Here is a 55,702-nt window from a genome sequence, read left to right as displayed (position 1 = left end):
CGTGACCCGGCTCATGCCTGCACCTTCGGGGTCGCGCGGACACCGCTGTGGAGGTAGCGCTCCCCCGTCGGCAGCGTGTAGAACGTCGCCGAAATCCACGACCGGGCGCCCGGCTCGCGGAAGACGAACCGCGGGCCGCCGACCGGGATCAGGTCGTGTTCCGTCGTCGGCTCCGGGACCAGGGCCGCGATCGGGCCGGTGATCGTCTGGCGCATCCGCAGGCCCGTCTCCCCTTCGAACACGTCGATCCGCATCGACGCGCGCTCGTACACCCCGAGGAACTCCGCGACGTCGACCGAAGGCGGCGTCGCCGGAGGCGAAACCGGCTCCGGCATGGCCACCCCGGCCAGCGAAGCGAAGATCTCGCGGTACAGCTCCTCGTACAGGTCCCGCGTGTTGCCGCCGTTGGTGAGCAGCGTGACCGCCAGGCCGTGCGAGGGCAGCAACCGCAGGAACGCCGACTGCCCGATCGTGTTGCCGTCGTGGCCGATCACCCGGTGGCCGTCCCAGTCGAAGCGGATCCAGCCGAGGCCCCACGAGTCGCCCAGCGTGTGCTTGTCCGGCATGTCCGCCTGCCATTCGGTCATCGCCGCCGCCGTGGGTGCCGACAGCACGTCGAGGCCGCCCGCCAGGTGCATCCGCGCGAACGCCAGGACGTCCGCCGCGGACGCGGTGATCAGGCCGGCCGGGCCCGCCGAGCGCGGCAGGCCCCACGCCGGGGCCGGCTGCGGCTCGCCGTCGCCCGCCGCGACGTGGCCCATCGCCGCCCGGTGCAGCAGCGCCTCCTCCGGCAGCGTGCCCGTGTGGGTGAGGCCCAAGGGGGTGAACAGCCGCTCGCGCAGCGCCGCGTCCCAGGTCTGCCCGGTCAGCTTCTCGATCACCCGGCCGGCCAGCACGAACCCGGAGTTGCAGTACGACAGCGTCGCCCCGAGCGGGTGGTTCTGCGCGACCTCCGGCAGCAGGCCGACGAACTTCTCGATGCAGTCGTCGCCGCGGCCGGTGTCGGTGAAGACGTCGCCGTCGATGCCGCTGGTGTGGGTGAGCAGGTGCCGCAGCGTCACCTGCTTGGTGACGTCGGGGTCGGCCAGCCGCAGCTCGGGCAGCACGTCGGCGACCGGCGCGTCCAGGTCCAGCAGGCCCTCGTCGACCAGCTGCATCGCCACGGTGGCCGTCCAGACCTTGGTGATCGAGCCGATCTGGAACACCGAGTCGTCGGTGACCTCGACCCCGGTCGCGGTGTTCAGCACGCCGTGGCTCGCCACCACCTGCTCGTCGCCGCGCAGGATGCCCAGCGCCGCACCGGGGACGCGGTGCTTGCGCGCGAGCTCGGCCAGGCGCCGCCGCCAGTGCGCGGCGTCCAGCGGCACCCGCGCCGGCTGGCCCGGCTCCCCCGCGTACTGCACAACCCAGTCGACGACGCGGCGGTTGAAGTCCGCGCGGTGGGACGGCTTCCCGTCGAGGATGAACAGGTGGGACGCGCCCGGGTAGAGCACCATCCGGGCCGGCACGCCCTGCTCGCGCAGCGCGGTGAACCACTGCTCGGCCTGCCCGGCCGGGCACCGGTCGTCGGCGGCGCCGTGCACCACGAGCGTCGGCGTGCGCACCTTTTCCACCTGCGCCAGCGGGGAAAGCGCCGCGTAGTGCGCCCGGTCCGCCGACGGGATCGCGCCGAGCTCGGCGACGCCGAGGTAGTGGCCGCTGTCGGACGTGCCGGCCATGCTGACGACGTCGCTGACGACCCCGCCCGCGACGGCCGCGGCGAACCGGTCGTCCCGGCTGGTCAGGTAGCAGGTCATGAAGCCGCCGTAGCTGTAGCCCGCCACGGCGAGCCGGCGCGCGTCGGCCACCCCTTCGGCGACGAGGTCGTCCAGGGGCTCGAGGAAGTCCTTGGCGTCGGCGAGGCCCCAGGCGCCGACCGCCGCGGTGTAGAACGCTTCGCCGTAGCCGTCGCTGCCGCGCGGGTTGAGCAGCAGCACCGCCCAGCCGCGGGCGACGAGCTCCTGGTGGTAGAGGTGCACGGCGTCGGCGGTGCCGCTCCAGGCGTTGTGCGGGCCGCCGTGGATGTCCAGCAGCAGCGGCCGCGGGCCGGTGCGGGCGGGGTCGCGCAGCAGCCAGCCGGCCACGGTCGTGCCGTCGGAGATCGTGAACTCCCGCTCCTCGTGGGTGAACGGCTCGACGTCGGCGGGCCCGTGCGCGGTGCGGACCTCGACCTCGCCGCCGGGCAGGCTGACCGTCGCGATCTCCCCGTAGGACGTCGGGGTGGCGAGCACGATCGCCGCGGTGTCCCCGGCGACGGACATCGCCGCCACCGTGGTGCCGGCGCCACCCACGACGAGCCGCGGCTCGTCACCGTCCACCGCGTACAGGTGGGTGTAGCCGCGGTCGCGGGCGCAGAACAGCACGGTGCTGCCGGACAGCTGCGGGAGCGCGCCGGGGTAGCCGGGAGCACCCGGCATGACGTTGCGGTCCAGCGGCGCACCCAGATCGGCGGCTTCCCCGCCGTCAAGCGGAATCCGCAGCAGCGCGAGGTGCCCGGGCGCGGTGTCACGACGGCCGACGGCCAGGAGCGCGGCGCCGTCGGCCGTCCAGGCGACCGCACCGCACATGCCCTCGCCGGAACCGACCAGCCGCGGTTCACTCGCCCGGTCGCCGGGCTCGACGACATAGGCGCCGGAGCGGAACGTGAGGTCGGCGTCGGCCTCCGGGCCGGCGGGGAAGGCCAGCAGCCGGCCGTCCGGCGCCCACGCGGGGTCCCCCGCGTGCCAATCCCCCGCGGTCACCCGCCGGACCTCGCCGGTGGCGACGTCGAGGACGTGGACGTGCTTGCGCAGCGTCCGCAGCAGCCCGGCGCCGTCGGCCTTGAAGTCCACCCGGTCGGCGACCACCGGGGCGCCCGCGCGGCGGGCCCGGGCGGCGTCGTCCTCCCCCTCGTCGGCGGCGAGGTCGACCGGGGCGGCGAAGGCGATCTCGGCGCCGTCCGGGCGCCACACCGGGGTGCCCGCGCCGAGTGGCAGGGTGGTGACCTGCTCGGGCTCGCCGCCGTCGGCGGGCAGCAGCCACAGCTGCGCCGGGCCGTCCTGGGCGCGCAGGAAGGCCAGGCGCGTGCCGTCCGGTGACCACGCCGGCGCCAGGTCGGCCGGGCCGCGGGTGAGCCGGCGCGGCTCGACGTCCTCGGTGCCGACGAGCCAGAGCGACCGAGCGTCCTCGTCCTTGGCGCGGTCGGCGGTGCGCAGCACGTACGCGATCCGGCTGCCGTCGGGCGAAAGGGCCGGCTGTTCGGGGAACTCGAAGGCGTACAGGTCGTCGATGCCGGGACGTCGGGTCATGCGGATCTCCTCGTGGGATGGACGGCGGCGAAGTGGCACGCCGCGGAGTGGGGCCGGCCCGCCGCGTCGCCCGCCGGGTCGGCGGTGACGCAGACGGTGCGGTCCGGGTGCACGAGCGGCCCGATCGGGCAGCGCGGGTGGTAGCGGCAGCCGGACGGCGGGTGGTGCGGGTCGGCGGGTTCGGTGTCGGCGAGCGCGTCGTCGCTCACGTCGTCGAGCAGGTTCCGGCGCGCGGACGGCGCGGCGGCCAGCAGGTCCCGTGTGTAGGGGTGCTTCGGATCGGCGAGGACCTGCGCGGCGGGCCCGGCCTCGACGATCCGGCCGAGGTACATCACCGCGACGACGTCGCTGACATACCGCACGACGGCGAGGTTGTGCGAGATGAACAGCATCGACAGCGAAAGCCGCCGCTGCACCTCCCGGACCAGGTTCAGCACGGCGCCCTGCACCGAGACGTCGAGCGCCGAGGTGATCTCGTCGGCGATGAGCACCTCCGGCTGCCCCGCCAGCGCCCGGGCGAGCGCGACGCGCTGCCGCTGCCCGCCGGAGAGCCGGCCGGGTAGCGCCGCGGCGCGGTCCGGGTCCAGGTTCACCAGTTCGAGCAGCCGGGCGACCTCGGCCCGGCGCGCGGCGCGGGACGTCCTCGGCGGCATCGCCTCGGCGATCGACTCCCCGATCGCCATCCGCGGGTCCAGCGACGAGTACGGGTCCTGGAACACCATCTGCAGCGGCCGCCGCCGGGGCAGCCGCCGCACGTCGACGCCGCCGAGCAGCACCCGTCCGGCGCTGACCGGGGCCAGCCCGGCCGCCGCCCGCGCGAGGGTCGACTTGCCGGAGCCGGACTCGCCGACCAGGCCGACGACCTGTCCGGAAGGGACGGTCAGGCTGACGCCGTCGACCGCGGTCAGCTTCCCGTAGCGGACGCTGACGCCCTCGAACTCCAGTGCGCTCACGCGGCACCCTCCTCGTGCGACTGTCCGGAAAGGACACTGACCTGGGGGTGCCAGCAGGCGACCTGGTGGCCGGGGCGATCCGTGGCTTCGAGCACCGGGTCCTCGGTGCGGCAGCGGTCCGACGCGAGCGGGCAGCGGGCGGCGAACGCGCAGCCTTCGGGGACCTGACCGGGTTCCGGCGGGCGCCCGGGGATCACCTCGAGGGGCTGGTCGCGGTCGGTGTCGAGGTCGACCGTGGTGGCCAGCAGCGCCCGCGTGTACGGGTGCTGGGCCGGGCTCCCGGTCGGCAGGTCTTCGACGATCCGGCCGGCGTACATCACCAGCATCCGTTCGCACGTCTGGGAAACGACCGCGATGTCGTGGCTGATCAGCAGGATCGCCGCGCCCTCGGCTTCGCGCGTGCGGGCCAGCAGGCGCAGCACCTGCCGCTGCACGGTGACGTCGAGCGCGGTCGTCGGCTCGTCGGCCACGATCAGCTTCGGCCGGCCCATCAGGCCCATGCCGATCATCGCCCGCTGCCGCATGCCGCCGGAGAACTCGTGCGGGTACTGCCGGGCGCGCCGCCCGGCGGCCGGGACGCGCACGGCGGCCAGCCGGTCCACCGCACGGGCGAACGCCTGCCGCCGGGACAGGCCGTGGTGCTGTTCGGACACCTCGGCGAGCTGGCCGCCGACGCGGCGGGCCGGGTTGAACGACGTCATCGGGTCCTGGAACACCATGGCCAGCGCGGTGCCGAGCTCGCGGTCCGACGCGTCCGCCAGCGGCTTCCCGGCGAATTCCAGCCGGTCGGCGGTGACCACGCCCGGTGATTCGACCAGGCGCGAGACGGCCAGCGCGGTCAGGCTCTTGCCGGAGCCGGATTCGCCGACCACGCCGATCGCTTCGCCGGCGCGGACGCTGAAGCCGACTCCGCGCACCGGAACCGTCCAGCCGTCCGGGCCGGGGAACGCCACCCGGAGGTTTTCCACGACGAGCACGGCATCCGCGGGCTGCTCCGCGGGCGCCGGCGGCGCGGCCGGGAGCGGCGGCGCGGCACGACGGGTCACCCGCGTCCGGACCCCGACCACCGCGGCGACCGTCTCGCCGACCAGGTTGAACGCCAGCCCGGCGAGCACCACCGCCCCGGCGGGGCCCAGCGCGGCCGCCGGGTTGACGTAGATGCCGTCCAGGCCTTCGCGCAGCAGGCGTCCCCAGTCGTAGTCCGGCGCCTGCACGCCGATGCCGAGGAACGACAGCCCGGCGAAGGCCAGCAGCGCCGAACCGGCCCCGATGGTGGCGTTCACGACGAGCGGCTCGCCGATGTTCGGCAGCACGTGCCGGGCCAGCAGCCGGATCCGGCCGACGCCGGCGATCCGGGCCGCGGCCACGAAGTCGCGCCCGCTCACCGACGCCGTCAGCGTCTGCACCAGCCGCGCGAACGCCGGCGCCGTCGCGAACCCGATGGCCAGCACCGCGCCGTGCGTGCCGACGCCGAAGATCACCGCCAGGAACAGGGCGAGCAGCAGCCCGGGGAACGCGACGGCGATGTCGACGACGGCCGTGAGCAGCCGGCCCAGCCGGCGGGGCAGCACGGACGGCAGGGTCCCGAGGACGACACCGGTGCCGGCGCCGATCGCGGTGGCGAGCACCGCCAGCCCGACCGAGAGCCGGGTCGCGACCAGGGTGCGCAGCAGCAGGTCGCGGCCGAGGGAATCGGTGCCGAACGGGTGCGCCCCGGACGGGCCCTGGCCGATCGCGTCGGTGTCGATCGCGGCGGCGCCGTCGCCCCACAGCAGCGGAGCCAGCACCGACAGGGCGACGACCAGGGCCAGCAGCCCGGCCGAGCACGCACCCACCGGCGTGCGCACGGCCGCCGTCCACCGGGAACCGCGTCGGACCATGTCACGCCTCCCGAATGGCCGAGCGCGGGTCGAGCAGCCCGAGCACGACGTCGACCAGCAGGTTCACCAGCAGCACGCCGACGCCGTAGACCAGCACGATCCCCTGCACCAGCGGGTAGTCCTTCTGCAGGATCGAACCGACGATGGTCGAACCGAGGCCGGGCCAGGCGAACACGTTCTCCACCAGCACCGTGCCCGCGACCATCCCGGTCAGCATCAGCCCGCCCAGGGTCAGCGTCGCGGTCAGCGCGTTCGGCAGCGCGTGCCGGACGTAGACCAGCCGGGCGGGCAGCCGCTTCGCCCGCGCGGTGCGGACGAAGTCGGCGCCCAGCACGGAAAGCAGCTCCACCCGGACGATCCGGGCGAGCACCGCCGACGGCCCGGCGGCCAGGGCCGCGACCGGCAGGACGTACGCGCTCGCGTCGTCACCGCCGGCGACCGGGAACCAGCCGAGGCCCACCGCGAGCAGCGCCACCAGCGCGACCGCCACCAGGAACTCCGGGACGGCCGCGAGGAAAGCACTCACCGACGTGAACGCCAGCTCGCTGCCGCGGCGGCGGCCGCCGCGGGTCAGCACCGCGAAGGTCACGCCGACCGGGATCGCGACGGCGACGACGACCGCGAACGCCAGGACCGCCAGCTGCAGGGTCGCCGGCAACCGGTCGCCGATCACCTGCGTGACCGGCTGGCCGCTCGCCATCGACGTCCCGAAGTCCCCGGTGACCAGGCCGCGCAGGTAGTGCCCGTACTGCACCCACAGCGGGTCGTCGAGGCCGAGTTCCAGCCGCTTGGCCCGGACCAGGTCCGCCGGCGCGGTCATGCCGAGCGCGGCGCGCACGGGGTCGCCCGGCACCAGATGGATCATCAGGAAGGCCGCGGTCACCAGCGCCCACAGCGAGACGGCGAACCGGGTCAGCCGCCGGGCGGCGAACGCCGGCCACGGTCCGCCGCGCAGCCGCGCGGGCGCCGCCGCCGTGGTCATTTTGCGTACATCCGGATCGACGACGGCGTGACGCTGCCCTGGCTGACCTCGAACCGCGAACCGCTCGCGTAGTACGGCACGACGGAGTCGATGTACGGCACGACGTCCACGCGCTTGACCAACGCCGTTTCGGCGGCCTGCCAGGCCGGGCAGCTGGCCTCGCCGCTCATCGTGGCCGCCTGCTTCACTCCCTGCTCGTATTCCGGATTGGCGATGTGGCCGAAGTTGGTCCCGTCCGGCGCCGCCGGGCCGGACACGAACGGCACCAGCTGGCTGGGCAGCGTGAGCCCGAGCGGCCCGAGCGAGACCTCCCACTCGCCGGTGCCGAACAGCACCTGCGACAGCCCGGGGCTGTCGACGGCCTTGAGCGTGACGTCGGCGCCGAGCGACTTCCACGTCTGCTGGACCAGCTCGGCGGTGGGGGCCATCGTCGGGCCGAGCTGGGTGCCGTAGAGGACGGTGAGCGCCAGGCGCTTCCCGCCCTTGGCGCGCACGCCGTCCGCGCCCGCCTTCCAGCCCGCCGAGTCCAGTGCGGACGCGGCGGCGGCCGCGTCGTGGTTCGGCAGGTGGCCGGTGACGGTGTCGCCCGAGCACGCCTTCGGCTCGGCGGTGACCAGGCTCTGCGACGGCTTGCCGGTGCCGTTGGTCAGCACCTTGCCGAGCTGGGCGAGGTCGAGCGCCTGGGTGAGCGCGCGCCGGACGGCCTCGTCCTGGCCGGGGCGCCCGGGGGCCTGGTTGTAGAAGATCTCCCCGAGCGGGGCGAGGAAGTCGGCGTGGAAGAGCTTGCGCGCTTCGAGCCGCTGGCGGTCCGGCCCGTTGATCTGGCTCGCGTTCACTTCGCCGGACAGCAGCAGGTTCGTCACCGTCGCGGTGTTCGGGATGACCCGCGCGACGACCTTGTCCGGCAGGCCCGGCTGCTGCGCCTTCCAGTCCCCCGGTCCCCAGGTGTAGTCCTTGCGGCGGGTGAACGTGTAGTGGTCGTTCGGCACGACCTCGGTGACGGCGAACATGCCGGTGCCGCTGCCGCCGGTGGCCAGGAGCTTGCGGTCGGCCATTCCCTTGCCGCAGACGATCGGCAGGGATCCGACGTTGCGGAGCAGGAACGCGTCGGGGGCGCCGCTGGTCACGGTGATCGTCCGGGTGGCTTCGTCGGCGGTGGCCTTGGTGCCGGGCGCGATCGTCAGGCCGGCGTAGGGCGACTTGTTCGCCGGGTCGCCGACGAACCCGATGTTCGCGGCGACGTCGGCGGCGGTCAGCGGGCTGCCGTCGGCGCAGGTGATGCCGGGGCGCAGGGTGAAGGACGCGGTCGTGTTCGTGGCGTTCCACTTTTCGGCGAGCGAAGGCAGCGGCTTGCCGTCGGGGGTGAGGTCGAGCAGCGGGTCGTAGAGGAACCGGTCGACCTGGCCGGTCACCGACAGCACCGACATGTGCGGGTCGAGGTTGCCGGGGTCGGAGGCCAGGCCGAGGGTGAACGTCTTGCCGTCGGCGAGGGTGCCGCCGCTCGTTTCGGCGCCGCCCGGTCCGCCGCAGGCCGTGGCCGCGAGGGCGAGCGCGCCGGCCAGGACCACCGCCGTCCGGGTATCGAACCGGGGCTTCGCCCCGTGCCGGGGGCTCCGCCACCCGGACCCCCGCGAGAAACGGGTGTGCATCATGGTGTTTCCTTCCGGAGGTGGTCCACGGCGAGCCGGCCGGCCTTGCCGATCGCGGCGTCGACGGCGGGTTGCCGTTCGGCCAGGGAGTCCGCGCGGGTGAACACCGCGACGGCGAACCGGCGGCCGTCCGGGAAGGACACGACGCCGGCTTCGTTGCGGACCGCGGGCAGGGTGCCGGTCTTGGCCGCGACGGTGACGTCCGAGGGGAACCCGGACGAGAGGCGGTGCGGCCAGATCTGCCGCGCCATCATCGAGCGGACGCGCCGGCACGCCGCGGGTTCGCCGGCGCGGTCGGTCCACACGGCGTCGAGCAGCTCGGTGATCTCGCGCGGGGTGGACGACGTCGTGCGCTCGGGATCCAGGACTGCGAGCTTCCACGTCTGCTCGGGAGTGGCGCCGGCGAACACGGCGTCGATGTCGGTGCCGTCGGCCGCCCCGAGGTCGGCGAGCACCGAGGCGAACAGGTCCTCGCAGCAGCCGATCAGCCGGGTGCGGTGCAGGCCGAGGTCCGCCAGCAGGCGGTCGACGGCGGCCGCCCCGATCCGGTGGTAGACGGCGTCGGTGGCGGCGTTGTCGCTCATCGTCAGCATGAACAGCGCGAGGTCGCGCCAGCTCATCTCGACGTCGTCGGCGCAGCCGGCGGTGCCGATGCCGCCGATGCGGTAGCGCGGCCCGATCCGCGTCCTCGCCGTCTCGTCGAGCCGTCCCGCCGCCACTTCGCGGGCGTAGGCGACGGCGACCGGGATCTTGAACACCGACGCCAGCACCACCGGGTCGTCCGCGCCGACGGCCACCTCCGGCCCGCCGCCGATCTCCCGCGCGTGCAGGAAGCCGCGCGCGCCGGCTTCGGCGAAGACGCCGGCGATCTCCGCCTCGACGGTGCTCACGCGGTCACCCGCCGGTCGGCGCGGCCGGTGTGCAGGTACAGCGCGCGGCCGGTGCCGTCGTCGCCGACGAAGGCGTGCGGGATGTACATGCCCTGCATCGGCTCGGCGAGGATGAGCGTGTCGCCGTTCATCGCCACCAGCTCGGTCTTCTCCGGCTGGGCCAGCTCCGCGAAGATGCCCTTCGGGACGCGCTCGACCCAGACGCGGCCGTCCTCGTCCTGGCTGACCACGATGTCCGCCACCGACGACGAGTACTCGCCGACGTACCGCGAGGCGTCGATGCGCGGTGCGGCCGGGTCGGGCACCGGCGGCACGCGCAGCTCGATACCGGTCAGCTCGCGCAGGAGGTGCCCGACGACCTCGGTGTAGACGGCGATCGTGTCGCCGCCGTTGGTCAGCAGGGCGACCGCGACCCCGTGCTCCGGCGCCACGCGCAGGAACGCGGACTGGCCGATCGTGCCGCCGTCGTGGCCGACGACCGGCCCGCCGGACGCGTCGAACAGCGACCAGCCGAGTCCCCACGCGTCGCCGAAGAGGCCGAGGTCGGGCAGCTCCACCAGGCGTTCGCGCATCGCACGGGCGCTTTCGGCGTTCAGCACGCGGGTGCCGTCGGGGCCTTCGCCGTCCTTCAGGTGCATCGCGGCGAACGTGACGAGGTCACGCGGGCGCATCGCGAGCATCGAGCCGGCCGGGGCGTTGGACGGCGCCAGCGCCCAGGTGCCCGCGGGTTCCGGGTCGGCGCCGGGCGACGGCGTCAGGTGCCCGAGCGCGGCGCGGAACCGGATCGCCTCGTACGGGCTCGGCGCGGCGTGCGTCAGGCCGAGCGGGGTGAACAGGTGGTCCTGCAGGCACTCGTCGTAGGTCTTGCCGCGCAGCACTTCCACCAGCCGGCCGAGCACGCAGAAGGCGGCGTTGTTGTAGGAGAACATCTCGCCGGGTGCGAACAGCTGGGGCACCTCGCCCAGGGTGGCGACGTACTTCTCGATGCGGTCGTCGCCGCGGCCGGTGTCGGTGAAGATGTCGCCTTCGAAGCCGGCGGTGTGGCACAACAGCTGCCGGACGGTGATCGCCGCGGCCGCGGCTTCGTCGCCGAGCACGAATTCCGGCAGGTACTTCCGGACCGGCTGGTCGAGGTCGAGCAGGCCGTCGTCGAGGAGCTGCATGACCAGGGTGGCCGTCCAGACCTTGGTGATGGACCCGATCTGGAACAGCGAATCGGCGTCGGCCTCGACGCCGGTGGCCTTGTTGAGCACGCCGGCGGCGTGGTCGATGATCTCGCCACCGGCGTACACGGCGACGGCGGCGCCGGGCACCTTGTGCTCGGCGAGCAGGGCGGGGAGCCGGGTTTCGAGCCAGGCGGAGAGTTCGGGGAGTTTCGGCATGGGGAGCCTCTCGTTTCGCTAGGCGAGCCAGGACTTCGCGGTGGTCACCTCGGCCAGCCGCTCCGGCTCCGGGGTGACGCCGAGGCCGGGGCCGGACGGCACCGGCAGCCGCCCGGCTTCGAGGACGAACGGTTCGGTGATGTCGGTGCGGTAGAACCGGTCCGACGCGGAGGTGTCGCCGGGCAGGGTGAACCCGGGCAGCGACGCCAGTGCGACGTTGGCGGCCCGGCCCAGCCCGGTTTCGAGCATCCCGCCGCACCAGACGGGAACGCCGTGCGCGGCGCAGACGTCGTGCACCCGCCGGGCCTCGAGGTAGCCGCCGACCCGGCTCGGCTTGATGTTGACGATCCGGCAGGCGCCGAGCCGGATCGCGTCCGCGGCCGACCGCGCGGAGACGACGGTCTCGTCCAGGCAGATCGGGGTCCGCAGGTGCTTGGCGAGGTCGGCGTGGCCGAGCACGTCCTCCTCTTCCAGTGGCTGCTCGATCAGCAGCAGCCCGAACGGGTCCAGCCGCTGCAGCTGCGGCACGTCCGACAGCGTGTACGCCGTGTTCGCGTCGACCTGCAGCAGGATGTCGTCGCCGAAGCGCTCGCGGACCGCGCGGACCGGCTCGACGTCCCAGCCGGGTTCGATCTTCAACTTGATCCGGAGGTACCCCGCGTCGAGGTAGCCGGCGACCGCGTCGAGCAGCTGCGGGATCGAATCCATGATCCCCACGGACACCCCGCACGGCACCGAGTCCTTTGTGGACCCGAGCGCGGTGCCGAACGAGACGCCGTGCGCGCGCAGCTCGGCGTCGAGCACGGCCATCTCCAGCGCGGCCTTGGCCATCCGGTGGCCCTTGAACTTCGCCAGCAGCGGCGCGACCTTGTTCGCCGTGAGGTCACCGGCGGCCAGCAGGGCGGGCACCAGGAACGCCTGCAGCACGTGTTCGACGCCGTCGATGTACTCGGAGGAGTAGAGCGGGCCGGCCATCGCGCCGCACTCGCCCCAGCCTTCGCCTTCGGACGTCACCGCCCGCAGGATCAGCAGTTCGCGATCGGCCTGCGTGCCGAACGAGGTGCGGAACGGGGCGACCAGGGGCAGCCGCACGCGCAGGACTTCGACACCGGTGAGTTTCACGACTGCTCCCTTGCGACCACGTACCAGCCGGCCCGGTCGAACCCGGTGACCACGGCCCCTTCGGCGAGCAGGCCGCCCAGCACCTCCCGCAGCGCGACCCGCCACGCCCGCCCCCGGTCCGGGTCGGTGCGCCGCAGCGCCTCGATGTCCGGCGGCACGGCGACCAGCACCACCGGCGCGTCCGCGGGGCCGGGTACCGGGCCGCCGTCGAGGCCGGCCGCCAGGGCGACCGCCGCTCCCCCGGCCCGCAGCGCCGCCGCGTCCACCCGGTCCGGCCGTCCGGCGGCGGCCGTCCGCACGGCCGGGCTCGCCAGGTCCCAGGCGACCATGAGGCGGTCGGTGTCCCCGGTGCTGTTGATGCCGTCGGTCATCGGGCCGTAGAAGTCGGGCAGGTACTGCTCGGGGCGGGCGGCGAGCTTGGTCAGGTTGAAGTGGGCGTTGCGGCGCACCAGCGGGTCGAACGTCCACGAGATCGCCGTGACGCCCTGGCGCAGCGCCCACGCGCGCTGGTGCAGCTTGAGCGCGAAGCCGATGCCGCGGCCGTGCCCGGGCGTCGCGACGCCGGCGATGTGGCTGTGCAGACCTCCCTTCGCCGGTTCGCCGAAGAACCCGAAGCAGGCGCCGAGCAGTTCGGGCCCGTCGAACGCGCCGGCCACGTAGTTGCCCGCCGAGACCATGGCCCGCAGCAGTTCGGACGTCACCAGGGGGTCCCGCGGGGCGCGTTGCCAGATCGTCTCGAAGAGCCGCGCCACCGCGCCCAGCTCGGCGACCTCGGCCAGGGTCCGGATCCGGACGCCCGAGGCGAGGGCGGCACCGGCCGCCGCGGCGGCCGCCTCGTCCCGCAGCGGCGGGGCTGTGTTCGTCACGACTTCTGTCACGCCCACCATCCTTTCCGGACGCTCGCGCCGGGTCACCGTTGTCCCGCACGGGATTCCCCGGGTGCGTTCGTCGGCGCGGACGAAGTTCCACGGGACAGCAAGGTTTCGGTGAGGGCGGTGAGCAAGGCGGTGCGCCGGGGCAGCTCCGCGACGACGACGTGTTCGTCGTCGGCGTGGGCTCCGCCGCCCACCGCGCCGAGGCCGTCGAGCGTCGGAATGCCCAGTCCCGCGGTGAAATTGCCGTCCGACGCGCCGCCGACCGCGGCCTGGGTGAGTGTCCCGGCCGCGAGTTCGTTCGCGAGCACGAACAGCTCGGAAGACGCTCCCGCGTCCAGCGGTGCCCGGTTGATGCCGCCGGCGATGCGGATCCGGGCCTCTTCGTGCACCGGTGCGAGGCTTCTGATGGCCCGGTCGACACGCTCTTGTTCGGCCGTGTCCCACACCCGCACGTCGACGGCGACGCTCGCCCTGGCGGGCACGGTGTTCGTCGTGGTCCCGGCCGTCAGCGCGGTCGGCACGACGGTGGTGCCCCGGTCCGCGTCGGCGAGGGCGGCGATCGTGAGGATCTGGTGGGCGATCTCGATTCCCGCGTTGACGCCCTTTTCCGGTTCGAGCCCGGCGTGCGCGGCGCGGCCTTCGACCTCGACGCGGTACAGGGAAACGCCTTTGCGGCGGGTCTTCAGCGCGCCGCCGTCGGCCGAGGCTTCGAGCACGAAGACCGCGTCGCAGCTCTTGGCTTCCGCTTCGATCAAGGGGCGGGACAGCGGCGAGCCGATTTCTTCGTCGCCGGTGACGAGGATCGAGAGGCCGTCGCGGTCGGGCAGCGCGGCGGCGGCGTGCAGGGCCATCACGACCCCGGCCTTCATGTCGAAGCAGCCGGGTCCGCGCAGGATCCCGTCGCGGACTTCGAAGGGGTGCGTGCGCAGGGAACCCAGGGGCCACACGGTGTCGTGGTGGCCGAGCAGCAGGACGCGCGGCTCGCCGTCGCCGAACCGCCACCGCAGGTGCGTGCAGCCGTCGGTGACGATCCGTTCGGGCTCGGCACCGAGCAGGCGGCGGCCGATCCCGGCGACGACCTCGGCGCTGCGCGCGACGGCTTCGTGGTCGGCCGAAGGCGACTCGCACCGGACGAGCGTCTCGATGTCGTCGATCACCGCGGCTCACCTCGCAGCGGCCGGCCGGGCAGCGCTTCCACGTCCAGCTTCCCCTCGGCGATCACCGGGACCCCGGCGACGTACAGGTGCCGGATCCCTTGTGAAGGCCGGGTCGGGTCGGCGTAGGTGGCGGTGTCGGTGATCCGGTCCGGGTCGAGGACGACGACGTCGGCGTCGGCTCCGGCGCCGAGGTGGCCCTTGCCGCGGGCGGCGGGTGCGACGTCGTCGAGCAGCCGCGCGGGAAGGTAGGAGCAGCGCCGGAACGCTTCGAGCCAGCTCCAGGCGCCCGTTTCGCGGACCATCAGCCGCAGGGTCTTGGCGAAGGTGCCCGCGGTGCGCGGATGCGTCGTGCCGCCGGGCGGCAGGGGCCACTCGGTGCTTTCGGTGCGGCCGTCCGGCCAGTGGACGGGCATGGCGTCGCTGGCCACGACGGCGTCCGGGAAGGCGAGCGCCTGGTGCAGCAGGGCGCGTTCGCGGGGGTTCTCCTCGTCGAGGAACTCCAGGAGGCACGGCGCACCCGGGTCGTCCCGGCGCAGCTGACGCAGGCGGCCTTCGTCGCGCACCCGCTCGCCGGTGCCGAGGATGATCACGCTCGACGGGCGGAGTCCCTTCATCCGCAGGCGTTCCGGCTCGATGAAGGCGGCCCCGACCGCGGTGCTGCCCGCGCCGTAGGGGTAGGCCTCCACGGTGACCCGGGAGCCTTCGCGCCGGGCGCGGTCGAGGGTGGCGAGGACGCGGTCGATGTGGTGGCCGGAGGTGCTGTTGACGTGGCAGTGGTGCATCGCGGCGCCCGTCTCCCCCGCCGCGGCGGCGATCTCCGCCGAGCCGTCGACCGGGATCGCCGGGTCGACTTCGACCAGCTCGCGGACGTGGGTGTAGGTGGGCACCCCGGCCGTCGCGGCGAGGCGGGCCACGGCGAGGAACTCGGCGGGCGCGGTCTGCGGCGCGTATCCCATGAGGACGCCGATGCCGAGCGCGCCGGCCGCGAGCTCAGTGTCCAGCAGGGACAGCCAGGCGGCCAGTTCCTGCGGGGACGAAGACCGTTGCCAGGCCGGGTTTCCCAGGACGGCCAGGCCGCTGTCGATGTTCGCGTCGGGCTCGATCCCGGCGAGCACCTGCGCCCGGGCGGCGCCCCAGGAGGCGGAGAAGCCGTAGTGCAGCGGCCGCCCGGCCGCGGCGGCTTCGGCGTAGGCCCGCTCGACGGGCATCAGGCCGGCTTCGAGGTCGAGCGCGGTGGTGACGCCGTCCATCGCCTGCAGCCGCTGCCCGGCGATCGCGTGCACGTGACTGTGCAGGTCGACGAACCCGGGCCCGACGACGAGCCCGCTGACGTCGACCTCGGTGGTGCCGTCTGCTTCGAGTCCGGGGCCGACGGCTTCGATCCCGGCGTCGGACAGGAGCACGTCGGCGACGCCGTCGAACCCGGTCCCCGGATCGATGACCCGGCCGCCCCGCAAGAGTGTCCGCACCCGCCGCCTCCTCGTCACCGCCCGATCGAGGTGACGTTAGGAGGATTCCGGGCGCGGCCGTTCGTCCGCGGCGACGAACTCGGGCGGCAGGATCCATCCGCCCGGACGAACCATCCGGCCCTTCAGGTACGCGAACCGGCCGTCCGGGTACGCGAGCCGACCGTCCGGGCACGCGTGTCGTCCGCCTGGGGTCAGGAAGCCGGGGTCACCGGGGCCAGCAACAGGCCCGTGATCGCGTCGATCAGGCCCGTGCCCGCGTCGTTCCAGCTCGCCCGCGGGGTCGGCGTGCCCTCCGCCAACGCGCGCTCGCGCTCCGCCGTCATGTGGATCATCAGCTGGCGGGCCATGTCGCCGCGCTCGGCCCGGACCTCCGGGGGGAGGCCGTCCAGGCAGCGGTTCAGCCCCTCGACCGCGCGAGCCAGTGCCGGTGAGGAGAGCGACTCCTCCAGGACGATCACCCGTAGCGCCGGGTCGGTCATCACCTGGGCGCTGAACCGCGCGAACCAGGTGGGCGAACCCAGCTCGTGCAGGTAGCTCGTCGACGGGCGGACCAGGCAGGCCACCCAGTCGCGCAGGTCGCCGTCGCCGTCGATGGCGTCGACGAGCTCCTCGCGCAGCCGCTCGATCCGGCCGAAGTGCTTGCGGGCGATCGCCCGCACCAGGTCCACTTTGGTGCCGAAGTGGTAGTTGACCGCGGCGTTGTTGCCCTGCCCGGCCGCCTCGCTGATGTGCCGGTTGGACACCGCGTGCACCCCGTGCTCGGCGAACAACCGTTCCGCCGTGGCCAGGATGCTCTCCCGCGTGGCACTCGCGCGATCCGCCTTGACGTTCATCCACCCACCCGGTCACCCCGACGATCTGCCGGCCCCCACCTTACGGAGCCGGTCACCGGAGCCGGCCCAGCCACGCCCGCGCCGCGGCCGGGTAGCGGCGGCTGAACTCGCTCGACGGCGGCTTCGTCGTGGAACAGGTCGATATCCCCCACGCCGATCCAGGTCTCCGGCAGCCCGGTGACGTCGTCGCGGCGGGCGGCGGCGCGGTCGTCGAGTGCCGCCGGGTACGGATTCTCCGGCGCGAGGCGGCGGCCGGACCGAGGCGTCCGCGGCCGGTACACCCGCAGGCCGGGGCGCACCCCGACGGTGACCTCCGGCAGCGACGGCGGGCGCATCCGCGCGGTCGCCACCGCGGACAGCGATACGGTCACTGCACCGACCAGCCGCCGTCGGAGGGCAGCAGGGCACCGTTGACGTTCACGCCGTCGTCGGCGAGGAGGAAGGTGATCGACGCGGCCAGCTGTTCCGCGGTGGCGATCGGCGGGATGAGCCCGAGGAACTCGCCGATCCGGCCCTGGCCGAACGCCGACGGCTCGGCGTGCATCCCCATGCCGGTCGCGACGCCGCCCGGCGCGACGGCGTTGACGCGGATGCCGTGCGGCCCGTACATGAAGGCGCAGCTGCGGGTGATCCCGACGACGGCGTGCTTCGAAGCGGTGTAGGCGATCCCGGCGGCCGAGCCGCGCAACGCCGCTTCGGAGGCGACGTTCACGATGGCGCCGGAGCCCGCTTCGAGCATCGCCGGGACGACCGCGCGGATGAGCCGGAACGTCCCGTCGACGTTGACCGCGAAGACGCGGCGCCACAGCTCGTCGCTCACCTCGTGGGCCGGCGAGAAGTCGTCGACGACGCCGGCGACGTTCGCCAGCCCGTCGATGCGCGGGCCCGCGGCGGCGAGGATCCGCGTCACGCCGCCGGAGTCGGTGATGTCGGCCGGCACCGCGACCAGTTCCGGCGAGCCGAGGTCCGCGGCGAACTCGTCCAGCCGGCCGGCGGAGACGTCGACCGCGACGACCCGGCCGCCTTCGCGGGCGATGCGCGACGCGGTGGCCCGCCCGATCCCGGAGGCGGCGCCGGTCACCACGACGGTCCGGCCCTCGAACCGGCCGGGCACGATCCGCTCCCGCCACCCGGCCCGGCCGGCGCCGGGGTCCGGGACCACGCCGTGGTTGGCGCGGCGGACGAGGTCGTCGACGACCTCCTGCGCGAGCCGGCCCTGGCTGAGGGCGACCAGCTGCCGCAGGGGCAGCAGGCGGACCGGGGCGAGGACGGTCTCGTCGACGCCGGCCTCGGCGAGCAGCGTGCGGATGAGCGGACCGCCGTCGGGGTGGGCGACCCACTCGCCGATCGGGGTGTCCGCCGTGAGCGGTTCCGTGGTGGTCATGGCGGCAGCATACCCCGTCTTTAAATCAATCGCTTGACGTAATATGGCGAGAACCCGGTGGAGCGTGGCCGTTCAGCCACTGGCCGGGAGACGGGCGGGTTCCTAGCGTCGGACCCGTGATCGAGATCGTGGCGCCGATCGTCATCGGCCTTCTCTACGTCCTGCTCAACTCCCCGATCCCGGAGCCGCACCGGCGGCGGTTCAACGCCGTGATGGTCGGCGGCGCGGGCGCGGCCTACCTCTCCGGCGGCGCGCTGGGGCCGTGGGAACTGGTGTTCTGCGCGGTGCTGACCTACGTCGCCTTCCGCGGGCTCGACTCGTGGACGTTCATCGGCATCGGCTGGCTGCTGCACACCGGCTGGGACATCGTCCACCACCTGAAGGGCCAGCCGATCCTCCCGTTCGCCCACGGCTCGTCGTTCGGCTGCGCGATCTGCGACCCGGTGATCGCGATCTGGTGCTTCTCCGGCGGCCGGCCGGTGTTCGCGCGGCGGCGGGTTGACGCGCCGCCGCCAGGGGTACCCGGGAAGGCATGAGTGCCGAGGTCGAACGCGCCGCGCACGCCTACTGCCCCCGCTGCAACCCCGATCCGCGCCCGGGGGACGTGATCACGGCGTTGTGCGGCGCCCGCCACCCGTACTACGGCCGCCGCGACCGGCCGGTGAACACCTGCCCGGCCTGCGTGACACTCGCTTCGGCCAACGTCTACGCCTGCGGCCACCCCGGCGCCTGAGCGCAGAACCTCCGGTTTCGGGTGTTCCGGAACCACCCCGCGCCCCGACCACCTACGCTGACCGGCATGAAGAGGGTGGGGATCGCCACGGCGACCGCGGCGGTCGCCGCGCTCGCGCTGGCTCTCGTTCTCGGGCTGCTGGGTGGGACACCGACCGGCGCCGGGGACAACGGGGACGGTTACCGGCTGTTCTGCGGGCCCGGGCTCACGCCCGCCACGCCGAACCACAAGGCGAGCTGGCTGGGCGGGGTGGTGCTGGACTTCGGGCGCGGCACGCCGTGCCCGGACCCGCAGCCGTCCAGCGCGGCCGTGCTGTTCGGGTCCGTCGCCAACGGCGACGGAGCCTTCAGCCTGGTCAAGCTCGGCTGGCTGTACGTGCTGCTGGTCTTCCTGGTCACGCTGCTCGCGGCGTGGGCGGTGCAGGCACGCGGGCCGCTGCGGCTGCTGTTCCTCCTCCCGCCGCTGCTGCCGCTGCTCGAACCGGCCTTCGCGCGGCTGTTCATCTCCACCTTCGCCGAGCCGGCCGGGCTGTTCGGCGCCTACACGCTGCTGCTCGGGGTCGCGGTGATCGCCGCGACGCGGGCCGGTGACGGCTTCGCGCGGCTGGCGGCGCTGCTCCTGGTCGCCGCAGGCGGGGTTGTGGGCGGCCTGGCGAAGATCGGCTTCCTGCCGCTGTTCGTGCTGGCCGTGCTCGTCTGCGCGGTCACCGCCGCGCGGCCGGGCAGCGGCCGGTGGTGGACCGGCCGGATCGTGGGGCCGGCCCTGGCCGTCCTGCTCGTGCTGGAGATCATCGCCCCGGTGCGGGCGAACCTCGCGTGGCAGGAACGCAACTACGCCGACGTCAACGCCGTCAACGTGGTCTACACCCTCACCCTGGCCGAGCTGCCCGGCTCCGCGCCCCGGCTCGGCCTGCCCGAGTCCGCGCAGAGCAGCGCCGGGCACGCGTACTACCCGGAGGGTCCCGAGGCGCTCGCCGGCTCGGACGTGCTGCTGGAGGACCCCGGCACGGTCAAGCGCAAGGCGTGGGACCTGCTGCTGGAGCACCCGTTCGTCCTGGTCCACGCGATCGGCATCGGCCTGCAGGCGACCCTCGGCCGGAGCCTGCCGTACCTGCCGGACGAGCCGTGGACCCCGGTGAGCCGGCCCCCGGACGGCTCGGCGCCGGTCAGCGGCGACATGGGCGGCGACGCGACGACGTTCCAGCAGTGGCTCGACGGGATGGGCATCCCGTGGCTGCCCGCTCTGCTCGTCCTGCTCGGCTTGGCCGCCGCGGTGGTCGCGCTGGTGCGCCGCCACCGCTCGACGACCCGCTACGGCGTCGTCGCCGGCGTGGCCGTGACGAGCGCGCTCGGCATCGCCGCGATGGCGGTGGTCGGCGACGGCTACTTCGAGATCGCCAAGCACCTGTGGCTGGCGGCGTACCTGCTCGACGTCACGGCGCTCTCCCTGGGCGTCATGGTGGCGCCGGTCCTGCTGCGGCGCGGCCGGGAGCTGTGGAACCGCCGCCGCCGTGGTGCCGGGACGGCGGTGCCGCCGGCCCGGGAACCCGAGCCGGCGGCACCGGTCAGCTGACCTGCGTCACGAAGCCAGCGAGGACAGCGGCACCGCGAACACCGCGCGGCCGCAGACCTGGTCCTTCGCCGTGCAGTCGGCCGTCGACCACTCCGACTGGGACCACACCAGGCCGGTCGACCAGTCGTAGGTGAGCGCCTCCGGGTGGACCGCCCAGCAGGCGGTCGTGCCGGTGCCGCAGGTGGCCGAGCTGCTCTTCGCCGTCGTCTGGGTCCAGAGCTGGCCGTTGACGGTGGCCGAGCTGTGGGCGACGTACCACTTGCCGTTGTTGGACAGCACGCCCTGCATGTTGCCCACCGAGCTGCGGAACGCCTCCGACGCGGTCCCGGTCAGCAGGTAGTCCGTGCCCGTGGGGTAGCGGTAGAGGCGGCCGTGGAGGCTCTGGTCGGAGAAGTACTCCGTCGTCACGATCGACGCCGGGGACGTGCTGCGGTCCAGCGACATCGACGAGAAGCACGGCACGCCCGTGTCGGAGGACATGCTGCAGGTGCCGCCCGCGTAGGTGTAGTAGCCGATCTGCATCATCGCGTACTTGTAGGTGTAGGCGGCGTACCCGCCCGAGGTCTTGCCGATCGCGTTCGAGGTGGTGTCGGTCATCTGCAGGATGTGCTTGGTGCTGAACACGCGGATGGCCGTCGAGGTGCTGCCTTCGGCCGTCACGTAGATCTTGTCGCCGTACCAGGCCATCCCGCCCATGTGGGCCTGCGCCGCGGAGAAGCTGCTGCCGGTGCTGTTGGGCACGGCGAGGTAGAACATCCGGTACGACGGCGACGCCGGGTCGTTGTAGTTGATCGCCTGGATCCGCGCGTCGTTGTAGCGGCCGAGCGCGTCGGTGCCGTGCCAGCCGGACAGGATGATCCGGTCGTCGCCCCACTTGCCGTCGTCGTCGGCGTCACCGGAGGTCGTGATGCCCTGCGGGCTCCACGTCGTCGTCCCGGCACGGTCGGCGTCCCAGCACATCGACTTGGTGGCCACCGGCGCCTTGGGCAGCGCGGCCTTCTCCGCGCTCGTGCAGCCGGTCATGTCGTAGCTGGGGTCGTTGACGACCGTGTTGAGGCTGACGTTCGGCAGCGCATTGTCCAACGCGGTCAGGGCGGCGGCCGGGGTGGCGTGCCAGACCAGGTTCTGCTTGGCCGTCGTCGTCAGCGGATCGCTGTAGGCGGCGCTCGCCGTGCCGGGCAGTGCCAGTGCGCCGGCCGCCACGGCCAGCGCGAGGAGGAATACCTTCCGAATTCGCATGGGAGCCAGTACGCCAGGCGCGAATCCAAATTCCGTACACCGGCGTTGTACACCTCTTGTACCGGTCATTCCTCCCGCAGGTGGGCCAGGCTCGCGGTGCGCCACAGAGCCGGCAACGTCACCGCGGTCACCAGCAGCACCGCCGCGGCCGCGGTCGCCGTGAGGATCCCGATCGCCACCGGGTCGGCCACCATCGGGCGGTGCACGAGCAGGGTGAGCAGCAGCCAGTCGAGGCCGAGCCCGGCGAGCACCGCGACCACGGCCGCCACCGCGACCGGGATCGCGAGCTGCCACTGCAGGGACCGGGCGAGCACCCCGCGGCCGACACCGTTCGCCATCAGGGCGGCGAGGGTGGACCGGCGTTCCCGCAGCTGTTCCCACGCCGCGATGAGCAGGCTGCCCGCGGCGAACAGCAGCACCAGGACCGAGCCCACCGACAGCACCCGGGTGATCAGCGCGGAGGTGTCGTCCCGTTCGGTGCCCAGCGAGCTGACCCTGCCGTGCCAGCCGATGAGGTTCCGCACCTGCTCGACCACGTCCGGCCCGGCGGCGGGGATGGTCGCGTTCACGCTCAGCGCGAGGCCCGGCGCCGTGCTCAGCGCGCCCGGGGTGACGATCAAGGCCGCTCCTTCCTGCGCCGTCACGTGGTGTCCCGCCACCGGGATCGTCCACTGTGGAGGACGGGTGCGGTCGGCGCCGCCGGACCAGAGCCCGGCTCCGGGCGCGAGGCGGTCCGACGTGTAGACATCGCCGTCGCGGCACCCCGCCACCGCCAGTTCGGCGCACGTCTGCACGGCGAGGGAGAACTTCTCCCCCGCCGCGTTCTGCAGCAGGGCGTGGGTGGTCACGGGCACGCCGGCCAGCCCGGGCAGCGCGTGCAGCGCGGTGGTGAACGCCCGGGCTCCGTCGACCCCCGTGGCGAAGGCGGTCGCCAGCACGCGGACGTTCCCCGGCGGCGGCCGGTCGCCCTCGGCCCGGGCGTAGACCCCTTGCAGTGCAATGGATCCGGCCAGCACGACGGCGATGCCGCTGACCAGCCGCGCCGCCGTGGCGCTGTCCAGCTGGAGCCGGCGCACGGCCAGCAGCCAGGCCGGCGATCCGCCGCCGAGCAGCCCCGCGACGCGCTCGACCAGCCACGGCAGCACCACCGGCACGGCCACGAGGATGAGCACCACCCCCGCGATGACGAAGGGATCGCGGGCGTCTTCGGTTCCCAGCCTGCCGATCACCAGTGCCCCGCCGGCCGCGAGCGGCAGGAGGCGCCACCACAGCTTCCGGCGGACCCGCGTCCCGCGCCGCACGACGCCGAGTGGCTCGATGACGACCTTGCGCAGCGCGAAGACGGCCGCCGCGCACGCCAGTACCGGCAGCGCCAGCAGCACCGGCCCGCCGAGGCGCCAGTCCGGGACGACGTCGGCGGCGAAGATCCCGCCCCGGAACGCCGAGACGGTGATCCGCGGGACGAGCACGCGCACGAGCAGGAACAGCCCCGCCCCGGCGACGAGCCCGGCGAACGCGCCGAGCAGGGCCTCGCCGGCGGCGATCCGGCGGACCTGGGCGCGGTCGGCGCCCACCAGCCGCACGGCGGCCAGCCGCCGGTCGCGGGCGGCCGCGGCGAGCCGGGTGCTCGCCACGACGAAGACGAACACCGGCACCAGGCACGTCGTCGCCCCGAGCACGACCAGCAGGACTTCCAGCGGGTCGAGGCCGCGCCGGGCCGGTTCGCCACCGAACCCGCGCACCGGCTGGGCCATCGGCTGCCCGGCGACGTCGGCGGCGCCGACGTAGAAGTACAGCTCGTTCGGCCCGGTCAGCCCGGTGTCGCCGATCGTGCCGATCACCCGCTGCGAGAACCGCGGGCGCAGCAGCGCCCCCTCCGGGGACTGCAGGAGCGCCGCGAGCGCCGGGGAGAGCACCGCCTCGCCGGGCCCCGGCAGCCGGTCGACGCCCGGGGCCGCGGGCGGGTGCGGCCCGGTCGGCTGCACGAGGTAGCCCTGCAGGCCGCGGCCGCGGAACTCGTCGTCGCGGCCGGCCGCGAACACCGGGTCGACGCCGCCGGCCGCCTCGGCGACGGGCAGGCGGGCCGCCGAGCGGTCGGCGCGGGCGGCCAGCATGTGCGGCAGCGACGACGCGCTGAGCAGGACGACGACGCCGAGCCCGACGCCGGTCGCGGTCAGGGCCAGCCGCGCCCACGCCGTCCGCGCGCCACCGCCACCGAGGGCGAGGCGCACCCCCAGGGCCAGGTCGGCCGCCCAGCGCGCGCTCACGGAGTCACCTCGAGCTGCCGGGTCCGGCCGTCGCGCACGACGACTTCGCGGTCGGAGTAGGCCGCGACGCGGGGTTCGTGCGTCACCAGGACGACCGCCGCGTCGCGGTCTCGGGCGGCCGTCGTCAGCAGCTGCATCACCTGCTCGCCGTTGAGGGAGTCCAGGGCACCGGTCGGCTCGTCGGCGAAGACCACGCGGGGTGCGGTCACCAGCGCCCGGGCCACGGCCACCCGCTGCCCCTGCCCGCCGGACACCTCACCCGGCCGGTTCCGTTCGACGGCGGTGAGGCCGAGTTCGGCCAGCACCTCCCGGGCCCGCTGGGCGGCGACGCGGCCGCGCACGCCGTTCAGCCGCAGCGGCAGCGCCACGTTCTCCAGGCAGGTGAGCTCCGGGACCAGCCGGCCGAACTGGAAGACGAACCCGAATTCGGTGCGGCGCAGCGCCGAGCGCGCCCGATCGGACATCGAGGCCAGGTCCGCGCCCCGGTAGCGGACCGTCCCGGCGTCCGGCGGGACGATCCCGGCCAGGCAGTGCAGCAGAGTCGACTTGCCCGCCCCGGACGGGCCCATCAGCGCCACCACTTCCCCGGCGCGCACCCGCAGGTCCGCGCCCGCGAGCGCCTCGGTGGGCCCGTACGCCTTCCGGACCCCGGTGGCCTCCAGCAGGACGTCGCTCACGCGATCTCCTCCGCCAGCCGGCCGAGCCGGGCCGCGGTCAGTTCCAGCCACCGGAGGTCGGCCTCGAGGTGGAACAGCGCGTGGTCGCAGATCAGCTGGTCGACGAGGTCGCCGCCGGTCTTGCGGCGGGTCAGCTCGCGCATCGCGCCGAGGTGGGCGGCCCGCTGGACGTCGAGGACGTCGGCGGCGGGCCGCCCGGACAGCAGGGCGAGCACGACCTTGGTGTACAGCGTGTTCTGCAGGTAGGCGTCGGGCTTCTCCGGGGTGGCCAGCCAGGCGCCGACGTCGGCGACCCCGGCTTCGGTGATCGCGTAGCGCTTCCGCTCCGGACCGCCGTCCACCTCGACGCCGTCGGCCTCGACGAGCCCCTGCTTCAGGAGCCGGGCCAGCGTCGAATAGACCTGGCCGTAGTGCACCCGGCGGTCGTGCCCGAAGCGGTCGTCGTAGGCGCGTTTCAGGTCGTAGCCGTGCCGGGGGCCGTTCTCCAGCAATCCGAGCAGGGTGAGTCCGATCGACATGCCGGCGACTGTACACCCTGTGTATAGCTGGAGCGTATAGTGATCATCACTCCGGCAAAGCCGCCGCCAGGACGGCCCGCAGCGGCGTCGCCGGCCGGCCCAGCAGCGCCTCCAGATCCGGTCCCGCGGTGGCGAACTCGCCGCGGCGGGCCGCCCGGAACATGCCGAGCAGCAGCTCCGCGCGGTCCGCGGGCACGCCGTGGCCGACCAGGGTGGCCACCCAGTCCTCGTCGTCGGCGACGACGCGCCGGATCGGCCGGCCGGCGAGGTCGCCGAGCAGGACGGCGACGTCCTGGAGGTCGAGGGCGACCGGCGCGGTGAGCGGCGGTGTCGGCCCGTCGAACCGGCCCTCGTCGGCGAGGATGATCGCCGCCGCTTCGGCGAGGTCGGCGTGCGCCGTCCACGAGACCGGCCCGTCGGCCGGCGCGACCAGCTCGCCGGTCCGCAGGGCGTCACCGAGCAGCAAGGGCACCGTGCTCGCGTAGAAACCGTTGCGCAGCGCGGTGAACGGCACCTCCGCCAGCCGCTGTTCGGTGGCGGCGTGGTCGGCCATGGGGGCGAAGAGGGAATCCGCGGCCGCACCCTGGTGGCTGGTGTACAGCACGCGCTTGGCCCCGGCGTGGCGCGCGGCCTCGATCGCCGCGACGTGGTGCGCCACGGCCGCGTCGCCGGTTTCGTCCGTCGAGACGACGAGAACCTGCGCCGCCCCGTCGAACGCCCCTTCCAGGGAGGCCGGGTCGGCGAAGTCGCCGCGGCGCACGCGGACTCCCTGCGCGGCGAGCCCGGCCGCCCGGGCGGGATCGCGGACGCTGACCCCGATTCCGGCCGCCGGAACCCGCTCCAGCAGCCGGTCGACGATGCGGGACCCGAGCTGCCCGGTGGCGCCGGTGATGACGATCATGGCTGACCCCTCTCGTTGGTTACACCGATACTAGCCACGTTAACATCAGTGATACCAATGAGGGGCTATCAATGGAAACGTCAGGTGGCCCGAAGCACCGCCGCACCGTTCACTCGGTCCGCGGCCAGGTCGGCCAGGGCCCGGTCCGCCGCGTCCAGTGCGTAGGGCGCGGTGCTCACGGCCAGGTGGTGCCGCCCGGCGAAGGCCAGGAACTCCCGCGCGTCCGCCCGCGTGTTCGCCGTGACGCTACGCAGCTGCCGCTCCTGGAAGAGGTGCCGCTGGTAGTTCAGCGGCGGCACGTCCGACAGGTGGATCCCGGCGACAGCCAGCGTCCCGCCGCGGTCGAGGGCGGCCAGCGCGGGGAGCACCAGCTCGCCCGCGGGCGCGAACAGGATCGCCGCGTCCAGCGGCTCCGGCGGCGGTGCCGCCGCGTCGCCCGCCGAGGCCGCGCCGAGGGCCAGAGCCAGCTCACGGGCTTGGGCGCTGCGGGTCATGACGTGCACCGTGGCCCCGCGCGCGAGCGCCACCTGCGCCGTCAGGTGCGCGCTCCCGTCGAACCCGTAAATGCCCAGCCGGCCGCCCTCCGGCAGCTCCGCCCGGGCGAGCGCGTGGTAGCCGATCAGCCCGGCGCACAGCAGCGGGGCCAGCTCGTCGTCGGAATAGCCGCCCGGCAGTGGCAGCGCGTACGCCGCCGGGACGACCGCGTACTCCGCGTACCCGCCGTCGGCGTCCCAGCCGGTGTAAACCGAGTCCGGGCACAGGTTTTCCCGCCCACGCAAGCAGAACTTGCACCGGCCGCAGGTCCCCCGCAGCCAGGCGATGCCCACCCGGTCGCCTTCCCCGAACCCCGTGACGTCCGCGCCGAGAGCGGCCACCTCGCCGACGACCTCGTGCCCCGGGGTCACGCCCGGCCGGTGCACCGGCAGATCGCCCTCGGCGACGTGGAGGTCGGTCCGGCAGACCCCGCACACCAGCACCCGCACCAGCAGCTCGCCGGCATCCGGCCGCGGCACCGGCGTGCGCACCAGGTCGACCGGCTTCGACGGCATCGGGCCGGGCCGGGTGACACGCCAGGCGTGCATGGTCGTCGGCGGCTGGGCCACGGGAACCTCCTCGTTCGGCGGATGCGTCCCCAGCATGGCCGTATCGCGGCGGCCGCGCGAGCGGCGGTAAGTTATTACCTCCCAACGGGATTACGCGTTTCGTGCACATTCTTGCCTGTGGTGTAACAACTTTCGGACTTCCCGCGCCATACGGGACGGCGCTCGCGCCAGTCCGGTCCCCGCCGCACGAGGAGTTCGTGATGGGTTCTCGTCGTTTCCTGCTTCCGCGAAGATCAAGACGCCTGCTGGCCGCGGGGGTGGTCGTGCCGCTGGCCGGCGCCCTCGCGGTGGCGGTCGCCGCCGCGGCCCCGGCCGCCGCCGTCCCCGCCGGGTTCACCGACACGGTCGCGATCGGCGGCCTCAGCTCGCCGACCGCCGCGGCGTTCGCCCCCGACGGGCGCGTGTTCGTCGCCGAAAAGAGCGGCCTGGTCAAGGTGTTCGACTCCCTGGCCGACCCGACGGCGACCGTGTTCGCCGACCTCCGCACGCAGACGCAGGACTTCTGGGACCGCGGCCTGCTCGGGCTGGCGGTCGACCCGGCCTTCCCCGCGCGGCCGTACGTCTACGTGTCCTACACGCTCGACGCCGAGCCGGGCGGGACCGCGCCGCGGTGGGGCGACACCTGCCCCACGCCGCCGGGCGCGACCGACCAGGGCTGCGTCGTGACCGGCCGCGTCTCCCAGCTGACGATGGGCCCGGCCGGCACCGCCGTCAGTGAGAAACCGCTGGTCACGGGCTGGTGCCAGCAGTTCCCCAGCCATTCGGTCGGCGCGCTGGCCTTCGGCCCGGACGGCGCCCTGTACGCCGGCGGCGGGGACGGCGCCAGCTTCAACTTCGCCGACTACGGCCAGGTCGGCAACCCCTGTGCCGACCCGCCCGCGCCCGCCGGCACGAACCTCAGCCCGCCGTCGGCCGAAGGTGGTGCCCTGCGGTCGCAGTCGCCGCGGCGCGCGGCCGGCCAGCCGGTGCTGCTCAACGGCGCGCTGCTGCGCATCGACCCCGACACCGGCGACGGGCTGCCCGGCAACCCGTTCGCGAGCAGCGCCGACGCCAACGCCCGCCGCGTCATCGCCTACGGCTCCCGCAACCAGTTCCGGTTCGGCTTCCGGGCGGGGACCAGCGAACTCTGGGCCGGCGACGTCGGCTGGAACACCTGGGAGGAGATCAACCGGGTCGCGAACGCCGGCGACGGCGTCGCGGAGAACTTCGGCTGGCCCTGCTTCGAAGGCAACGCCCGGCAGGCCGGCTACGACGGCGCGAACCTCGACCGGTGCGAGTCGCTGTACTCGGCCGGCGGGCAGACCGCGCCCTTCTACACCTACAACCACAGTGCCAAGGTCGTGGCGACCGACCCGTGTCCCACCGGCGGCTCTTCGATCAGCGGCATCGCCTTCGAATCGGGCAGCACCTACCCCGCCGAGTACGCCGGCGCGCTGTTCTTCGCCGATTCCTCCCGCGGCTGCATCTGGGCGATGCAGACGGTGGGCGGCCAGCCCAGCCCGAGCCGCCTGGTGCCCTTCGTGACCGGCGTCAGCACGCCCGTGCAGGTGCTCACCGGGCCCGGCGGGGACCTGTTCTACGTTGCGCTGGGCAGCGGCGAACTGCGCCGGGTGAGCTACGCCGGCGGCACCAACCGGCCGCCGGTCGCCGTGGCCACGGCGACGCCGTCGAGCGGCCCGGCGCCCCTGACCGTCCAGTTCGACGGCACCGGCTCCACCGACCCGGACGCCGGCGACACGCTGTCGTACGCGTGGGACCTCGACGCCGACGGCGCCTACGACGACTCGGCCGATCCCCGCCCCACCTGGACCTACACCACGGCGGCGACGGTCGACGCCGGGCTGCGGGTGACCGACTCCCACGGCGCCACGGCGGTCACGACCGTCCGGGTCACCGTCGGGACGCCGGCCGGGCTCGACCCGGTGCCGGTCATCGACACCCCGAGCCCCGCGCTGACGTGGTCGGTCGGGCAGACGGTGGCCTTCTCCGGCCACGCGGTCGACGCCCAGGACGGCGACCTGCCGCCGTCGGCGCTGTCCTGGCGGCTCGCCATCCGGCACTGTGCGGCCAACGGGACCTGCCACACCCACAACGTCCAGGACTTCCCGGGCGTCGCCGCCGGATCGTTCGTCGCGCCGGACCACGAGTACCCGTCGTACCTGCAGCTGACGCTGACGGCGACCGACTCGACGGGCCGCACCGGGTCCCGGACGATCGACCTGCAGCCGAAGACGGTGACGCTGAACTTCACGTCGAACCCCAGCCAGGCGATGCTCACCGTCGGCGGGACCCAGCAGCGCACCCCGTTCTCCCGGACGGTGATCGCCGGCTCGGCCAATTCGATCAGCGCGGACAGCCCGCAGAACCTGCCCCCGCTGAACCTGAAGTACGCCTTCACCAGCTGGGCGCACGGCGGGGCGCGGACGCAGAACGTCGTCGCCCCGGCGACGGGTGCCACCTACCAGGCGAACTACCGGCTCTGCTGGCTGCTGCAGCCCTGCTGAGCGGGAGGGGCCCGGCGCCGCGCGGCGCCGGGTCACTCCCCGGGGTTCTTCGTCTTCTCGGCCTTTTTCGACTCTTTCGACGATTCCCTCGCCGCCTTGGACGACTCCTTGGCCGCCTGTTTGGACGACTTGGCGGCCGGGTCGTTTCCGAGGCCGTTCCCGTTGTTCCCGTTCCCGTTCCCGTTGCCGTTGTTGCCGTTGCCCGCCGCGCCCGGCACCCCGGACGCGGTGGACCCCGCCGTCTCCCCCGCCGGCTGCTGCTCACCGGTCGTCGCCACGCCCGGGGCGCCCGGCTCCGGCGTGCCCGGCGCGTCCGGCGCCGGCTGCGTGCCGCCCGGCGGGACACCGGCGCGGGAGCCGGCCTGCGGCCCGCTCCGCCCGGGCTGGCTCGTCGTGCCGTCGCTGCCGGGCCCCGACGGCGACGGCGCGTCGCTGGAGGTGCTCGCGCCGATCGTCACCGTCGTGACCAGCGCCGCACCCGCGACGGCCACCTTCGCCGCCGTGGCCCACGACAGGGCCGACGCACTCGTGCCGGTGGCCCCGGCCGCGGCGCCGGACGACGCCAGCGACCCGGAGGCCGACAACCACTGCGAGACGATCGGGACGCCCAGGATCAGCGGGGCCACCGCGGCGGGCAGCTCGGAGTTGAGCTGGCGGAGCCCGGCGGCCAGCTCCCGGCAGTCCGCACAGCGGTCGAGGTGGGCCGCGACGCGGTGCGCCTTGTGGTCGGAGATCCCGTCCCGCACGAACTTGGCCAGCTGGCCGGAGACGATCCGGCAGTTCCGCCGCCGCGCGGTGGGGACGTGCTGGTCCAGGTAGGCCTGCCGCAGACCCTCCCGGGCGCGGTAGGCCAGCGCGGCGACCCCGTTCGGCGTCATCCCGAGGTCCTCGGCGATCCGCGCGGGCGGGTCGCCGTCGATCTCGGTCCGCCAGAGCACGGTCCGCCACCGCTCCGGCAGGCTCGCGAACGCGTCCGCGGCGACGGTGGCGTGCAGCCGGCTGCCCACCGGCTCGTCGCTGCCCGCCCCCGGCAGGACGTCCGGTACCTCGGCCACCAGCGAGACGGCCGAGTCGCGCCGGCGCCAGCTGATCATCGTGTTCCGGATGGTCGTCAGCAGGTACGGCCGGAAATCCTCGTCCGGACCCTCGCCGGAGCGCAGAATCCGCAGTACGCGGGTGAACCCTTCGGCGATCAGGTCGTCCCGCTCCGCCTGGTCGGCCGCGATCGCGGCCGCCACCCGGCGGGCGGCGACGAGGTGCCGGTCGTAGAGCTCGCCGTACGCCGCGATGTCCCCGCCGCGGACCGCCGCGATCAAGGCCGCATCGCTCGGGGCGTCCGTCCCGGCCGCCGCCGGCGCCACTTCGGTCACCACACCCCTCTCGCCGTGCGCATGCACGTGCAGAACGTCCGGAGATAGTCGCGCAACGAGTGACACCTGCGCAAGGTTGCGGCGCCGAAAGGACTTTCGGAGTTTTTCCGGCGGCGAGCAGCCGGGGCGTGGAGTTGTCACTTCCCTGAGCGTTCGCCGGCGCCTTCCGCCCGGCCGCCGGGTCCTGCGTTGCCCCGGACCGTACCGGCGAGTAGAAGACGAAGGCGGTGGCCACGCGGCCACCACCTACTGTCCGATGTGGACGATGCCGAGCCTGGAGCCGCTCGGCCGCCGTCCACGACCAGAAGGGTTTCCCCATGCGCAGAGCCCTGCTCGTGCTGCTGACCGTGCTCCTGCCATCATTGGTGACGACCGGGGTCGCCCAGGCCGCGCCGGCCGCCGCGCCGACGGTCACGGCGGTGCCCGCGAACGCCGGCCGGGGCTGGCCGGTCAGCGGCGCCCAAGGCGTCCTCGACCTCGCCGCCCGCGGGTACGTCGAAGAGGAATACCTGCTGTCCGGCCAGGCCGACACGTTCGACCAGGTGGGCCTGTGGACCGACGACGGCCGCTGGGCCACCCGGGTGGCCACCACCGGCAATCCGTACACCACCCGCATGGTCGTGGTGCGGCCGCGCGACGCCGCCCGGTTCAACGGCACGGTCGTCGTCGAATGGCTCAACGTCAGCTTCGGCGTCGACATCCCGGTGGACTTCTCGCAGTCCTACGAGCACTTCGTCCGCGAGGGCTACGCCTACGTCGGCGTGACGACCCAGAAAGCCGGGGCCGACAAGCTGAAGAGCCTCGACCCCGCCCGCTACGGTGCCGTGAACCTCGGCGGGGATGCGCTTTCCTACGACGTTTTCTCGCAGGCGGCCCAGGCGGTACGGGCGAATCCGCAGCTGCTGGGCGGCCGGACTCCGACCGTCGTACTCGGCACCGGCCATTCGCAGTCGGCCCTGCGGCTGACCACCTTCGCCAACGCGGTCCAGCCGGTGCGCCGCAGCTACGACGGCTTCATGATCCACGGCCGGGCGGCGCTGGCGGCCCCGATCGGCGACGGCATCGTCGGCCCGCTGTCGGCCCGGATCCGCACCGACCTCGGCGTCCCGGTGTTCGTCCTGCAGTCGGAGACCGACGTCATCGCGTCGGCTTCGGTCCGGCAGGACACCGCACGGGTGCGCACGTGGGAGGTGGCCGGTACCGCGCACGCCGACCAGTACGGGCTGGACCTGTACAACGCGGCCAACGCCCGGGACCGGTCCATCAACGACGGCGCCCCGACGACCTGCGACAAGCCGGTCAACAGCATGACGTTCCGGTACGCGGAGAACGCGGCGTTCCGCTACCTGGACCGCTGGGCGCGCGGCGGCGCGGCCCCGCCGACGGCGCCGCCGATCTCGATGCTGCTCAACCTCGTCATCCTCCGCGACGGCGACCAGAACGCCCTCGGCGGCGTCCGGCTGCCCGACCTCGACGTCCCGGTGGCGTCCTACGCCCCCAACAACAGCGGCGGCAACGTCGCGGGCGCGTGCCTGCTGCTGGGCACGACGACACCGCTGACCCCGGCGCGCATCCGGCAGCTGTACCCGGACCACGCGACGTATGTCGCCGGGTTCACCGCGGCGGCGGACCGGGCGCTGCGGGCGGGCTACCTGCTGCAGCCGGACCGCGACGAGGCCGTGGCCCGCGCCGAGGCCGCGCCGGTGCCCTGACCGCGATCGTCCACAAAGGATTCCAGCGGCCCGTCCCCTCGGCGGGCCGCTGGAACCCGTTCCACCCGCGCCGCAAGCTGACAAAACCGCTCCGGCCCGCGTATGGTGTCGAAAACAGTAACATGTTCTAGTTTGACGCCGTGGAAGGACCGGGATGGACGAGCAGGCGATGCGGTACCCCAACCACCTCGGCCACCTGGTGGTTTCCGCCCTGAAGCGGCACCGGGACAAGCCGGTGATGGTGCTGGGCGAGACCACGATGACCGGGGGCCGGACCGCCGAGCAGGTCAGCCAGTACGCGCAGGCCTTCGAGGCCCTCGGGGCCGGCACCGGCGCCCCGGTCGCGCTGCTGTCGCTGAACCGGCCCGAAGTCCTGCTCATCATCGCCGCGGGTCAGCTGCAGGGCTCGCGGCGCACGGCGCTGCACCCGCTGGGCTCGCTCGACGACCACGCCTACATCCTCGCCGACGCCGGCATCACCACGCTGATCATCGACCCGGTGCCCGCCTTCGTCGACCGCGCGCTCGGCCTGCTCGACAAGGTCCCCGGCCTGACCCAGGTGCTCACCATCGGGCCGGTGCCGGAGCCGCTGGCCCACGTCGGCAAGGACCTGACGGCGACCGCCGCGACGTTCGAGCCCGGGCCGCTGGAGCCCGCCGTCCTGCCGCCGGACCAGGTCGTCTCGATCACCTACACCGGCGGGACGACCGGCAAGCCGAAGGGGGTGATGGGCACCGCGCAGGCGATGACCACGATGACGCAGATCCAGCTGGCCGAATGGGAGTGGCCCGCGGCGCCGAAGTTCCTGATCTGCACGCCGCTTTCGCACGCCGGCGCGGCGTTCTTCGCGCCGACCCTGATCAAGGGCGGCTCCCTGGTCGTGGTGCCGAAGTTCGACCCGGCCGACACCCTGCGGATCATCGAAGAGCAGCGGATCACCGCGACCATGCTCGTGCCCACCATGCTCTACGCGCTGATGGACCACCCCGATTCGCGCACGCGCGACCTGTCGTCGCTGCAGACGGTGTACTACGGTGCCGCGTCGATCAACCCGGTCCGGCTGCGCGAGGCGATCGACCGCTTCGGGCCGATCTTCGCCCAGTACTACGGCCAGTCCGAGGCCCCGATGGCGATCAGCTACCTCGCCAAGGGCGACCACGACGACGCCCGGCTGGCCTCCTGCGGCCGCCCGTCGGCCTTCCTGCGCACCGCGCTGCTCGGCCCGGACGGCACCCCGGTGGCCCCCGGCGAGCCGGGCGAGATCTGCGTGGCCGGCCCGCTGCTCGCGGGCGGCTACTGGAACCTGCCGGAGGTGACGGCCGAGACGTTCCGCGACGGCTGGCTGCACACCGGCGACGTCGCCCGCGAGGACGAGGACGGCTTCTGGTTCATCGTCGACCGGGTCAAGGACATGATCGTCACCGGCGGGTTCAACGTGTTCCCCCGCGAGGTGGAGGACGTCGTGGCCGAGCACCCGGCGGTCGCCCAGGTGGGCGTGATCGGAACGCCGGACGACAAGTGGGGCGAGGCGGTGACGGCGGTGGTGGTCCTGCGGCCGGACGCGGACGGCGACCTCGAGCGGCTCACCGCCGAGATCCGGGCGGCGGTGCGGGAGCGCAAGGGCCCGGTGCACGTGCCCAAGCAGGTGATCGTGGCCGAGTCCCTGCCGATGACGGGACTGGGGAAGCCGGACAAGAAGGCGTTGCGCGCCCAGTACGAACGGCACGGGGCGGCTGTGTAGGGCGTTATACGGCGGGCGCCGGTCGCGTGGCTCGCCGAGACCACGCTCGCGCCACGGCTCGCCGCGAGGAGGTACGCTGCGGAGGCACTACTCAACAAGTTGACTATCCGAGGTGCCCATGAGCAGCTTCCGCAAGGCCGTCGAAGCCCGCGATCCCGAGGCCATGGCCGCGGCACTGGCCGAGAACGTCGTGTTCCGCAGCCCGGTCGCGTTCAAGCCGTACCCGGGCAAGGCGATCACCGCCGCGATCCTGCGCGGCGTGCTGCGCGTGTTCGAGGACTTCCGTTACGTGCGGGAGCTCAGCGGCGGTGACGGCCGGGACCACGCCCTCGTCTTCGAGGCCCGGATCGGCGACGCGCGCGTCGAAGGCTGCGACTTCCTCCACTTCGACGACGACGGCCTGATCGACGAGTTCACCGTGATGGTCCGCCCGCTGTCGGCGGCGCAGGCGCTCTCGGAGGCGATGGCGGCGCAGTTCGACCGGATCCAGCGCGAAGCACTCAACTAGTTGAGTATGGCACTGCGACACGCGCTGATGGCGGCGCTGCTCGAGGGCGAGGCGTCGGGCTACGACCTGGCGAAGGGGTTCGACGCCTCGGTGGCGAACTTCTGGGCGGCGACCCCGCAGCAGCTCTACCGCGAACTCGACCGCATGGCCGCCGACGGCCTGGTGCACGCGCGGGTGGTCCACCAGCAGCACCGCCCGGACAAGCGGCTGTTCTCGCTGTCCGAAGCCGGGCGCCGGGCGCTGCACGCGTTCACGGCGCAGCCGCCCCGGCCGGGGGTGATCCGCGACGAGCTGCTCGTCCAGGTGCAGGCCGTGGACGTGGGCGACGAGCCGGCGGTCCGGCGTGCGCTGGCGGAACGGATGGCCCGTGCGGAAACCAAGATCGCCGGCTACGAGCGGCTCCGCGCGCGGCTGCTGGACGGCCGGTTCGAAGACGACTACCTCGCCGAGGCCGAACGGGTCGGCCCGTACCTGACGCTGATGCGAGGCCTGTCGTTCGAGCGCGAGAACCTGCGGTGGTGCGAGCACTCGCTGAAGGTGCTCGACCGCCGGGCGGCGCGGTAGCGGGCCTGCGGTTGTACGGCTCTTGTACGACCGCGGCCGACGATGGCCGCATGTCATTGCACCGTCTAGCCCAGGCCGCGCTGGCCGCCGGCCTGCTCGCGGGCCTGGCGGCCGCGCCGGCGGCCGCCGCCGCGGCCGCGCCCACCACCCTCCCCGCCGACCAGTACACCCTGAATGCCAGCTACACCCAGTTCGACGCAGTGAACAGTGCCCTGGTGTCGACGCTGGGGACCGCGGCCGTCCACACCGTGATGGACAACGCGAACCACGACCGCACCGCGCTGCCGTCGTCGTTCTCCGTCGCCGGGCTCTCGACCGGGTTCCGGTTCGACAGCGGCGACAACTCCGACTGCGCCAGCTACCCGCAGGGCATCACCACCAGCCGCGACGCCGTCGGGACGGCGAACGGCGGCAACTACGACGGCCACCAGCTCGTCGCGGTCAGCTGGTACACCAAGGACGGCTGCGACGGCGCCCAGCAGCGCAGCCGGATCACCCTGGTCGACTGGGACGCCGACTACCCGAACGCCTACCGCAAGATCCTGCTGGTCGAGCCGACCGGGACCGCGGCGGCGCCGGACTTCAAGGACATCCCGATCCACGCCGGCGGCATGTCCTGGTACGGCGACTACCTCTACGTCGCCGACACCGGGAAGGGCATGCGCGTGTTCGACATGCGCAAGATCCTCAAGACCGACACCGGCGGCACCGCCGACCAGATCGGCCACCAGAGCGGCAGCACGTACTACGCCCACAACTACGCCTACGTCCTGCCGCAGGTCGGCACGATCACCTCGAAGACGACGTCGGGCACGAACCTCGCGTGGTCGTCGATCTCCCTCGACCGCGTCAGCAAGTCGATCGTGATGACCGAGTACACCTGCCCGTCCGGCTGCACGGACTACCCGAACCGGGCCCCGCGGGCGATCCGCTACCCGTTCGCCGCCTCCGGCACCTTCGCCGCGACGACGACGGCGAGCCAGGCGCTGCAGCTGCCCTGGTACAAGCTCAACGGCGTCGCCTCGCACAACGGCCGCTGGTGGTTCAACTCCTCCGGCTCGAAGCAGCTCTACTACTGGAAGCCGTCGGCCGCCGCGCAGACCTTCGCCTGGGTCGGCAGCGGCGAGAGCCTCTCGTACTGGGAGGACGACACCGCCGCCGACCTGCTGTGGTCGCTGCAGGAAGGGGCGGGCAACCGCAACGTCTTCGCGGTCACCCAGGCCACCTACGGCGGCGGCTGAGCGGCCCGGGCACGCACACGGCGGTGACCCCCGGGTGAGATCCGGATCACGTCGGCGTGGCTGGACGCGCTCCGGGGGCCCGCTCCTGCCATCCTGTGCCGTCAGGGGGACGCTGACGAGAGGACACCGCCGTGGGCATCATCGCCTGGATCGTGCTCGGGCTCATCGCCGGGTTGATCGCGAAAGCCCTCATGCCGGGCAAGGACCCGGGCGGCTGCATCATCACGATCCTGCTCGGCGTCGCCGGGGCGTTCGTCGGCGGCTGGGTGGGCAAGACGCTGTTCCACACCCAGCTCGGCACGTTCTTCGACCTGCGGACCTGGGGCCTGGCGATCCTCGGCGCCCTGATCATCCTGGCCGGCTACCGGCTGATCTTCCACCGGCGCGACTGACACCGGCGCGGAGGCGCCTGCCCCCGCGCCGGCGCGCCGGTTCAGTTCAGGGTGACGCCGTAGGCGCTCAGCGCCTCGCCCACCGGCTGGTAGTACGAGCTGCCGCCGCCCTTGCCGGACGTGATGCCCAGGCCGACGCTGCCGGCGAACAGGCAGCCGCCCGAGTCGCCGGGGTTGACCAGCGCGCTGGTCTGGATCAGCTGGGACACCGAGCCCTCGGCGTAGTTCACCGTCACGTTCAGCCGCTGCACCGAGCCCGACGTCAGGTGGGTGGTGCTGCCGCTCTTGCTGATCCGCTGCCCGACGGTCGCGGTGCCGGCGGAGCTGATCCGCTGGGTCGAGCCGTTCCACAGCGTGACCGCGCCGGGCGCGCTGCCGGTGGTGTTGCGGATGAGCCCGTAGTCGTTGCCCGGGAAGCTCGACCCCTGCGACGGGCCGACGTTCCACTGCGACACCGCGCGGGTGCAGTGCCCGGCGTCGACGATGTAGTTCTGCCCGCCGCGGTTGGTGTTGAAGCCGACCGAGCAGCGGACGCCGCCGCCGGTGATCGCCTCGCCGTTGTAGATCGCGGTGTGCATCTCGCCCGCGACCCGCTCCACGCGGACCCGGTCGCCGAGTGCCGCGGCCGCCCGCAGGAGGGCTTCGGTTCCCTTGGCCGCGCCGGCCACGGTCAGCACGACCTGGTTGGTCTTGGGGTCGAGCCCGATCGCGGTGTGCGCCACTGCGGGCAGCGCCTGCAGCGCGTTCTGCGCGCTCGCCAGCGCGGCGGTGGAGTGCTTGACCAGCCGGGCCTGCGCGCCGGCCCGCTCGGCCTGGTCGGCGGCGGCCTGGTCGAGCACGTTGACCACCGGCTTGGCGGCCGCGTCCAGGTAACCGCCGGCGGCACGGGTACCGAGGGAGGCGGTGACTTCGTGCACGGTCTCGGCACTGGCGGCCTGGGTCCGCAGCAGGGCGACGGCGGCGGACTCGCTGATCCCCGCCTCGGCGGCGAGGGAGGCGACCGCTTCGCGCTGCACGGTGGCCGAGTAGCCGTCGATGGTGGCGGCGGTCGCGGTGACGGGCGTGAAGAAGGCGATGGCCGCGATGGCGGCCACGAGGGTGGTGAGGAGGTGGTGTCCCGGGGACGTTCTGCGCATGCCGGTAACTCGCTTTCGCGGGCGAAGCCGGCGCGAGGGGTGGCCGCGCCGGCCACAGTGGGGGTCGAGCCGGCCGCGGGGCCGGCACCGGGGATCCGGTGCGGTCGAGGGTGAGCCGCGGCCCGGACGGCCGGTACCGACTTTCGTCGGACAGGACAAAAGATAGGTACCGGGCAATTCGCCCACCGTGAATTCGCGCAGAGCAACCGGGGCCACCCCGGTCACGCTCCGCTGTTCCGGCGTACGAGTGGTTCCGGGGCCGCCCCGCCCGGCCCCGGCGTACCGTTTCAGCCACGGACATGGCGCGCTCTCCTCCCCCCTCGGGGCGCGCCGTGCCCGCCGGGGAGACGGCATGAACGACCAGCGGCAGGTCCTCGTCCGGGCGGAGTCCCGGCGCATCACCGTGCCCGGTGCCGACGGCGGCACCGAGACGCTCGCCTACCCCGGCGTCACGCTGACCCGCGTCTTCGCCGGCACGCCCGAAGACGAGCGCTGGCTGCCGATGGGCGACCAGCCCAGCGAAATCGACGACGAAGCCCTCGTGACCGCGTTGCGCGAGGCGTTCCTCTGGCGCTGCGGACTCCCGTAACACTCCCACCCACACGTGTAACGCCGGGTTTTCCGGGTAGGCCCTCCGGAGAAGGAGGGGTCGCACGGTGCAACTGAACTGGGGTGCGGCATGCGAACCGGGCTGGGACGTGCTGGACCTGACCGGAGCGGGCCCTTCGGGACTGGCCGCCGGACGCCGCTGGGCCGAGGCCAGGCTGGCGTCGCTGGCCGAGCCGGACCGGGTCGACGCGATGATCGTCATCGGGGAACTGCTCGAAAACGCCTACGTCCACGCCACCGGCCCCCGCCAGCTGCGGCTCCACCTGGCGGAGGACCCCTGCGAGGTGACGGTGGCGGTGACCGACGTCGGCACCGGCGAGCCCCGCCTGCGGGTCCCCGGCCACGCGGGCGGCCGGGGCCTGCTGCTGGTCGACGAGCTCGCCGACACCTGGGGCGTGAGCCACCACGACGACGGCAAGGTCGTCTGGGCCCGCATCGCCTGCGTTTAGACCTGGCGGCCGTTCCAGTGCACGGTGGCCGGCGGCTCGAAGTACTTCCGCAGATGCTGCTCCTCCGGGCGGCCGTGCAGCGGGAAGCGGAAGCTGGAGCCGTCCGGCCAGGTCAGCGTGCGCTTCGGGAAGTTCAGCGCCGGTGCCTGCGGCTGCCGCGCTTCCCAGACGATCTCCGGCGGGGGCGCGTCGGCCGGGTCGGTGAAGGTCGTTCCGGTGTCCACCACCGCCAGGCACGACGGCGAGCACACCAGCCACGGGCCCTTCACCGAGCGAAGCCGGTCGGCCAAGTCGAGCACCATGGCGTTCGCCGGGCCGGACACCCGGATCTCGCGCTGGAACGGCCGGCCCGGTGCGCCGCCGTTCGCCAGGGCGAACACCGAGAACACCGCCGTGCCGATCCCGCGCAGGGTGGTGGCGGCGAACTGCCGGACGAGGTGCTCCCCCTCGACCGTGCCGTCGCGGCGGCGGCCGGGCACCTCGTACCCGACGTCGGTGTCGCCGAGGCGCAGCACGATCACCGGCTCACGCCACCGGTCGCGCATCAGCGCCTCGACGCGCTCCCGGAAGCCCGGCCGCACCTGGGCCTCGTGCGACCACTGCTCGGCGAACCCGTTCAGATGTCCAGGTCCCGGCGCGTGTCCTCCGGGCTCCGGTCCCCGCCGATCTCGCTCTTGTCGAACCACGGTTCGTCCCCCTCCGGCGTGACCGCCTCCTTGCCTTCGGCGAAGGCACCCTTCCCGGCTCCGATGCCCGCCTTCACACCCGCACCGGCGAGGAACGGCTTGACCCCGGCCGAGGTGCCGAACATCGTCGTGAGCGCCCGGTTGCTCGGCTGCCAGCCCTGGGCCGCCGCGCCGAAGCCGAACTTGGTCTCACCCGGCATCACGCCGATCCGCAGCTTGCGGGTGAACACCTCGAGCTTCCCGGAGTACTTCACCAGGAACTCCATGAAGCTGTCGAGCAGCTTGCCGAACTTGCCGAGGTAGCGGGTCACCTTCTGCAGCACGCTGGCCGCCTTGGCGATGGACGCGGTCATCGCGGCCGCGACCGAACCGCCGAAGCTGATCACCGACGCGGCCAGCGCCGGCAGCCACAGGGTGATCAGCCAGGACACCAGCTCGGTGATGATCCCCTTGATCACCTCCTCGATGACCACCATCACCATCGACCACATCTGCAGCACCTCGGCCACCGAACCGGCGGCCGAGCCGATGCCGCGGATGCCGGAGGAGAAGTCGCCGAGCGCTTCCTTCGCCGCGTTGCCGGCGTCGTCCACCCACTCGGCCAGCGCGGTGTCGCCGGTGCGCTCGAAGTCGTCGGCGAGCGCGACGAAGCCCTGGGCGATCGTGACGAAGTTCTCCGAGGCGTGCCCGATGGCCGGGCCGTCACCGGTGACCTGGTGCAGCGCGTCCTGCAGCGGCTGGACGAGCTCGAGCAGCATGTTCAGGCCGTGGCTGACCAGCCAGCCGATCGGGTCCATGGCGAAGGTGACCATGTCGCCGGCGGCCGCGCCGACGAACGCCGCGCCGTCACCCACCAGCGCCGCCCCCGCGGACGCCAGCTCACCCGGGTTGTCGGCCTCCGCGGCCTGCCGGGCGTGCTCGCCGATCTTCTTGCCGGCCTTGTAGGCGGTGCCGGCCACGGGCACGTACCCGGCGGCGCGGTCGAGGTTGGCGCCCATGCTCTCGTCGTAGGCCTCGACGTTCAGTGCGTCGGCGATGCTCTTCTTCGGCTCGGTCATCCGCCCTGCCCGATCGCGTCGATTTCCGCTTCGTACCGGCCGAAGGTGACCTTGCCGGCGTCTTCGGTGCCCTGGTACATCTCCGCGGCTTTGGTGAGCTTCGTGGTGAAGCCGTCCACGCCGTCCTTGAGGTCGGTGAGCAGGGAGCGCAGCTCGGTGAGGCGGTCGGTGTAGCCCTGCTTGGCGAAGAGGCCGATCAGCCCCCAGGCTTCGTTCGTCACGTCGGCGGCGTCGATCTTGGCGCCGAACTTGTCCGCCTCCTGTTCGTAGAACGGCAGCTGTCTGGCGTAGGCGGAGATCGCCCCGATGTTGGTCTGGATTCCTTCTGGCATCGCGGGTTCCTCAGGATCGGCGGAGGATGGGGCCTTGGCCGAAGTCGTCGTCGTCCTCGGCGGCGGGCCGGCGGGCGGGCCGCGACGGCTGCCGCGGCTGTGGCTCCGACGCAGGCTCGGGCGCCGCGGTTCCGAATGCTTCGGCCTGGGCTTCGCGCACCTGCGCCGAGACGTCCACGCCGAACGCGTCGCCGAAGGTCTCGTCGACGATCCCGGCCTGCTGCTGCGCGGCCGCGGCCGCCGCCCGGCGGATGGTGCTCATGATGGTGGCGGCCAGCTGCCCGGCCTCGACGCGCGTGGCCCCGGCGGTGAGCCGCAGGTCGGTGATGGTGCCGCCGGCCCCCGCGGTGACGGTCACGGTGCCGTCGGGCGAGGTCACGGTGGTCTCCAGCCGGGCGATCCGCTCCTGCATGTCGCCGACGCCGGCGAAGCGGGCTTCGGCCTGCCGCACCTTGCTCTGGAAGTTCTGGAACTGGGCGATCAGCTCGTCCATCTGGGCGGACATCGGGTCTCCCTTTGCTGCGGTCCGGGGCCTGTGTGGCGCATCATGGCAGATCCGTTCCGCCGCCGATCGCGTTTCGCGCCGATCGCCCGCTCAGAAGTCGGCGAGCTCCACGGTGACGGTGCAGGTGTCCCCCACGCCGACGCCTTCGGCCTCCCGGACGGCCCGTTTGAGAGGCAGGACGTACGCCTCGCGCGCACCGTCCGGGAAGATCGAGGTCTTCCAGCTCGTGGCGCCGATCGTCACCCGGACGCGCACCGAACCGAAGCCGCGCCGCGGCTCGGCGGCGAGTTCACGGATGTCCTCCGACGCGTCGGCGGGCAGGCTGACGAAGACCCAGCTGTCGGTGCGCCGGGCATCCCATTCCCACAGCTCGGCGTCGAAGAGGATGATCACGCCCGCAGTGTCACACAGGGCACCGACAATTCCCGTCAGAGGCAGGGCGGCCGGTAACCGTCGATGCGCAGGCCCCGGAACTCCAGCTCGTTCGGCGTCTTCCCGACGAACACCAGCCCACGGGCCTCCTTAAGCGCCGACGCGAACGAGTACGACGGCGTCCCCAGCTCCGGCAGTGACGTCCACCGGTGCGGGGCGAAGCCGAAGAACTTCGTCACCAGCCGTCCGCCCGTCGACGGCACGAGCGTCAGCCACTTGTCGCCGCCGCTCCAGTGGGACGCCGGGCGCAGCTGGACGTACAGATCCTCGGTCGCGCGGTAGGTGAGCAGGAATCCCGCCGACCGGGACAGGTCGGCCTGCGCCTCGAACCGGTTCCCCATCCAGACGACGGCCACGTGCCACTCGGCGTTCAGGAACGTCACCTTCGCCGCGTACCGGCGTCCCTCGGGCACGAGCAGGCTCCCGGTGGCCGGGACCGTCGTGCCTTCGCCGCTGGCCAGCCACTGCTGCAGCCGGTCGATCGACGGGGTCGCGCACTCGCGGCCCGGCGACGCGGTGGCCGGGGCCGGACCGGTCAGCGGGACCACCACCAGGGCAGCCAAGGCGGAAAGCGTTCTGGCGAAAGGGAACCGACCGCGCATTCCCGGCAAGCTAGCACCGCGGCCCGCCGAGCACCACCTGCCCGGGCGGGCCGGCAGGCCGCACGGCTAGGCTCGTCGGCGGCGAAAACGACCATTTTCGCCGAGGCAAGCGCACCACGACGCGGGAGAACAACCCATGCTGGACCGAGCGGTCATCGACGCACTCTTCCCTGCCGACCTGCCCGAGCCCGAGCACTGGGAGCAGCAGTACCCCGCCCGCGACCTCCCCGAGGGCGCGCTGGTCACGCGCCTGGGCCCGTCTCCGACCGGGTCCCTGCACCTGGGCGGCGTCTACGTCGGCCTGATCGACCAGGACGTCGCCCGGCGCTCCGGCGGCCGCTACCTCGTGCGCGTCGAGGACACCGACCAGTCCCGCGAGGTGGCGGGCATCCTCGAGCAGTTCGAGCGCGGCTTCTCCTACTTCCACCTCGCCGCCGACGAGGATCTCCACCGCGGCGGCGGCTACGGCCCGTACCAGCAGTCGGCCCGCGAGCGGATCTACCTCACCTACGTCCGCGAGCTGCTCCGCGAGGGCAAGGCCTACCTCGACTTCGCCACCAAGGAGGAGCTGGCCGCGATCACGCAGCGGCAGCAGGCCACCAAGCTGCCCACCGGTTACTACGGCAGCTGGGCCATCTGGCGTGACGCCGACCCGGCCGACGTCCAGGCCAAGCTCGACGCCGGCGCCCCGTACGTCGTGCGGTTCCGCGCGCCGGACGACACCGGCGCCCGCGCCCGGTTCACCGACGCCATCCGCGGGCCGCTGGAAGCCGAGGCGAACCGCAACGACGTCGTCATCCTCAAGAGCTCCGACCAGAGCCCGCGGCTGCCGACCTACCACTTCGCGCACGCCGTCGACGACCACCTCATGCGGGTGAACCTGGTGATCCGCGGAGACGAGTGGATCTCGTCGGTGCCGGTGCACCAGCAGCTGTTCGACGCGCTCGGCTTCGAGCCGATCACCTACGCGCACATCGCGCCGCTGATGAAGCAGGAGGGCGGCAGCAAGCGCAAGCTGTCCAAGCGCAAGGACCCGGAAGCGTCGGTCGACTTCTTCATCGAGGCCGGCTACCCCGCCGAGGCCGTCCTGTACTACCTGCGCGGCCTCGTCAACGGCCGGCTCGCGGAGATGCCCCTGGAGCAGGCGCTCACCGAGCCGATCAACCTCGACGAGTGCGGCGTCGCGGGCCCGCTGGTGGACCTGGTCAAGCTCGACGACATCGCCGCCGACCACATCGCCACGCTGTCCGGCGCCGAGATCCTCGAGGCCGTCCGCGGCTGGGCCGGGCGGTTCGACCCCGAGCTGCGCCGGGTCCTGGACGAGGAGCCGGACCTCGCGCTGCGCGCGCTGGCCGTCGAGCGCGAAGGGGCCGAGAACCCGCGCAAGGACCTGAAGAAGTGGAGCGAGTTCCGCGCGGTCTACGGTTTCTTCTTCCCGCAGCTCCACGCGGCGGTCACCGGCCCCGAAGACGAGCGCATCGCCGCGCTCGGCGTCGCCCCGGAGGTCGTCCAGGCCGTGGCCCGCGACTTCGCGGCGGACTACCGCCAGCTCGACGACGGCCAGGAGTGGTTCGACCAGATCCGCACGGTCGCGGCCAAGCACGGCTTCGCCCGCAACGCCAAGGAGTTCAAGAAGAACCCCGAGGGCTTCCCCGGTTCCATCCGCGAGGCGTCCCAGATCATCCGCATCGCCCTGACCGGGTCGACGCGCAGCCCGGACCTGCACGCGATCACGCAGGCGCTGGGGCAGGACGAGGTCCTGGGCCGGATCGCGGCGCTCACCAAGTAGGGCCGGTGGGCTCCGGCGGCGGCGCCGGAGCCCTGGCCGCCACCTCGGTGATGCCGCCGCAGTCGCGACGCGCCGGAGACCCCGCCTCAGGCGCGGAAGCCCCGCCGCGGTGTTCCCGCGCCTCCGCCGGTTGTGCCCCCGATACCCGCCCTCAGGCGCCGGAGCCCTCGTCGTCCTCGAACGGGCGGAACGCGAACCGCACCACGCTCGGGGCCCTTGCTCCGCTGTCGGCCACCGCGGTGATCAGGCCCGCCGCGTCCTCCCGGTCCAGCCGGGCCAGCAGGCGGGCCAGCTCTTCCGGCGCTCCCACCGGTTCCGCCGGGGTCTGGATCAGCGTGCGGTGGAGGATGCCCATGTCCCAGCCGTCCGCGCTGCCGCTGCCCGCCGCCGTCCGGATCGTCGCGTCCAGCAGCCAGCGCGGTGGCTTCCCGGTCAGCGCCGGGGTTGCGTGCGCCGTCAGGCCGACCACCTGGTCGGCGCGGAGCAGGCCGTCGCTGAGAGTCGCGAGCCACACCTTGGTCAACCCCATGGATCAAGGATTAACAGCCCGGCGCTGGCGCCGCAATCCCCCGGCCGCTCACTCGGGCGGTTCGTGGGTTCCCTGGGCTCGCTCACGATCCGATACCCCACCCGGCCGAACGGTCATCGTCGGTGCGGGGACGGCCAAGCAGGACCGCCCAGACGACCTTCCCGCCGGCCCAGGATCGGCTGCAGCCCCACGACCGGGCGATCTGCGCGACGAGCTTCAGCCCCATGCCGGGTTCGAACGGGGACCGCCGTTCGAGCAGCACGGCCGGCCGCGCGTCATGGTCGGCCACGGCGACCGTGCACGCCCCGCGGCGCAGGTCGAGCCGCACCTTCGGCTCGGAATCGGTGTGCCGCACCACGTTCTCGACCAGCTCGGTGGCAATCAGGCGGGCGTCCTCGGCGAGTTCCGGCCCTCCCACTCGCTCAGCTTGCCCGTGACGAACTCGCGGACGTACGCCGAAGTGCCCTCGGCGCGCGGGAAGGTGCGTTCGCACCGGCGGCGCACCGAGTAGTCCAGTGCCGCCCTCGCGGCCGCCAGGTCGGCGCGGACCGGGACGTAGCGGTCGACGACGTGGCGGCACCGGTGGCGATGGTGGCGCCGGGCATGCCGAATTGCGCGGGGCCGGGCGACGGCGCGGATCCCGGCTTGGCCGCAGAGCGGTGCGCTCGGCCGGGAGCGCGCTGAGGTGGCTCGACCGGAACGGGTCCGGGTGCTGGGCGGCGAGCACCGCCGCCGGCAGGTCCGCGGGAAGGGGGCGAGCACCCGCGTGAGAGCGTCCAAGCCGCCCGCGAGGCGACCGGGGCGGCGACCAGGGAACCGGGCCGGCCGCGGACGTGAGATGCTCGACCGCGCAGGCAGGCCGAAGGCGGGAGGCGCAGCGGGTGACCACCTGGATCGACGTGATCAACTTTGTCCGGACGCGGTACGAGGTCCTCGAGGAGTCGGAGGACTGGCTGCGGTTCCGGCTGGAGGGCCCGCGGAACCGCACCCAGCAGGCGACGGTGCACCACCTCGCCGAGCTCGACGGCGGCTCGTGGATCGAGATCTCCTCCCCCGTCGGCTGGGCCGACCGGGTCGACCTGCGGCGGCTGCTCGAGCTCGCCGGTGCCTCGGCGGTCGGCGGCGCGGCGGTGGTCGACGGCGTCGCGCTGCTCAAGCACACGGTGCCGCTGGAGGATCTCAGCATCCAGGAGGAGTTCGAGCGCCCGCTGAAGGCGGTCGTCGCCCGTGCGGACGCGTTCGAGCACGAGCTCACCGACGCCGACGAGTTCTGACCGTCCACACGGGACGGGTCAGGACCCGGAGCGGCGCGCCCGGTCGGTGCGCCGCCGGTTCTCCTTTTCCAGGGCGGTGACGAGCTCTTCCTTCGACATCCGCGACCGCCCGGGCACGCCGAGCTGCTTGGCGCGTTCGTAGAGGTGCTGCCGGCTCGCGGTCGCGTTCACGCCGCCGCGGGTCGGCCGTTCCGGCTGCCCGGCCCCGCCGGCGGCCTGTTCGTCGGAAGGCCCGGGTTCGGGTTTCGGTTCCCAGTGGTCGCCGACCTTCTCGAAGGTGTGCTTCAGCGCGGCGTAGGCGGTTTGCTGCGCCCGCCGTCCGGGGCCGTAGGTCCGCAGGGCGGAGTCGTGCGCGGCCACCCAGGTGTCCTGGGCCTTGCGCGGCGACCGCAGGAGGGTGCTGGGCAGGTCTTCGCGTCCGGGCATGCGGGCTCGGCTACCCGGCGGCGGGGATGCCGAAACGGCGACAGGCGTACCCGGAGGGTCGGTTCGCGTACCCACAGGGTCGGTTCGCGTACCCGGAGGGTCGGTTCGCGTACCCGGAGGGTCGGGCGGGGTTGTCCGAAGAGGACTGACGGCGGCCTGCCGTGCGGTGCCGCGGCCGGATCGGGCATTCTGGGGACCGGTGTTTTCCGGACGCGGGGACGAGAGGGCGGACATGGGTGTTTCACCCGATTTGACCATTCCGGAGCGGGTCGACAGCCCGGTTCCGCCGCAGCCGCCCGCCTCCGGGGTGGCGCGGTGGCTGCTGGAGCACCGGGTGGCGCCCGTCGGGCGGGCCGGCGGCGAGGACCACGGCACGCCGCAGGCCTGGTGGAAGGTCATGTGCCTGACCGGCGTCGACTACTTCTCCACCCTCTCCTACCTGCCCGGGATCGCCGCGCTCGCCGCCGGGGCGCTGTCGCCGCTCGCGACGCTGCTGATCGTCGCGCTGACGCTGCTCGGGATGCTCCCGATGTACCGCCGGGTCGCCCGCGAAAGCCCGCACGGGCAGGGCTCGGTGGCCATGCTGGAAACCCTGCTGCCGTTCTGGCGGGGCAAGCTCTTCGTGCTCACCCTGCTCGGGTTCGTCGCCACGTCGTGGATCATCACGATCACGCTTTCCTCGGCCGACGCCACCGTGCACATGCTGGAAAACCCGTACCTGCCGGGGTTCCTGCACGGCCACGCGGTGCTCATCACCGTCGTGCTGCTGCTGATCCTCGGCGGCGTCTTCCTGCTCGGGTTCAGCGAGGCCGTCGGCGTCGCGATCCCGCTCGTCGCCGTCTTCCTGCTGCTCAACGCCGTGGTCACGGTGGCAGGCGTGATCGACCTCGTGGGCGACCCGGCCGCCCTCTCGCACTGGACCGGCGCGCTGACCGCCGGCGGCGGCGGGTTCACCGGCATCATCGGGCCCGCCGTCATCGCGTTCCCGATGCTGGTGCTGGGCCTGTCCGGGTTCGAAACCGGCGTCAGCATGATGCCGCTGGTCGCGGCCGGCGGGAAGAACGCCGAGGAGAAGCTCGAGTCCCGCATCCGCAACACGCGCAAGCTGCTGACCGCCGCCGCGCTCGTCATGTCGGTGTTCCTGATCGCGACCAGCTTCGTCACCACGGTGCTGATCCCGGCCGACGCCTTCAAGGACGGCGGCGAGGCCAACGGCCGGGCCATGGCCTACCTCGCCCACCGCGAACTCGGCGAGATCTTCGGGACCGTCTACGACGTCAGCAGCGTCCTCATCCTGTGGTTCGCCGGCGCGTCGGCGATGGCCGGGCTGATCAACATCGTGCCGCGGTACCTGCCCTCCTACGGCATGGCCCCGGAGTGGGGCCGCGCCGTCCGGCCGGTGGTGATCGTCTACACGGTGATCAGCATCCTGATCACCGTCGCGTTCGGCGCCGACGTCAACGCCCAGGCCGGTGCGTACGCCACCGGGATCCTGGCGATGATGGTCTCCGGCGCGGTCGCGGTCAGCATCTCGGCGATCCGGCACCGCCAGCGCGGCGCCGCGGTGGGCTTCGTCGTGCTCACGCTGGTCCTGCTGTACGCCCTGGTCGAGAACGTCATCGAGAAGCCGGACGGGATCGCCATCTCGGCCCTGTTCATCCTCGGGATCATCGTCGTCTCGCTGATCTCCCGGGTCACCCGGACGACGGAGCTGCGGGCCGACCACATCGAGTTCGACGAGGAGGCGCGCCGGTTCGTCGCGGAATCGCTGGCCCATGACGGCGCCCTGCACATCATCGCCAACCGGCGCCAGGGCGGCGACGACGCCGAGTACTCGGCCAAGGAGGCCGAGCAGCGTGCGATGAACCCGGTTCCCGGCGCGGCCGACATCCTGTTCCTCGAGATCGACGTCGTGGACCCGTCGGAGTTCAGCAACGTGCTCAAGGTCCGCGGCGTCGACATCGACGGCCACCGGGTGCTCCGCGCGGCGAGCCCGGCGGCCCCCAACGCGATCGCCGCGATCCTGCTGGCCCTGCGCGACGTGACGGGCGTGCGGCCCCAGTGCCACTTCGAGTGGGCCGAGGGCAACCCGCTGGGCCACCTGTTCCGCTACCTGCTCCTCGGCCGGGGTGACACGGCACCGGTGGTCCGGGAGATCATCCGCAGCAGCGAGAAGAACCCCGAACGGCGCCCGGGCATCCACGTCGGCGGCTGAGGAGATCGGCGGCGGGGCCGCCCACGCTCCGGTGGCGGCCGCCCCGCCGGCGGACCGGGGCACGGGCGGGCGCCCGCGGGATCACGGGGCACCTCGCCCCGCCGCTCCCCGCGAAACGACAGCTCCTGCTCCGCGGCGCCAGAGACCTGACCCCGCCGGCTCCGCTCAGCCGCCGATCACCGCGCCGGTGGCGGCGGGCCGGCCCGGCGAACCGGAGCGCGAGCGGGCGCCCGTGCCGGACCGCGGTCCCCCGCCGGGCGGCGGGCCTGGGAGGGTGCCCGGGCCGGTGCCCGGGACGGCGGTGGGGCCGCCGGGCGGGCGGCGCGCGCCGGGCGTTCGGGCGGCGGTACCGGGCCGGGCCGGTTGGCCCAGGAGTCGAAGAGCAGGATCAAGCCCGCGAAGACGGCGAAGCCGATCCCCAATGCCACGTTGACCAGCGCGCCGAGGATGCCGGCCACGAGCAGCACCGGGAACACCGCCATCAGGCAAAACGGGTCGATGCGGCCGAATTTCGGGCGCTTGCCTTCGCGTGGACTCACTCCGGCTTCCTTCGCGACATTCCTGCAGTATGCAGGGCCCGGCCCGGCGCTGCCACCCGATCGGCGCATCTGATCGATCATGATCACGGCGGGTGAGCGACGCGTGACGGCGGACAGAAACGGACAGGATTCCGCCGCTTCCGGGGAGAAACCGGCCTCCCGTGGTGCAATGGCGCCGCCGGAAGGGGTACGCGCATGAAGCGGATCGGTCACGCACTCCTGGTCCTGGTGACGATGGGCGGCGCGCTCGCCGGAGCCGCCCCGGCCACCGCGAGCCCGGCGCCGCCGCCCACGCTCGAGTTCGCCAACCCGGACAGCCAGGCGCTGTTCGGCTCCGCCTACGCCGCCGCGCTGCAGAACCTGTTGCACACCAACACCATCGGTTACGACGCCAAGTACGACCGGACCGGGCTGCTCGACCCGGCCACCGGCATCGTCCGCGCGGGCGGCGGCTACGCCCAGCCCTGGACCCGGGACAGCTCGGTGAACAGCTGGAACGCCACCAGCCTGCTCAACCCGGCCCTGGCGAAAAATACGCTGTGGGCCGTCGTCGACAGGGACCCGGCCGGCGCCCTGCGCGTGCAGCAGGACGACCAGCAGTGGGACCAGGTCGTCTGGGTGACCGCCGCCTGGCACCACTACCTGGTCACCGGCGACCGGGCCTTCCTGGAGGACGCCTACCGGACGGCGGCGGACACCCTGGCCATCCGCGAACACGCCACCACGGCCGGCTTCAACGCGACGTACGGGCTGTTCACCGGCGCGTCGTTCTTCAACGACGGGATCGCCGGCTACCCCGCGCCGCCCGCGGACGCGACCGAGTCGGTCAGCACCGGGAGCATGCCGTGGCCGGGCGTCGCGAGCGGGATGTACCTGAGCACCAACGAGCTCTACTACGCCGCCTACGTCAACGCCGCGAACTTGGCCGGGGAACTGGGCCGGCCGGAGACCGCGGGGTACCGGACCAAGGCCGACGCCCTCCGGACGGCGATCAACGACCGCTTCTGGAACCCCGCCACCGGCCTGTACGACTACCAGCTCCTCGCCGACGGCCGCCGCGGCGCCTTCCAGGAGGGCACCGGGCTGGCGTTCGCGCTGCTCTTCGGCGTCGCGAACCCGGCGCAGGCCGGGTCGATCCTGAGCCACGCCCGGGAACTGCCCTGGGGCATGCCGGACACCTTCCCGAACTGGGCGCGCTACAGCGACGCGCAGCCCGGCCGGCACAACGCCATCGTCTGGCCGCTCGTCCAGGGGCTGTGGGCGAAGGCCCTGGCCGGGCAGGGCGAAACGAACGCCTACGCCGCGGAGACCGCCCGCCTGGCCAAGCTCGCCGGCGCCAACAGCGGGTTCTGGGAAATCCACAACGGCACCACCGGTGTCGTCGACGGCGGCTGGCAGCGGCTGGGCGACACCGTGAAGTTCCACTGGGGCTCCGAACCGGACCAGACCTGGTCGGCCACCGCGTTCCTCGACATGATCCACACCGGGCTGTTCGGGCTCACCTTCACCGGCCGCGGGCTGTCGTTCACCCCGCACCTCCCGGCGGGCTGGGGCGACGTGACGCTGCGGAACCTGCGGTACCGCGGAGCGACCCTGACCATCGCGCTGCACGGCGCGGGCACCACGATCCGGTCGGTCACGGTCGACGGCCGGGCCGCCCGCGCGGAGCTGCCGGCCACCCTGACCGGCGAACACACCGTCGACATCACCCTCACCGGAGCACCGGCCGGCGACCGGGACGCCGACGGCGTGCCCGACGACCGGGACCGCTGCGCCGACACGGCGGGCACCGCGGCCCTCGCCGGCTGCCCCGACCCCGCGCACCTCGAAGCCGAAGACGCGCACAACGCCGGCGGCGTCAAGACGAACGTGAACCACACGGGCTATTCGGGCCGCGCGTTCCTCGACGGCCTCTGGGCGCAGGGTGCGTCGACGGCCTTCACCGTGCACCGCCCCACGACCGCACCGGCGCGCGGCGCGATCACCGTCCGGTACGCCAACGCCAACGGCGACACCCGCACGATGACGCTGTCCGTGGACGGGCAGCCGCTGCGCCAGGTCGGCTTCCCGAAGGTGTCGGACAGCTGGGACGCCTGGGGCACGACGACGTTCGCCGACGTGCCGCTGACCGGCCGGGACCCGGTGGTGACCCTGTCCCAGGGCCCGGGCGACACCGGCGCGATCAACCTCGACTGGCTGGAGTACCGCTAGCGGACGGCGAACACCATCCCGATGTCGGCGGCCGCCTGGACCGGGTCCTGGACGGCCTCGACGGTGAAGCCGCGCGCGGTGAAGACGTCACGGACCGTCTCGCGGTGCCGGGCCCAGCCTTCGACCTCGACGACCGCCTGCCGGACCAGCGGCCAGTGCCGGTCGTCGAGCCCGCGCAGGACGTCGAGCTCGGCGCCTTCGACGTCGACCTTGAGCAGGTCGACGCGCTCGATGCCCTGTTCGTCGAGCACCGCCGAGAGCGGCCGGACGCGGACGCGGTGGGTCTCGAGCTGCCGCATCACCCGCAGCTTGCGCCCGACGATCCCGCGCAGCAGGGGCGCGGGCACGCGGCGCAGGCCGGCCCCCAGGCCGCCGCGGCGGATCATTTCGACGACGCTGGCGGTGACCCGCCGCCGCTCGGCCTCGACGTTCCCTTCGTCCCGCCACGACGACGAGAAGATGGTCGCCGCCGGGAAGTAGCTGAAGTCGAGCTCGTCCTCGGCGGCCGCCAAGCCGAAAGGCAGCGCTTTCAGCCGGCCGCCGAAGAAGTCGCGGCCGTTGCGTTCCAGGGTGGCGTGCAGCGGCGGCAGGGGCTCGAACGCGAAGATCCGCACGTCCCCGTCCAGCCGCTCGTACACCGCGGCGGAGAAGACCCCGACGTTGGCGCCGACGTCGAGGACGGTCGCGCCGGGGGTGAGCTCGATCCCGTTGGCGAAGTAGGCGCCCACCTCTTCGCGCAGGAAGGACACCTCCCACGGGTTGATGCTGTGGAGGTCGATCGCGTCCATGGTCACGCGCAGAGGCTTATCAGCATCGGAATCCGCGGGGCACCCCCGTTCGGCGGCACTCGGTTCCGGTTCGGTTGCCGCGCCGGTGCCGGCGCCGGCGCGGGGAAAACCCCGCGCCGTCACCGAAGCCGGTTCACCGCTCCTCTTCGACGTGCAGTGCGCCCTGTTCCGGGCCTGCGGCCACAGCCGGGCCCGCGTCCACCGCGACCTCGTCGGCCTCCGTGTCGGCCGGTGGGCCGTCGCCCTCGACCGCTTCCAGCTGGATCGGTTCCTGCGTCACCTCGCCGGTGTCCGGGTCCTCGCGCGCCCACCGGCGGGAGTCCAGGCCGTCGGGGTCGTCGTCGAGCTCGAGCCGTTGCTGCTGCTCGGAACGGGCAGTGTCCGGTTCGGACATTGGTGGTCCCTCCGTCGTGCGGTCGTTCACTCGGCCGGGTCCGGCACCTCGGTCGCCGGGTCCGGGCGCTCCTCGCCGAGCCGGTCGCCCAGCCCGCGCGGGTGGGCCTGCTCCCACGGCGTCATGCCGTACTTCGTGACGCCCGACCAGTGCTCGGGCGGGTCCATGCCCTCCTCGAGCGGGTCGGCCTTGATCCGGTCCTCGTCGAGGTCCTCGGCGCTGTTGAGCGCGGCCGGGTCGGTCTCGACCGCGTCGGGCTCGCCGGTGTCCTGCGGCGGGTCGTAGCTCTGGTTCGGCTCGGTCATCGGGCTCCTTAGTCCGGTGTTCCCCGGGCTTCCCGCTGACGCCGCCACGAAACACGCAGCGGCCGGCGGCAGCCTTCGCCGGTCCGGGCCAGCAGGACCACGCCCACGACGGCCACCGCGGCCGCCGGAACCCACACGAAAGCGTGACCCGGTTCGAGGCGTTCGCCGGTCAGCAACCGGGCGGCGGGCACCGCGGCGAGCGGGTCGAGCAGCACCAGCGCGGGCATCGACCACGACAGCGTGCCCCTGGCGTAGGCCTGCTGGCTGCCGAGCTGCGCGACCACGGCGACGGCGAGAGCCGCCCACAACGCGGCGCCGCCCAGGGTCGGCAGCAGGCCGCGTTCGCCGAACGTCTTGAGCGCGACGGAGATCAGCACCGCCGCGACACCGGCGGCGATCCCGGCCGACGCACCGCAGGCGAGTGCACCCCGCGGGCCGCGCCCGGACCGGCTGCTCAGCGCGACCAGGCCCGCGGCCACGAGCACCGCGGCCACGACCGCGAACCAGGGCGGCAGGTGGTCGCCGGTGCCGGCGGCGGGCCGCGCCGCGACGAGGAAGACGGCCAGGCCACCGCAGGTGCAGAGGGCGCCGAGGCCGTCCGCCCGCGACGGCAGGCACCGGTCGCGCACGGACCGGATCGCCAGCGCGACGACCAGACCCCCGGCCAGCACCGGCTGCACGATGGCGACCGGGGCCAGGGCGAGGGCCACGACCTGGAGCAGCGTCCCCAGCACGGTGGCGCTCTGCCCGGCCACCCACTTCGGCCGCGTCACCAGCCGGCGCAGCTCGAGGCCGCGCGCGTCCGTACTGCTCGACGCGGCCTCGTGCTGCAGGACCGACCCGGTGGCGAACAGGACGGCCGCGCCCGCGGCGACGGCCGTGCCGGGGAAGAAGGCGGGGATGGGCACGCGCACCAGGTACCCCGGCCGCGGGCCGGTTATCCCGCGGGCCGGTGGGGTAGCCGGGCCGGTATGGATCCGACGCGCGACGGTCACAGCCGGACGAAGCCCGCGTGGGCGCACCGGGCTTTGCGAAAGGTCGAGGACGCCCAGGCGCTCGACGGCCCGGCCACCAAGCTCCGGCGGCTGCTGGCCGGCGTGGCCGAAAGCCGGCTCGGCCGGCAGCTGCGCGGCCAGGAGCTGGGACACCCCCTGCACCCGCTCGCGGTGACGCTGCCGATCGGTGCCTGGGTGTGCTCGGCGGTGTTCGACCTGCTCCCGGACGGCCGTGACCCGGCCCGCCGCCTGGTCGCGGCCGGGCTGCTGACGGCCCCGGCGGCGGTGGTACTCGGCCTGGCCGACTACGCGGGTCTCGACGAGCGGCAACGCCGCGTCGGCCTGGTGCACGCGGCAGCCAACACGGCGGCGGCGGCCCTGTTCGGCGCGTCCTACCTGGCCCGCCGCCGCGGGGCCGGCGGGCGGCTCCTGGGCGCGCTGGGTCTCACCGCGGTGAGCGTGGGCGGCGCGCTCGGCGGCCACCTCGCCTACGCCCAGGGCGCCGGGGTGTTCCGCTGGCAGCCGTTGGACGACCTCGACCCCGCCGAGCTGGCCGGGACCGCTCCGGCCGCGCCCCGCAACCCGGCCTGACCCGCTTCGATCACCCGGCACCGGGGTAACCCCCGCCCATGACCGAATCCGAGCAGGGCCCGCTGACTCCCGACGTGCCGCCGCCACCCGGCACCCCGGAACTCGACCTCGACGTCCCCGTTCCCGAGGCACACCGGGAAAAGCCCGGCTCTCAGGACGTCGACGACGACGCCGGCGAAGTCGAACCGCCCGGCTGAGGCCACGGCGACGCCGCGGTCATCAGGCCGATCATGCCCGCCACCAGGCGCATCTGGTCCACCGTGCGGATGTCGGCCTCCACCAGCCGCGGTGAGCACACGAGGACCGCCAGGGCCTGGGCCCGCGACAACGCCACGTTGAGCCGGTTGCGGGACAACAGGAAATCCAGGCCGCGCGGCAGGTCGACCGCCGACGACGACGTCATGGTGGTGATCACCACCGGGGCCTCCTGGCCCTGGAAGCGGTCGACCGTGCCCACCCTGACCCCGGGGAACCCGGCGTCGGCGAGGGCCCGGGTCACCGTCCGCGCCTGCAGGTTGTACGGCGCCACGACGAGGATGTCGGCGTCGCCGAGCGGCCGCGGCGGGCCGTGGTCGGTCCACAGGCGACCGTGCACTTCGGACACGATGCGCACCACCTCGGCCGCTTCCTCAACCGACCGGGTCGTGTTGCCGCGGTGGTCCACTTCGGCCAGGTACAGCCCCGCCGCGACGCCCTCCAGGGCGCGGCCGGCCGCCGACGGGTGCGCGTGCAGCCGTCCGGCGTAGGACAGGTCGGACACCGGTTCGCACACCGCCGGGTGCATGCGCCGCGTCTCGTCGAGGAAGTAGCCCAGCGACGGCGGCATGATCTCGGCGTCGCCGATCAGGTGCCCCAGCGCCGAAGCCTCCGCGCCCGCCGGGTGCGTGCCCTGC

The 55,702-nt window shown here is 73.4% G+C and carries 53 protein-coding genes and 2 pseudogenes (1 of these 55 only partly in view); 18 read left to right on the top strand and 37 right to left on the bottom strand.

Features of this window, described 5'->3' with window-relative positions:
• Positions 1 to 11: 11 nt before the first annotated feature.
• From AB0J55_RS04215 to AB0J55_RS04150, 14 genes are all read right to left on the bottom strand, one after another.
• A complete protein-coding gene (locus AB0J55_RS04215; RefSeq protein ID WP_364242533.1) occupies positions 12 to 3,326 on the bottom strand; it encodes a serine hydrolase in 3,315 nt (1,104 codons plus the stop codon).
• On the bottom strand, positions 3,323 to 4,279 hold the full coding sequence (locus AB0J55_RS04210) for an ABC transporter ATP-binding protein (RefSeq protein WP_364242531.1): 957 nt from the start codon (positions 4,277 to 4,279) through the stop codon (positions 3,323 to 3,325). The genes AB0J55_RS04215 and AB0J55_RS04210 overlap by 4 nt, the downstream gene beginning before the upstream one ends.
• The gene (locus AB0J55_RS04205) at positions 4,276 to 6,159 is read right to left on the bottom strand and encodes a dipeptide/oligopeptide/nickel ABC transporter permease/ATP-binding protein (protein WP_364242529.1); all 1,884 of its coding nucleotides are present in this window, start codon (positions 6,157 to 6,159) and stop codon (positions 4,276 to 4,278) included. Before AB0J55_RS04205 ends, AB0J55_RS04210 begins: the two co-directional genes overlap by 4 nt.
• Before the next feature lies 1 nt (position 6,160).
• Positions 6,161 to 7,141 carry an ABC transporter permease gene (locus AB0J55_RS04200; protein ID WP_364242526.1) on the bottom strand — a complete coding sequence of 327 codons (981 nt, stop codon included), beginning with the start codon at positions 7,139 to 7,141 and terminating at the stop codon, positions 6,161 to 6,163.
• Positions 7,138 to 8,793 (bottom strand): ABC transporter substrate-binding protein, encoded by a 1,656-nt coding sequence (locus AB0J55_RS04195; RefSeq protein ID WP_364242523.1) that lies wholly within the window; start codon positions 8,791 to 8,793, stop codon positions 7,138 to 7,140. The genes AB0J55_RS04200 and AB0J55_RS04195 overlap by 4 nt, the downstream gene beginning before the upstream one ends.
• Positions 8,790 to 9,680: a serine hydrolase gene (locus AB0J55_RS04190; RefSeq protein WP_364242520.1), complete on the bottom strand. Its 891-nt coding sequence runs from the start codon at positions 9,678 to 9,680 to the stop codon at positions 8,790 to 8,792. The genes AB0J55_RS04195 and AB0J55_RS04190 overlap by 4 nt, the downstream gene beginning before the upstream one ends.
• Positions 9,677 to 11,062, bottom strand: coding sequence for a serine hydrolase domain-containing protein (locus AB0J55_RS04185; protein WP_364242518.1), 1,386 nt, complete (start codon positions 11,060 to 11,062; stop codon positions 9,677 to 9,679). Before AB0J55_RS04185 ends, AB0J55_RS04190 begins: the two co-directional genes overlap by 4 nt.
• 18 nt (positions 11,063 to 11,080) lie before the next feature.
• Entirely contained in the window at positions 11,081 to 12,184 is a 1,104-nt protein-coding gene (gene menC / locus AB0J55_RS04180; RefSeq protein WP_364242516.1) for an o-succinylbenzoate synthase, read from the bottom strand.
• Entirely contained in the window at positions 12,181 to 13,071 is an 891-nt protein-coding gene (locus AB0J55_RS04175; RefSeq protein ID WP_364242514.1) for a GNAT family N-acetyltransferase, read from the bottom strand. Before AB0J55_RS04175 ends, menC begins: the two co-directional genes overlap by 4 nt.
• 23 nt (positions 13,072 to 13,094) lie before the next feature.
• Positions 13,095 to 14,216: a M20 family metallopeptidase gene (locus AB0J55_RS04170; protein WP_364242511.1), complete on the bottom strand. Its 1,122-nt coding sequence runs from the start codon at positions 14,214 to 14,216 to the stop codon at positions 13,095 to 13,097.
• Positions 14,213 to 15,703 carry an amidohydrolase family protein gene (locus AB0J55_RS04165; protein ID WP_364242508.1) on the bottom strand — a complete coding sequence of 497 codons (1,491 nt, stop codon included), beginning with the start codon at positions 15,701 to 15,703 and terminating at the stop codon, positions 14,213 to 14,215. The genes AB0J55_RS04170 and AB0J55_RS04165 overlap by 4 nt, the downstream gene beginning before the upstream one ends.
• Positions 15,704 to 15,876: 173 nt before the next feature.
• Entirely contained in the window at positions 15,877 to 16,518 is a 642-nt protein-coding gene (locus AB0J55_RS04160) for a helix-turn-helix domain-containing protein (protein ID WP_364242506.1), read from the bottom strand.
• Positions 16,515 to 16,889, bottom strand: a complete 375-nt coding sequence (locus AB0J55_RS04155; RefSeq protein ID WP_364242504.1) for a hypothetical protein — start codon at positions 16,887 to 16,889, stop codon at positions 16,515 to 16,517. The genes AB0J55_RS04160 and AB0J55_RS04155 overlap by 4 nt, the downstream gene beginning before the upstream one ends.
• A complete protein-coding gene (locus AB0J55_RS04150; protein ID WP_364242503.1) occupies positions 16,886 to 17,902 on the bottom strand; it encodes an SDR family oxidoreductase in 1,017 nt (338 codons plus the stop codon). The genes AB0J55_RS04155 and AB0J55_RS04150 overlap by 4 nt, the downstream gene beginning before the upstream one ends.
• Positions 17,903 to 18,018: 116 nt before the next feature.
• Here AB0J55_RS04150 and AB0J55_RS04145 point away from each other — a divergent pair, with 116 nt between their 5' ends.
• The 3 genes from AB0J55_RS04145 (at position 18,019) to AB0J55_RS04135 (ending at position 20,207) form a co-directional block, all read left to right on the top strand.
• Positions 18,019 to 18,438, top strand: coding sequence for a DUF6010 family protein (locus AB0J55_RS04145; protein WP_364242502.1), 420 nt, complete (start codon positions 18,019 to 18,021; stop codon positions 18,436 to 18,438).
• Positions 18,435 to 18,635, top strand: a complete 201-nt coding sequence (locus AB0J55_RS04140) for a hypothetical protein (protein WP_364242501.1) — start codon at positions 18,435 to 18,437, stop codon at positions 18,633 to 18,635. The genes AB0J55_RS04145 and AB0J55_RS04140 overlap by 4 nt, the downstream gene beginning before the upstream one ends.
• Before the next feature lie 66 nt (positions 18,636 to 18,701).
• Entirely contained in the window at positions 18,702 to 20,207 is a 1,506-nt protein-coding gene (locus AB0J55_RS04135; protein WP_364242499.1) for a hypothetical protein, read from the top strand.
• A 6-nt stretch (positions 20,208 to 20,213) separates the two neighbouring features.
• On the opposite strand, the gene AB0J55_RS04130 is transcribed toward AB0J55_RS04135, so the two are convergent.
• From AB0J55_RS04130 to AB0J55_RS04105, 6 genes are all read right to left on the bottom strand, one after another.
• The gene (locus AB0J55_RS04130) at positions 20,214 to 21,446 is read right to left on the bottom strand and encodes a hypothetical protein (protein WP_364242497.1); all 1,233 of its coding nucleotides are present in this window, start codon (positions 21,444 to 21,446) and stop codon (positions 20,214 to 20,216) included.
• A gap of 65 nt (positions 21,447 to 21,511) precedes the next feature.
• The gene (locus AB0J55_RS04125) at positions 21,512 to 23,713 is read right to left on the bottom strand and encodes an FtsX-like permease family protein (RefSeq protein WP_364242494.1); all 2,202 of its coding nucleotides are present in this window, start codon (positions 23,711 to 23,713) and stop codon (positions 21,512 to 21,514) included.
• On the bottom strand, positions 23,710 to 24,390 hold the full coding sequence (locus AB0J55_RS04120; RefSeq protein WP_364242492.1) for an ABC transporter ATP-binding protein: 681 nt from the start codon (positions 24,388 to 24,390) through the stop codon (positions 23,710 to 23,712). Before AB0J55_RS04120 ends, AB0J55_RS04125 begins: the two co-directional genes overlap by 4 nt.
• Positions 24,387 to 24,908: a PadR family transcriptional regulator gene (locus AB0J55_RS04115; RefSeq protein WP_364242489.1), complete on the bottom strand. Its 522-nt coding sequence runs from the start codon at positions 24,906 to 24,908 to the stop codon at positions 24,387 to 24,389. The genes AB0J55_RS04120 and AB0J55_RS04115 overlap by 4 nt, the downstream gene beginning before the upstream one ends.
• 46 nt (positions 24,909 to 24,954) lie before the next feature.
• On the bottom strand, positions 24,955 to 25,809 hold the full coding sequence (locus AB0J55_RS04110; RefSeq protein ID WP_364242487.1) for an NAD(P)H-binding protein: 855 nt from the start codon (positions 25,807 to 25,809) through the stop codon (positions 24,955 to 24,957).
• 80 nt (positions 25,810 to 25,889) lie between these two features.
• Positions 25,890 to 26,891, bottom strand: a complete 1,002-nt coding sequence (locus AB0J55_RS04105; protein ID WP_364243403.1) for a zinc-binding alcohol dehydrogenase family protein — start codon at positions 26,889 to 26,891, stop codon at positions 25,890 to 25,892.
• Positions 26,892 to 27,112: 221 nt separating this feature from the next.
• On the opposite strand from AB0J55_RS04105, the gene AB0J55_RS04100 reads away from it, so the two are divergent.
• Positions 27,113 to 29,416, top strand: a complete 2,304-nt coding sequence (locus tag AB0J55_RS04100; protein ID WP_364242484.1) for a PQQ-dependent sugar dehydrogenase — start codon at positions 27,113 to 27,115, stop codon at positions 29,414 to 29,416.
• A 32-nt stretch (positions 29,417 to 29,448) separates the two neighbouring features.
• Here the strand turns inward: AB0J55_RS04100 and AB0J55_RS04095 are convergent, their stop codons facing one another.
• Positions 29,449 to 30,786: a sigma-70 family RNA polymerase sigma factor gene (locus tag AB0J55_RS04095; RefSeq protein WP_364242483.1), complete on the bottom strand. Its 1,338-nt coding sequence runs from the start codon at positions 30,784 to 30,786 to the stop codon at positions 29,449 to 29,451.
• Between the two features lie 317 nt (positions 30,787 to 31,103).
• On the opposite strand from AB0J55_RS04095, the gene AB0J55_RS04090 reads away from it, so the two are divergent.
• The 6 genes from AB0J55_RS04090 (at position 31,104) to AB0J55_RS04065 (ending at position 36,944) form a co-directional block, all read left to right on the top strand.
• Complete coding sequence (locus tag AB0J55_RS04090; RefSeq protein ID WP_364242481.1) at positions 31,104 to 32,498, top strand: alpha/beta hydrolase domain-containing protein; 1,395 nt, start codon at positions 31,104 to 31,106, stop codon at positions 32,496 to 32,498.
• 154 nt (positions 32,499 to 32,652) lie between these two features.
• Positions 32,653 to 34,239, top strand: a complete 1,587-nt coding sequence (gene fadD8 / locus AB0J55_RS04085) for a fatty-acid--CoA ligase FadD8 (protein WP_364242479.1) — start codon at positions 32,653 to 32,655, stop codon at positions 34,237 to 34,239.
• Positions 34,240 to 34,357: 118 nt separating this feature from the next.
• Complete coding sequence (locus tag AB0J55_RS04080; RefSeq protein ID WP_364242477.1) at positions 34,358 to 34,747, top strand: nuclear transport factor 2 family protein; 390 nt, start codon at positions 34,358 to 34,360, stop codon at positions 34,745 to 34,747.
• A 6-nt stretch (positions 34,748 to 34,753) separates the two neighbouring features.
• Positions 34,754 to 35,311 (top strand): PadR family transcriptional regulator, encoded by a 558-nt coding sequence (locus AB0J55_RS04075; RefSeq protein WP_364242474.1) that lies wholly within the window; start codon positions 34,754 to 34,756, stop codon positions 35,309 to 35,311.
• 50 nt (positions 35,312 to 35,361) lie between these two features.
• Positions 35,362 to 36,552: a hypothetical protein gene (locus AB0J55_RS04070; RefSeq protein WP_364242472.1), complete on the top strand. Its 1,191-nt coding sequence runs from the start codon at positions 35,362 to 35,364 to the stop codon at positions 36,550 to 36,552.
• A gap of 131 nt (positions 36,553 to 36,683) precedes the next feature.
• Positions 36,684 to 36,944 carry a GlsB/YeaQ/YmgE family stress response membrane protein gene (locus AB0J55_RS04065; protein ID WP_364242469.1) on the top strand — a complete coding sequence of 87 codons (261 nt, stop codon included), beginning with the start codon at positions 36,684 to 36,686 and terminating at the stop codon, positions 36,942 to 36,944.
• Positions 36,945 to 36,985: 41 nt separating this feature from the next.
• On the opposite strand, the gene AB0J55_RS04060 is transcribed toward AB0J55_RS04065, so the two are convergent.
• Complete coding sequence (locus tag AB0J55_RS04060; RefSeq protein ID WP_364242467.1) at positions 36,986 to 38,080, bottom strand: alpha-lytic protease prodomain-containing protein; 1,095 nt, start codon at positions 38,078 to 38,080, stop codon at positions 36,986 to 36,988.
• A gap of 352 nt (positions 38,081 to 38,432) precedes the next feature.
• Between AB0J55_RS04060 and AB0J55_RS04055 the strand changes: the two genes are divergently transcribed.
• Both AB0J55_RS04055 and AB0J55_RS04050 read left to right on the top strand, forming a co-directional pair.
• Positions 38,433 to 38,669, top strand: coding sequence for a hypothetical protein (locus tag AB0J55_RS04055; RefSeq protein WP_364242465.1), 237 nt, complete (start codon positions 38,433 to 38,435; stop codon positions 38,667 to 38,669).
• A gap of 67 nt (positions 38,670 to 38,736) precedes the next feature.
• Complete coding sequence (locus AB0J55_RS04050) at positions 38,737 to 39,138, top strand: ATP-binding protein (RefSeq protein WP_364242462.1); 402 nt, start codon at positions 38,737 to 38,739, stop codon at positions 39,136 to 39,138.
• On the opposite strand, the gene AB0J55_RS04045 is transcribed toward AB0J55_RS04050, so the two are convergent.
• The 6 genes from AB0J55_RS04045 to AB0J55_RS04020 form a co-directional block, all read right to left on the bottom strand.
• Complete coding sequence (locus tag AB0J55_RS04045) at positions 39,135 to 39,758, bottom strand: hypothetical protein (protein WP_364243400.1); 624 nt, start codon at positions 39,756 to 39,758, stop codon at positions 39,135 to 39,137. The two genes, AB0J55_RS04050 and AB0J55_RS04045, sit on opposite strands and share 4 nt — an antisense overlap.
• On the bottom strand, positions 39,755 to 40,882 hold the full coding sequence (locus tag AB0J55_RS04040) for a hypothetical protein (RefSeq protein WP_364242459.1): 1,128 nt from the start codon (positions 40,880 to 40,882) through the stop codon (positions 39,755 to 39,757). Before AB0J55_RS04040 ends, AB0J55_RS04045 begins: the two co-directional genes overlap by 4 nt.
• A complete protein-coding gene (locus tag AB0J55_RS04035) occupies positions 40,879 to 41,214 on the bottom strand; it encodes a hypothetical protein (protein WP_364242456.1) in 336 nt (111 codons plus the stop codon). The genes AB0J55_RS04040 and AB0J55_RS04035 overlap by 4 nt, the downstream gene beginning before the upstream one ends.
• A 10-nt stretch (positions 41,215 to 41,224) precedes the next feature.
• Positions 41,225 to 41,719, bottom strand: a complete 495-nt coding sequence (locus AB0J55_RS04030; protein ID WP_364242454.1) for a YbaB/EbfC family nucleoid-associated protein — start codon at positions 41,717 to 41,719, stop codon at positions 41,225 to 41,227.
• Between the two features lie 90 nt (positions 41,720 to 41,809).
• The gene (locus AB0J55_RS04025; RefSeq protein WP_364242451.1) at positions 41,810 to 42,112 is read right to left on the bottom strand and encodes a DUF1905 domain-containing protein; all 303 of its coding nucleotides are present in this window, start codon (positions 42,110 to 42,112) and stop codon (positions 41,810 to 41,812) included.
• A gap of 35 nt (positions 42,113 to 42,147) precedes the next feature.
• The gene (locus AB0J55_RS04020) at positions 42,148 to 42,753 is read right to left on the bottom strand and encodes a hypothetical protein (protein WP_364242448.1); all 606 of its coding nucleotides are present in this window, start codon (positions 42,751 to 42,753) and stop codon (positions 42,148 to 42,150) included.
• Between the two features lie 136 nt (positions 42,754 to 42,889).
• Here AB0J55_RS04020 and AB0J55_RS04015 point away from each other — a divergent pair, with 136 nt between their 5' ends.
• Positions 42,890 to 44,542, top strand: a complete 1,653-nt coding sequence (locus tag AB0J55_RS04015; protein WP_364242446.1) for a glutamate--tRNA ligase family protein — start codon at positions 42,890 to 42,892, stop codon at positions 44,540 to 44,542.
• A 151-nt stretch (positions 44,543 to 44,693) separates the two neighbouring features.
• Here the strand turns inward: AB0J55_RS04015 and AB0J55_RS04010 are convergent, their stop codons facing one another.
• A complete protein-coding gene (locus AB0J55_RS04010) occupies positions 44,694 to 45,071 on the bottom strand; it encodes a hypothetical protein (RefSeq protein WP_364242443.1) in 378 nt (125 codons plus the stop codon).
• Between the two features lie 82 nt (positions 45,072 to 45,153).
• Positions 45,154 to 45,647, bottom strand: a pseudogene (locus AB0J55_RS04005) (ATP-binding protein); the annotation flags it as partial.
• A 305-nt stretch (positions 45,648 to 45,952) separates the two neighbouring features.
• Here AB0J55_RS04005 and AB0J55_RS04000 point away from each other — a divergent pair.
• Positions 45,953 to 46,345, top strand: a complete 393-nt coding sequence (locus AB0J55_RS04000) for a hypothetical protein (RefSeq protein WP_364242440.1) — start codon at positions 45,953 to 45,955, stop codon at positions 46,343 to 46,345.
• An 18-nt stretch (positions 46,346 to 46,363) separates the two neighbouring features.
• On the opposite strand, the gene AB0J55_RS03995 is transcribed toward AB0J55_RS04000, so the two are convergent.
• Positions 46,364 to 46,771, bottom strand: coding sequence for a ChaB family protein (locus tag AB0J55_RS03995; RefSeq protein WP_364242437.1), 408 nt, complete (start codon positions 46,769 to 46,771; stop codon positions 46,364 to 46,366).
• 232 nt (positions 46,772 to 47,003) lie between these two features.
• Between AB0J55_RS03995 and AB0J55_RS03990 the strand changes: the two genes are divergently transcribed.
• Complete coding sequence (locus AB0J55_RS03990) at positions 47,004 to 48,986, top strand: amino acid transporter (protein WP_364242434.1); 1,983 nt, start codon at positions 47,004 to 47,006, stop codon at positions 48,984 to 48,986.
• A 176-nt stretch (positions 48,987 to 49,162) separates the two neighbouring features.
• Here the strand turns inward: AB0J55_RS03990 and AB0J55_RS03985 are convergent, their stop codons facing one another.
• Positions 49,163 to 49,525, bottom strand: coding sequence for a hypothetical protein (locus tag AB0J55_RS03985; protein WP_364242431.1), 363 nt, complete (start codon positions 49,523 to 49,525; stop codon positions 49,163 to 49,165).
• A 195-nt stretch (positions 49,526 to 49,720) separates the two neighbouring features.
• On the opposite strand from AB0J55_RS03985, the gene AB0J55_RS03980 reads away from it, so the two are divergent.
• Complete coding sequence (locus AB0J55_RS03980) at positions 49,721 to 51,736, top strand: glycosyl hydrolase family 65 protein (protein WP_364242429.1); 2,016 nt, start codon at positions 49,721 to 49,723, stop codon at positions 51,734 to 51,736.
• On the opposite strand, the gene AB0J55_RS03975 is transcribed toward AB0J55_RS03980, so the two are convergent.
• From AB0J55_RS03975 to AB0J55_RS03960, 4 genes and pseudogenes are all read right to left on the bottom strand, one after another.
• Positions 51,733 to 52,524: an FkbM family methyltransferase gene (locus AB0J55_RS03975; RefSeq protein ID WP_364243397.1), complete on the bottom strand. Its 792-nt coding sequence runs from the start codon at positions 52,522 to 52,524 to the stop codon at positions 51,733 to 51,735. The two genes, AB0J55_RS03980 and AB0J55_RS03975, sit on opposite strands and share 4 nt — an antisense overlap.
• A 133-nt stretch (positions 52,525 to 52,657) precedes the next feature.
• Positions 52,658 to 52,918 carry a hypothetical protein gene (locus tag AB0J55_RS03970; RefSeq protein WP_364242426.1) on the bottom strand — a complete coding sequence of 87 codons (261 nt, stop codon included), beginning with the start codon at positions 52,916 to 52,918 and terminating at the stop codon, positions 52,658 to 52,660.
• Between the two features lie 59 nt (positions 52,919 to 52,977).
• Positions 52,978 to 53,223 (bottom strand): annotated as a pseudogene (locus AB0J55_RS03965) (hypothetical protein); the annotation flags it as partial.
• An 8-nt stretch (positions 53,224 to 53,231) separates the two neighbouring features.
• Entirely contained in the window at positions 53,232 to 54,131 is a 900-nt protein-coding gene (locus AB0J55_RS03960; protein ID WP_364242424.1) for a DMT family transporter, read from the bottom strand.
• Between the two features lie 63 nt (positions 54,132 to 54,194).
• Between AB0J55_RS03960 and AB0J55_RS03955 the strand changes: the two genes are divergently transcribed.
• Both AB0J55_RS03955 and AB0J55_RS03950 read left to right on the top strand, forming a co-directional pair.
• Complete coding sequence (locus AB0J55_RS03955; protein ID WP_364242421.1) at positions 54,195 to 54,809, top strand: DUF2231 domain-containing protein; 615 nt, start codon at positions 54,195 to 54,197, stop codon at positions 54,807 to 54,809.
• A 38-nt stretch (positions 54,810 to 54,847) separates the two neighbouring features.
• Complete coding sequence (locus AB0J55_RS03950) at positions 54,848 to 55,006, top strand: hypothetical protein (protein WP_364242419.1); 159 nt, start codon at positions 54,848 to 54,850, stop codon at positions 55,004 to 55,006.
• Here AB0J55_RS03950 and AB0J55_RS03945 read toward each other — a convergent pair.
• Positions 54,961 to 55,702: the 3' portion of a TM0106 family RecB-like putative nuclease gene (locus tag AB0J55_RS03945; RefSeq protein ID WP_364242416.1), read on the bottom strand. 2,585 nt of this gene lie beyond the right edge of the window; 742 of the gene's 3,327 nt are visible here — the last part of the coding sequence; the start codon falls outside the window, past its right edge; the stop codon is at positions 54,961 to 54,963. The genes AB0J55_RS03950 and AB0J55_RS03945 overlap by 46 nt on opposite strands.

It is taken from the genome of Amycolatopsis sp. NPDC049688 (assembly GCF_040674975.1).
GTDB lineage: Bacteria > Actinomycetota > Actinomycetes > Mycobacteriales > Pseudonocardiaceae > Amycolatopsis.
This window is presented reverse-complemented; position numbering and strand designations above follow the sequence as displayed.

Coding starts and splice junctions, on each gene's coding strand:
- AB0J55_RS04215 (WP_364242533.1), bottom strand. CDS start 3,326: ATGACCCGACGTCCCGGCATCGACGACCTGTACGCCTTCGAGTTCCCC.
- AB0J55_RS04205 (WP_364242529.1), bottom strand. CDS start 6,159: ATGGTCCGACGCGGTTCCCGGTGGACGGCGGCCGTGCGCACGCCGGTG.
- AB0J55_RS04200 (WP_364242526.1), bottom strand. CDS start 7,141: ATGACCACGGCGGCGGCGCCCGCGCGGCTGCGCGGCGGACCGTGGCCG.
- AB0J55_RS04195 (WP_364242523.1), bottom strand. CDS start 8,793: ATGATGCACACCCGTTTCTCGCGGGGGTCCGGGTGGCGGAGCCCCCGG.
- AB0J55_RS04185 (WP_364242518.1), bottom strand. CDS start 11,062: ATGCCGAAACTCCCCGAACTCTCCGCCTGGCTCGAAACCCGGCTCCCC.
- AB0J55_RS04175 (WP_364242514.1), bottom strand. CDS start 13,071: ATGGTGGGCGTGACAGAAGTCGTGACGAACACAGCCCCGCCGCTGCGG.
- AB0J55_RS04160 (WP_364242506.1), bottom strand. CDS start 16,518: ATGAACGTCAAGGCGGATCGCGCGAGTGCCACGCGGGAGAGCATCCTG.
- AB0J55_RS04150 (WP_364242503.1), bottom strand. CDS start 17,902: ATGACCACCACGGAACCGCTCACGGCGGACACCCCGATCGGCGAGTGG.
- AB0J55_RS04140 (WP_364242501.1), top strand. CDS start 18,435: ATGAGTGCCGAGGTCGAACGCGCCGCGCACGCCTACTGCCCCCGCTGC.
- AB0J55_RS04135 (WP_364242499.1), top strand. CDS start 18,702: ATGAAGAGGGTGGGGATCGCCACGGCGACCGCGGCGGTCGCCGCGCTC.
- AB0J55_RS04130 (WP_364242497.1), bottom strand. CDS start 21,446: ATGCGAATTCGGAAGGTATTCCTCCTCGCGCTGGCCGTGGCGGCCGGC.
- AB0J55_RS04115 (WP_364242489.1), bottom strand. CDS start 24,908: ATGTCGATCGGACTCACCCTGCTCGGATTGCTGGAGAACGGCCCCCGG.
- AB0J55_RS04110 (WP_364242487.1), bottom strand. CDS start 25,809: ATGATCGTCATCACCGGCGCCACCGGGCAGCTCGGGTCCCGCATCGTC.
- AB0J55_RS04105 (WP_364243403.1), bottom strand. CDS start 26,891: ATGCACGCCTGGCGTGTCACCCGGCCCGGCCCGATGCCGTCGAAGCCG.
- AB0J55_RS04100 (WP_364242484.1), top strand. CDS start 27,113: ATGGGTTCTCGTCGTTTCCTGCTTCCGCGAAGATCAAGACGCCTGCTG.
- AB0J55_RS04090 (WP_364242481.1), top strand. CDS start 31,104: ATGCGCAGAGCCCTGCTCGTGCTGCTGACCGTGCTCCTGCCATCATTG.
- fadD8 (WP_364242479.1), top strand. CDS start 32,653: ATGGACGAGCAGGCGATGCGGTACCCCAACCACCTCGGCCACCTGGTG.
- AB0J55_RS04080 (WP_364242477.1), top strand. CDS start 34,358: ATGAGCAGCTTCCGCAAGGCCGTCGAAGCCCGCGATCCCGAGGCCATG.
- AB0J55_RS04075 (WP_364242474.1), top strand. CDS start 34,754: ATGGCACTGCGACACGCGCTGATGGCGGCGCTGCTCGAGGGCGAGGCG.
- AB0J55_RS04070 (WP_364242472.1), top strand. CDS start 35,362: ATGTCATTGCACCGTCTAGCCCAGGCCGCGCTGGCCGCCGGCCTGCTC.
- AB0J55_RS04060 (WP_364242467.1), bottom strand. CDS start 38,080: ATGCGCAGAACGTCCCCGGGACACCACCTCCTCACCACCCTCGTGGCC.
- AB0J55_RS04055 (WP_364242465.1), top strand. CDS start 38,433: ATGAACGACCAGCGGCAGGTCCTCGTCCGGGCGGAGTCCCGGCGCATC.
- AB0J55_RS04040 (WP_364242459.1), bottom strand. CDS start 40,882: ATGACCGAGCCGAAGAAGAGCATCGCCGACGCACTGAACGTCGAGGCC.
- AB0J55_RS04035 (WP_364242456.1), bottom strand. CDS start 41,214: ATGCCAGAAGGAATCCAGACCAACATCGGGGCGATCTCCGCCTACGCC.
- AB0J55_RS04030 (WP_364242454.1), bottom strand. CDS start 41,719: ATGTCCGCCCAGATGGACGAGCTGATCGCCCAGTTCCAGAACTTCCAG.
- AB0J55_RS04020 (WP_364242448.1), bottom strand. CDS start 42,753: ATGCGCGGTCGGTTCCCTTTCGCCAGAACGCTTTCCGCCTTGGCTGCC.
- AB0J55_RS04015 (WP_364242446.1), top strand. CDS start 42,890: ATGCTGGACCGAGCGGTCATCGACGCACTCTTCCCTGCCGACCTGCCC.
- AB0J55_RS04010 (WP_364242443.1), bottom strand. CDS start 45,071: ATGGGGTTGACCAAGGTGTGGCTCGCGACTCTCAGCGACGGCCTGCTC.
- AB0J55_RS03995 (WP_364242437.1), bottom strand. CDS start 46,771: ATGCCCGGACGCGAAGACCTGCCCAGCACCCTCCTGCGGTCGCCGCGC.
- AB0J55_RS03990 (WP_364242434.1), top strand. CDS start 47,004: ATGGGTGTTTCACCCGATTTGACCATTCCGGAGCGGGTCGACAGCCCG.
- AB0J55_RS03980 (WP_364242429.1), top strand. CDS start 49,721: ATGAAGCGGATCGGTCACGCACTCCTGGTCCTGGTGACGATGGGCGGC.
- AB0J55_RS03975 (WP_364243397.1), bottom strand. CDS start 52,524: ATGGACGCGATCGACCTCCACAGCATCAACCCGTGGGAGGTGTCCTTC.
- AB0J55_RS03970 (WP_364242426.1), bottom strand. CDS start 52,918: ATGTCCGAACCGGACACTGCCCGTTCCGAGCAGCAGCAACGGCTCGAG.
- AB0J55_RS03955 (WP_364242421.1), top strand. CDS start 54,195: ATGGATCCGACGCGCGACGGTCACAGCCGGACGAAGCCCGCGTGGGCG.
- AB0J55_RS03950 (WP_364242419.1), top strand. CDS start 54,848: ATGACCGAATCCGAGCAGGGCCCGCTGACTCCCGACGTGCCGCCGCCA.